Annotated in this window: 52 protein-coding genes and 1 riboswitch (2 of these 53 only partly in view); of the genes, 31 read left to right on the forward strand and 21 right to left on the reverse strand. The window is 73.8% G+C overall.

Translation table 11 applies throughout. The annotated features are described in order from the left end of the window. A protein-coding gene (gene pulA, locus AC1050_RS12805) for a pullulanase-type alpha-1,6-glucosidase (protein WP_482387768.1) crosses the window boundary here: on the forward strand, positions 1-1,143 show its final stretch. 2,655 nt of this gene lie to the left of the window's left edge; only the last 1,143 of its 3,798 coding nucleotides appear in the window; the start codon falls outside the window, past its left edge; it ends in the stop codon at positions 1,141-1,143. 60 nt (positions 1,144-1,203) lie between these two features. Then, a complete protein-coding gene (locus AC1050_RS12810) occupies positions 1,204-2,433 on the forward strand; it encodes an ROK family transcriptional regulator (protein ID WP_482387769.1) in 1,230 nt (409 codons plus the stop codon). On the opposite strand, the gene AC1050_RS12815 is transcribed toward AC1050_RS12810, so the two are convergent. The 3 genes from AC1050_RS12815 to AC1050_RS12825 are packed head-to-tail and all read right to left on the reverse strand — an operon-like array spanning position 2,426 to position 4,034. Further along, positions 2,426-3,391, reverse strand: a complete 966-nt coding sequence (locus tag AC1050_RS12815; RefSeq protein ID WP_482387770.1) for an NAD(P)-dependent alcohol dehydrogenase — start codon at positions 3,389-3,391, stop codon at positions 2,426-2,428. The two genes, AC1050_RS12810 and AC1050_RS12815, sit on opposite strands and share 8 nt — an antisense overlap. Then, positions 3,388-3,615 carry a helix-turn-helix transcriptional regulator gene (locus tag AC1050_RS12820; RefSeq protein WP_482387771.1) on the reverse strand — a complete coding sequence of 76 codons (228 nt, stop codon included), beginning with the start codon at positions 3,613-3,615 and terminating at the stop codon, positions 3,388-3,390. The genes AC1050_RS12815 and AC1050_RS12820 overlap by 4 nt, the downstream gene beginning before the upstream one ends. Then, the gene (locus AC1050_RS12825) at positions 3,609-4,034 is read right to left on the reverse strand and encodes a hypothetical protein (RefSeq protein ID WP_482387772.1); all 426 of its coding nucleotides are present in this window, start codon (positions 4,032-4,034) and stop codon (positions 3,609-3,611) included. The genes AC1050_RS12820 and AC1050_RS12825 overlap by 7 nt, the downstream gene beginning before the upstream one ends. 216 nt (positions 4,035-4,250) lie before the next feature. Here AC1050_RS12825 and AC1050_RS12830 point away from each other — a divergent pair, with 216 nt between their 5' ends. From AC1050_RS12830 to AC1050_RS12860, 7 genes are all read left to right on the forward strand, one after another. Further along, positions 4,251-5,609, forward strand: coding sequence for an extracellular solute-binding protein (locus AC1050_RS12830; RefSeq protein ID WP_482387773.1), 1,359 nt, complete (start codon positions 4,251-4,253; stop codon positions 5,607-5,609). After that, positions 5,609-6,538, forward strand: a complete 930-nt coding sequence (locus AC1050_RS12835; RefSeq protein WP_482387774.1) for a carbohydrate ABC transporter permease — start codon at positions 5,609-5,611, stop codon at positions 6,536-6,538. The genes AC1050_RS12830 and AC1050_RS12835 overlap by 1 nt, the downstream gene beginning before the upstream one ends. After that, a complete protein-coding gene (locus tag AC1050_RS12840) occupies positions 6,538-7,446 on the forward strand; it encodes a carbohydrate ABC transporter permease (protein WP_482387775.1) in 909 nt (302 codons plus the stop codon). The genes AC1050_RS12835 and AC1050_RS12840 overlap by 1 nt, the downstream gene beginning before the upstream one ends. A 60-nt stretch (positions 7,447-7,506) precedes the next feature. After that, positions 7,507-10,605, forward strand: a complete 3,099-nt coding sequence (locus tag AC1050_RS12845) for an alpha-mannosidase (RefSeq protein WP_482387776.1) — start codon at positions 7,507-7,509, stop codon at positions 10,603-10,605. Positions 10,606-10,768: 163 nt separating this feature from the next. Beyond that, positions 10,769-11,341 (forward strand): hypothetical protein, encoded by a 573-nt coding sequence (locus AC1050_RS12850; protein WP_482387777.1) that lies wholly within the window; start codon positions 10,769-10,771, stop codon positions 11,339-11,341. A 165-nt stretch (positions 11,342-11,506) separates the two neighbouring features. Beyond that, positions 11,507-11,722: a hypothetical protein gene (locus AC1050_RS12855; RefSeq protein ID WP_482387778.1), complete on the forward strand. Its 216-nt coding sequence runs from the start codon at positions 11,507-11,509 to the stop codon at positions 11,720-11,722. A gap of 56 nt (positions 11,723-11,778) precedes the next feature. Next, positions 11,779-12,183 (forward strand): DUF4259 domain-containing protein, encoded by a 405-nt coding sequence (locus AC1050_RS12860; protein WP_482387779.1) that lies wholly within the window; start codon positions 11,779-11,781, stop codon positions 12,181-12,183. A 55-nt stretch (positions 12,184-12,238) separates the two neighbouring features. Here AC1050_RS12860 and AC1050_RS12865 read toward each other — a convergent pair whose 3' ends face one another. Beyond that, positions 12,239-13,519: an FAD-dependent oxidoreductase gene (locus AC1050_RS12865; RefSeq protein ID WP_482387780.1), complete on the reverse strand. Its 1,281-nt coding sequence runs from the start codon at positions 13,517-13,519 to the stop codon at positions 12,239-12,241. Between the two features lie 191 nt (positions 13,520-13,710). On the opposite strand from AC1050_RS12865, the gene AC1050_RS12870 reads away from it, so the two are divergent. Further along, the gene (locus AC1050_RS12870) at positions 13,711-14,115 is read left to right on the forward strand and encodes a DUF3017 domain-containing protein (RefSeq protein ID WP_482387781.1); all 405 of its coding nucleotides are present in this window, start codon (positions 13,711-13,713) and stop codon (positions 14,113-14,115) included. A gap of 95 nt (positions 14,116-14,210) precedes the next feature. Here the strand turns inward: AC1050_RS12870 and AC1050_RS12875 are convergent, their stop codons facing one another. Further along, complete coding sequence (locus AC1050_RS12875) at positions 14,211-15,284, reverse strand: aquaporin (protein ID WP_482387782.1); 1,074 nt, start codon at positions 15,282-15,284, stop codon at positions 14,211-14,213. A 231-nt stretch (positions 15,285-15,515) separates the two neighbouring features. On the opposite strand from AC1050_RS12875, the gene AC1050_RS12880 reads away from it, so the two are divergent. Then, positions 15,516-16,733: an NADP-dependent isocitrate dehydrogenase gene (locus tag AC1050_RS12880; protein ID WP_482387783.1), complete on the forward strand. Its 1,218-nt coding sequence runs from the start codon at positions 15,516-15,518 to the stop codon at positions 16,731-16,733. A gap of 80 nt (positions 16,734-16,813) precedes the next feature. Here AC1050_RS12880 and AC1050_RS12885 read toward each other — a convergent pair whose 3' ends face one another. Continuing rightward, on the reverse strand, positions 16,814-17,200 hold the full coding sequence (locus tag AC1050_RS12885; protein ID WP_482387784.1) for a type II toxin-antitoxin system death-on-curing family toxin: 387 nt from the start codon (positions 17,198-17,200) through the stop codon (positions 16,814-16,816). A 7-nt stretch (positions 17,201-17,207) separates the two neighbouring features. Continuing rightward, the gene (locus tag AC1050_RS12890; protein ID WP_482387785.1) at positions 17,208-17,402 is read right to left on the reverse strand and encodes a hypothetical protein; all 195 of its coding nucleotides are present in this window, start codon (positions 17,400-17,402) and stop codon (positions 17,208-17,210) included. 212 nt (positions 17,403-17,614) lie between these two features. Here AC1050_RS12890 and AC1050_RS12895 point away from each other — a divergent pair, with 212 nt between their 5' ends. Together AC1050_RS12895 and AC1050_RS12900 are read left to right on the forward strand one after the other, a co-directional pair. Next, complete coding sequence (locus AC1050_RS12895) at positions 17,615-18,733, forward strand: ROK family transcriptional regulator (RefSeq protein ID WP_482387786.1); 1,119 nt, start codon at positions 17,615-17,617, stop codon at positions 18,731-18,733. Between the two features lie 46 nt (positions 18,734-18,779). Continuing rightward, a complete protein-coding gene (locus tag AC1050_RS12900) occupies positions 18,780-19,559 on the forward strand; it encodes an ATP-binding cassette domain-containing protein (protein WP_482387787.1) in 780 nt (259 codons plus the stop codon). A 30-nt stretch (positions 19,560-19,589) separates the two neighbouring features. Here the strand turns inward: AC1050_RS12900 and purU are convergent, their stop codons facing one another. Beyond that, positions 19,590-20,462: a formyltetrahydrofolate deformylase gene (purU, locus tag AC1050_RS12905; protein WP_482387788.1), complete on the reverse strand. Its 873-nt coding sequence runs from the start codon at positions 20,460-20,462 to the stop codon at positions 19,590-19,592. 157 nt (positions 20,463-20,619) lie between these two features. Here purU and AC1050_RS12910 point away from each other — a divergent pair, with 157 nt between their 5' ends. The 4 genes from AC1050_RS12910 (at position 20,620) to AC1050_RS12925 (ending at position 24,588) form a co-directional block, all read left to right on the forward strand. Then, positions 20,620-21,123 (forward strand): GNAT family N-acetyltransferase, encoded by a 504-nt coding sequence (locus AC1050_RS12910; protein ID WP_482387789.1) that lies wholly within the window; start codon positions 20,620-20,622, stop codon positions 21,121-21,123. A gap of 50 nt (positions 21,124-21,173) precedes the next feature. After that, positions 21,174-21,262: riboswitch (ZMP/ZTP riboswitch) on the forward strand. Between the two features lie 60 nt (positions 21,263-21,322). Continuing rightward, the gene (gene glyA / locus AC1050_RS12915; RefSeq protein WP_482387790.1) at positions 21,323-22,612 is read left to right on the forward strand and encodes a serine hydroxymethyltransferase; all 1,290 of its coding nucleotides are present in this window, start codon (positions 21,323-21,325) and stop codon (positions 22,610-22,612) included. Between the two features lie 11 nt (positions 22,613-22,623). Next, a complete protein-coding gene (locus AC1050_RS12920) occupies positions 22,624-23,502 on the forward strand; it encodes a bifunctional methylenetetrahydrofolate dehydrogenase/methenyltetrahydrofolate cyclohydrolase (protein WP_482387791.1) in 879 nt (292 codons plus the stop codon). Between the two features lie 768 nt (positions 23,503-24,270). Continuing rightward, a complete protein-coding gene (locus AC1050_RS12925; RefSeq protein ID WP_482387792.1) occupies positions 24,271-24,588 on the forward strand; it encodes a hypothetical protein in 318 nt (105 codons plus the stop codon). A gap of 107 nt (positions 24,589-24,695) precedes the next feature. On the opposite strand, the gene AC1050_RS12930 is transcribed toward AC1050_RS12925, so the two are convergent. The 4 genes from AC1050_RS12930 to sdhC are packed head-to-tail and all read right to left on the reverse strand — an operon-like array spanning position 24,696 to position 28,239. Next, positions 24,696-25,463 carry a succinate dehydrogenase iron-sulfur subunit gene (locus tag AC1050_RS12930; RefSeq protein ID WP_482387793.1) on the reverse strand — a complete coding sequence of 256 codons (768 nt, stop codon included), beginning with the start codon at positions 25,461-25,463 and terminating at the stop codon, positions 24,696-24,698. Next, positions 25,463-27,301: a succinate dehydrogenase flavoprotein subunit gene (sdhA, locus tag AC1050_RS12935; protein ID WP_482387794.1), complete on the reverse strand. Its 1,839-nt coding sequence runs from the start codon at positions 27,299-27,301 to the stop codon at positions 25,463-25,465. The genes AC1050_RS12930 and sdhA overlap by 1 nt, the downstream gene beginning before the upstream one ends. A gap of 54 nt (positions 27,302-27,355) precedes the next feature. Further along, the gene (locus AC1050_RS12940; RefSeq protein ID WP_482387795.1) at positions 27,356-27,814 is read right to left on the reverse strand and encodes a succinate dehydrogenase hydrophobic membrane anchor subunit; all 459 of its coding nucleotides are present in this window, start codon (positions 27,812-27,814) and stop codon (positions 27,356-27,358) included. Further along, entirely contained in the window at positions 27,814-28,239 is a 426-nt protein-coding gene (gene sdhC, locus AC1050_RS12945; RefSeq protein ID WP_482387796.1) for a succinate dehydrogenase, cytochrome b556 subunit, read from the reverse strand. The genes AC1050_RS12940 and sdhC overlap by 1 nt, the downstream gene beginning before the upstream one ends. A gap of 228 nt (positions 28,240-28,467) precedes the next feature. Between sdhC and AC1050_RS12950 the strand changes: the two genes are divergently transcribed. From AC1050_RS12950 to deoC, 12 genes are all read left to right on the forward strand, one after another. Beyond that, a complete protein-coding gene (locus AC1050_RS12950; RefSeq protein WP_482387797.1) occupies positions 28,468-29,589 on the forward strand; it encodes a mannose-1-phosphate guanylyltransferase in 1,122 nt (373 codons plus the stop codon). 27 nt (positions 29,590-29,616) lie between these two features. Then, positions 29,617-30,819, forward strand: a complete 1,203-nt coding sequence (locus AC1050_RS12955) for an amidohydrolase (RefSeq protein ID WP_482387798.1) — start codon at positions 29,617-29,619, stop codon at positions 30,817-30,819. 250 nt (positions 30,820-31,069) lie between these two features. Next, a complete protein-coding gene (locus AC1050_RS12960; RefSeq protein ID WP_482387799.1) occupies positions 31,070-32,143 on the forward strand; it encodes a BMP family lipoprotein in 1,074 nt (357 codons plus the stop codon). A gap of 145 nt (positions 32,144-32,288) precedes the next feature. Next, complete coding sequence (locus AC1050_RS12965) at positions 32,289-33,869, forward strand: ABC transporter ATP-binding protein (RefSeq protein WP_482387800.1); 1,581 nt, start codon at positions 32,289-32,291, stop codon at positions 33,867-33,869. Further along, positions 33,866-35,149, forward strand: coding sequence for an ABC transporter permease (locus AC1050_RS12970; protein ID WP_482387801.1), 1,284 nt, complete (start codon positions 33,866-33,868; stop codon positions 35,147-35,149). Before AC1050_RS12965 ends, AC1050_RS12970 begins: the two co-directional genes overlap by 4 nt. Beyond that, positions 35,146-36,426, forward strand: a complete 1,281-nt coding sequence (locus AC1050_RS12975) for an ABC transporter permease (protein ID WP_482387802.1) — start codon at positions 35,146-35,148, stop codon at positions 36,424-36,426. Before AC1050_RS12970 ends, AC1050_RS12975 begins: the two co-directional genes overlap by 4 nt. A 91-nt stretch (positions 36,427-36,517) precedes the next feature. Then, entirely contained in the window at positions 36,518-36,925 is a 408-nt protein-coding gene (locus tag AC1050_RS12980; RefSeq protein ID WP_482387803.1) for a cytidine deaminase, read from the forward strand. 52 nt (positions 36,926-36,977) lie between these two features. Continuing rightward, a complete protein-coding gene (locus AC1050_RS12985) occupies positions 36,978-38,270 on the forward strand; it encodes a thymidine phosphorylase (protein ID WP_482387804.1) in 1,293 nt (430 codons plus the stop codon). Between the two features lie 195 nt (positions 38,271-38,465). Beyond that, complete coding sequence (locus tag AC1050_RS12990) at positions 38,466-39,413, forward strand: hypothetical protein (protein WP_482387805.1); 948 nt, start codon at positions 38,466-38,468, stop codon at positions 39,411-39,413. A gap of 88 nt (positions 39,414-39,501) precedes the next feature. Continuing rightward, positions 39,502-39,723, forward strand: a complete 222-nt coding sequence (locus AC1050_RS12995) for a hypothetical protein (protein ID WP_482387806.1) — start codon at positions 39,502-39,504, stop codon at positions 39,721-39,723. Between the two features lie 73 nt (positions 39,724-39,796). Further along, positions 39,797-40,900 (forward strand): adenosine deaminase, encoded by a 1,104-nt coding sequence (locus AC1050_RS13000; RefSeq protein WP_482387807.1) that lies wholly within the window; start codon positions 39,797-39,799, stop codon positions 40,898-40,900. Beyond that, entirely contained in the window at positions 40,897-41,571 is a 675-nt protein-coding gene (gene deoC, locus AC1050_RS13005; protein ID WP_482387808.1) for a deoxyribose-phosphate aldolase, read from the forward strand. Before AC1050_RS13000 ends, deoC begins: the two co-directional genes overlap by 4 nt. Before the next feature lie 63 nt (positions 41,572-41,634). Here the strand turns inward: deoC and AC1050_RS13010 are convergent, their stop codons facing one another. The 4 genes from AC1050_RS13010 to AC1050_RS13025 form a co-directional block, all read right to left on the reverse strand. Next, the gene (locus tag AC1050_RS13010) at positions 41,635-42,651 is read right to left on the reverse strand and encodes a GTP pyrophosphokinase (RefSeq protein ID WP_482387809.1); all 1,017 of its coding nucleotides are present in this window, start codon (positions 42,649-42,651) and stop codon (positions 41,635-41,637) included. A 195-nt stretch (positions 42,652-42,846) separates the two neighbouring features. Continuing rightward, positions 42,847-44,280: a P-loop ATPase, Sll1717 family gene (locus AC1050_RS13015; RefSeq protein ID WP_482387810.1), complete on the reverse strand. Its 1,434-nt coding sequence runs from the start codon at positions 44,278-44,280 to the stop codon at positions 42,847-42,849. A 152-nt stretch (positions 44,281-44,432) separates the two neighbouring features. After that, complete coding sequence (locus AC1050_RS13020) at positions 44,433-46,328, reverse strand: phospho-sugar mutase (protein ID WP_482387811.1); 1,896 nt, start codon at positions 46,326-46,328, stop codon at positions 44,433-44,435. An 86-nt stretch (positions 46,329-46,414) separates the two neighbouring features. Next, positions 46,415-47,245: a purine-nucleoside phosphorylase gene (locus tag AC1050_RS13025; protein ID WP_482387812.1), complete on the reverse strand. Its 831-nt coding sequence runs from the start codon at positions 47,243-47,245 to the stop codon at positions 46,415-46,417. Between the two features lie 679 nt (positions 47,246-47,924). Here AC1050_RS13025 and AC1050_RS13030 point away from each other — a divergent pair. Next, positions 47,925-49,340 carry an NAD(P)H-quinone dehydrogenase gene (locus AC1050_RS13030; RefSeq protein WP_482387939.1) on the forward strand — a complete coding sequence of 472 codons (1,416 nt, stop codon included), beginning with the start codon at positions 47,925-47,927 and terminating at the stop codon, positions 49,338-49,340. 7 nt (positions 49,341-49,347) lie between these two features. Here the strand turns inward: AC1050_RS13030 and AC1050_RS13035 are convergent, their stop codons facing one another. The 4 genes from AC1050_RS13035 to AC1050_RS13050 form a co-directional block, all read right to left on the reverse strand. Next, on the reverse strand, positions 49,348-51,363 hold the full coding sequence (locus AC1050_RS13035; protein ID WP_482387813.1) for an endonuclease/exonuclease/phosphatase family protein: 2,016 nt from the start codon (positions 51,361-51,363) through the stop codon (positions 49,348-49,350). A 59-nt stretch (positions 51,364-51,422) separates the two neighbouring features. Next, complete coding sequence (locus AC1050_RS13040) at positions 51,423-51,935, reverse strand: NUDIX hydrolase (protein WP_482387940.1); 513 nt, start codon at positions 51,933-51,935, stop codon at positions 51,423-51,425. Continuing rightward, positions 51,932-53,734: an acetyl/propionyl/methylcrotonyl-CoA carboxylase subunit alpha gene (locus AC1050_RS13045; protein ID WP_482387814.1), complete on the reverse strand. Its 1,803-nt coding sequence runs from the start codon at positions 53,732-53,734 to the stop codon at positions 51,932-51,934. The genes AC1050_RS13040 and AC1050_RS13045 overlap by 4 nt, the downstream gene beginning before the upstream one ends. A 180-nt stretch (positions 53,735-53,914) precedes the next feature. Beyond that, positions 53,915-54,538 carry a Maf family protein gene (locus AC1050_RS13050; RefSeq protein ID WP_482387815.1) on the reverse strand — a complete coding sequence of 208 codons (624 nt, stop codon included), beginning with the start codon at positions 54,536-54,538 and terminating at the stop codon, positions 53,915-53,917. A 100-nt stretch (positions 54,539-54,638) separates the two neighbouring features. On the opposite strand from AC1050_RS13050, the gene AC1050_RS13055 reads away from it, so the two are divergent. Then, positions 54,639-55,355 carry a vitamin K epoxide reductase family protein gene (locus AC1050_RS13055; protein ID WP_482387816.1) on the forward strand — a complete coding sequence of 239 codons (717 nt, stop codon included), beginning with the start codon at positions 54,639-54,641 and terminating at the stop codon, positions 55,353-55,355. 84 nt (positions 55,356-55,439) lie between these two features. On the opposite strand, the gene AC1050_RS13060 is transcribed toward AC1050_RS13055, so the two are convergent. Continuing rightward, positions 55,440-56,731 carry the 3' portion of a DUF885 domain-containing protein gene (locus tag AC1050_RS13060; protein ID WP_482387817.1) on the reverse strand. Its footprint extends 433 nt past the window's final position, so 1,292 of the gene's 1,725 nt are visible here — the last part of the coding sequence; its start codon lies beyond the right edge, outside the window — the gene reads right to left on this strand; the stop codon is at positions 55,440-55,442.

Raw genomic sequence — 56,731 nt, forward strand, 5'->3', positions numbered from 1 at the left:
CTGGGGCTGACCGGGAACCTGCGCGACTACGTGCTGCCGACGTCCACGGGCGAGCGGCTGCGCGGCGACCAGATCGACTACCGCGGGGCGCCCGCCGGGTACGCCGACTCCCCGGAGGAGGTGGTCAGCTACGTCGACGCCCACGACAACGAGACCCTGTTCGACCTGCTGACCCTCAAGCTGCCGCAGGCCACGAGCATGGACGACCGGATCCGGATGAACACGCTGTCGCTGGCCACGGCGGCGCTGGCGCAGACGCCGGTGCTCTGGCACGCCGGCACCGACCAGCTGCGGTCCAAGTCGCTGGACCGGAACAGCTACGACTCGGGCGACTGGTTCAACGTGCTCGACTGGTCCGGCCAGGACAACGGCTTCGGCCGCGGCCTGCCCGGTGCCTGGGACAACGCCGACACGTGGGACCTGATGCGCCCGCTGCTGGCGGACGCCGCCCTCAAGCCGACGGCCGCCGACATCGCGACGGCCCGCACGGCGTCGGAGGAGCTGCTGCGGCTGCGGTTCTCCACCCCGCTGTTCCGGCTGGGCGACGCCGAGCAGATCCGGCAGAAGGTGACCTTCCCCGACGCGGGCGCGGACGCGACGCCGGGGGTGATCGTCATGCAGGTCGACGACACCGTCGGCCCGGACGCCGACCCGGCCCTGGACGGCCTGCTGACGGTGTTCAACGCCTCGCCCGAGGCCGTCACGCAGCAGCTGCCCGCGCTCGCGGGCCGCGGGTACGCGCTGTCGTCCGTGCAGGCGGACGGCGCGGACGACGTGGTGCGCGGGACGACCTGGGACGCCGCGTCCGGCACGCTGACGGTGCCGGCGCGGACCGTGGCCGTGCTGGTCGAGCCGCAGGCCACCGCCCCGACGGAGCCCGTGGACCCGGTGGACCCCGTGCTGCCCGCGCCGGTCGACCCGGGCGCGCCGGGCGATCCGGGTGCACCCGGGTCGCCGGCGGGCCCCGACGCTGGCGCGCAGGCCGCCGCCGACGGCACCGGGACGCGCGGCGGCGTGCTGGCGACGACCGGCGCCCACCTGCTGCTCGGCCTGCTCGCGGCGCTCGCCGCGGTCGCGGCCGGTGCCGCCCTGGTGCACGCGCGCCGGGGGTCCCGGGGGCGGGCCGTGCGCGGTCGGCCATAATGCACGCACCCGGCTGCGTCGCACCGCTGCGCCGCGGCGGCCGGCCGACGGGAGGGTGACATGCGTCGCGGGACCAACCTGCCGCGGATGGGCGACTTCAACCAGACAGTCGTCCTGGACGTGATCCGGCGTGCCGGCGGCGGCCTGGCCCGCGCCGAGGTCGCGCGCCGGACCGGGCTGTCCCCGCAGACCGTGACCAACGTGGCGCGCCGCCTGCTCGACCTCGGCCTGGTGGTCGAGGAGGGCGAGGCGGCGCGCCGCGGGCCCGGTCGCCCCGGCACGCTGCTGCGGCTGAGCGCCCCCAGCCGGTACGCCGTCGGGGTGCACCTGGACCCCGCGACGATGACCTTCGTGCTGCTGGACCTGTCCGGCGCGGTGGTCGCGCAGGCGCAGGTGCCGACCCCGCTCCCGGAGGACCCGGATGCCGTGGTCGACGGGCTGGTGGCCGAGATCGAGGGCCTGATCGCGGCCGCCGGGATCGAGCGGGAGCGGGTGCTCGGCGTCGGCATCGCCGCGCCCGGGCCGATCGACGTCGAGGGCGGCGTCGTGGTGGACCCGCCGCACCTGCCCGGCTGGCACCTGGTCTCGCTGCGGGACGCCGTCGCCGAGCGCACCGGCCTGCGCGCCGTGCTCGACAAGGACGTGATCGCCGCGGCGAGCGCCCACCTGTGGCACCCCGGTGAGCACGCGTCGGACTTCGTGTTCTTCTACCTCGGCACCGGGGTCGCGGTGGCCACCGTCCTGCGGGACGAGGTGGTGCGCGGCGTCTCCGGCAACGCGGGGGAGTCCGGCCACCTGGTCGCGGACCCGGAGGGTGCGCGCTGCTGGTGCGGGCGCCGCGGCTGCCTCGGCGCGGTGCTGCGGGCCGAGGCGCTCGCGGAGCAGGGCCGGGCCGCGGGCGTCGCGCTGCCGGACTGGGGCGACGGCTCCGACCCGCGCGCGGTGGACGAGGCGGTGACGGCGCTGTGCGCCGCGGCCGACGCCGGCGACGCGGGCGCCCGGGAGGTGCTGCAGCTCGCCGGGCGCCGCGTCGGGATGGCCGCGGGGGTGCTCACCGACCTGCTCGACGTGCCCGCCGTGCTGGTGGGCGGCCCGCTCTGGGACCGGGTGGCCCCGCACGCGGCCGACGCGCTCGCCGCGGAGGTCGCGGCGCACCCGGTGCCGGGCGGGCACGCGGTGACCGTGGCGTCGTCGGCGTTCGGGCCCCAGGTCGGTGCCGTCGGGGCCGGCTGCATCCTGCTGGGCCGGGCGTTCACCCCGCGGCCGACGGACCTGCTGCTGGTCAGCTGAGCGTCAGCACGACCTTGCCCCGCGCCGCGCCCGAGGCGACGTGGTCGATCGCGGCCGCGACCTCGTCGAGCGGGTAGCTGCGCTCGACCACGGGCGTCAGGGAGCCGTCGGCGAGGAGCTCCCGCAGCCGCTCCAGGTCCGCCGCGTTGTCCCGGGACACCACGCTGACCAGCCGCTGGCGGAGGAACGGGCTGAGCAGCACGGCACGGAGCTGCCGGACGACGCCGCCGCCCAGCACGTCGCCGCCGCCCTCGGCGCCGACCAGGGCCAGCGACCCCCGCGGTGCGAGCGGCCGGCGCAGCTCGCGCAGCGGGTACAGCCCCCCCGTCACCACGACGGCGTCGTACCCCGTGCCCCACGCCGCCCGGTCGGCGTAGTCGACCACGGCGTCGGCGCCGAGTCCGGCGACCACCTCCTGCTTGCCCGCCGACGTCGCCGCGGTCACCCGCGCCCCGGCCAGCACCGCGAGCCGCACCACCAGCGACCCCACCCCGCCGCCCGCGCCCAGCACCAGCACGCGCGACCCGGCGGCGACGCGCGCCGACCGCAGCGCGTGCAGCGCGGTCGTGCCGGCGGTCGGCACCGCGGCGGCCGAGGCCATCGGCACGCCGTCCGGGACCCGGGCGAGCGTCCGCTCCCGGGTGACGGCCCGCTGCGCGAACGCCGCCGGAGCGGTGCCGAACACCGCGTCGCCGACCCGCAGGCCGGTCACGTCCGGCCCGACCGCCGCCACCGTGCCGGCCAGGTCGCGCCCGATCCCCGGTTCGCGGGGACGGCGCGGCCCGAAGGCGAGGCGGGCGACCGACGGCAGCCCGGTCATCAGGTGCCAGTCCGCCATGTTCACCCCGCCGACCGCGCAGTCGACGAGCACCTGGTCGCCCGTCGGCACCGGGTCGTCCCGGTCGACCACCCGCAGCACCGACGTGTCGCCGTACCGCTCCCGCACCACTGCCCTCATCGCGCACCGCCGTCCGGCTCGTAGGTGAACACCTGGTCGATCGGGCGCCCGAGCGCGGCCGCGATCTGGAACGCCAGCTCGAGCGAGGGGGAGTACCGCCCCTGCTCGACGGCGATGACGGTCTGCCGGGTCACGCCCAGCTGCTCGGCGAGCTGGGCCTGGGTCAGCCCGCGCTCGGTGCGGAGCACCCGGATGCGGTTGGTGACCGCCGTCGGCCTCACCACGGGCCCACCCCGCGGCGGAACGCCACCAGGCGGGCGACCGACGACAGCACGGCCGACAGCACGAACCCGAGGTACAGCACGTTCGCGATCCAGAAGTGGTCCGCCTCCAGCAGTGCGAGCGCCAGCGCGCCGACGCCGCCCAGCACGAGGAACGACTGGCCCACGTGCTCGCCCATCCGCTCGATCGCCTGCTCGCGCTCGTCGCCGACCGCCCGGTCGCGGGAGGTCGCCCCGAGCACGATCCCCGCGAGGATCCCGGCCGCCACGGCAGCGCCGACCGTGGCCAGCAGCGGCCCCGCGTACGCGACGCCGGTGAGCGGGCCGCCGTCGGCGCGGGTCAGGACCACGGCGACGTAGACGGCGTACCCGAGCACGGCGATCACGCCGTACGCCCACGTGTTCTTCTCCCGGTAGGACATGCCACCCGCCTCCGATGTCAAAGATGTTTGACATCGACGCTAGGGCTCGCTACGGCGGATGTCAAACATCTTTGACATCTGCAGCGGCGCGGCGGCGGCGTCACGGTTGCGTCACGACCCGGGCGGGGCTCTTGACAGCAATTCATCCAGACGTTGTAGTTATCGAGTCCGGGCAGTGCCGCCCGTCGACCGTGCACGTGGAGCAAAGGAGCATCCATGCGTCTGCAGAAGTCCGCCATCGCGTCCGGGGCCGTCCTCGCACTCGGCCTCACGGCCGCCTGCGGCAGCGGCGGGGGAGACACCGCCGGCGACGACACGACGATCACCGTGGCCTACCAGAAGACCGCGCAGTTCGTGCAGCTCGACGACCTGCTGCAGAAGGCCAAGTCGGAGTACGAGGCCGCCAACGAGGGCATGACGGTCGACCTGGTCGCGATCGAGGCCGAGCAGGACCAGTACTTCACCAAGCTGGCGCTGATGAACGGGTCGCCGGACACGGCGCCGGACGTCATCTACGAGGACACCTTCCAGATCCGGTCCGACGCGGCCGCGGGGTACCTGCAGCCGATCGACGAGTACGTCGAGGCGTGGGAGGACTGGGAGCAGTTCCCGGAGACCGCGCGCGAGGCCGGCCTGGGCGACGACGGCCAGGTCTACGGCGTCTCGATGGGCACCGACACCCGCGGGATCTACTACAACAAGGAGCTGTTCGCGCAGGCCGGGCTGCCGGAGGACTGGCAGCCGGAGACCTGGGACGACATCCTCGAGGCCGCGCGCACGATCAAGGCCGAGCTGCCGGACGTCACCCCGATCAACGTCTACGCGGGCAAGGCGGCCGGCGAGGCGACCACGATGCAGGGCTTCGAGATGCTGCTGTACGGCACCGACGACGAGCTCTACGACGCGGACTCGCAGAAGTGGATCACCGGGTCGCAGGGCTTCACCGACTCGCTCGCGTTCCTCGAGACGATCTACGGCGAGGGGCTCGCGCCGTCGCTCGACGTCGCGCTGGACGCGTCGGTCGGCGCGCGGGTGGCCACCGAGCTGCTGCCGCAGGGCAAGCTCGCGATGGCCGTCGACGGCTCGTGGCTGCCCGGCGGCTGGATCACCGGCGACAACGCGTGGCCCGAGTGGGAGCAGACCCTGGGCATGGCCGCGATGCCGACGCAGGACGGGCAGGAGCCCGGCTTCACGTCGATGTCCGGCGGCTGGACGCTCGCGGTCGGTGCGCACGCCGGTGACCCGCAGGCCGCGTTCGACTTCATCGCCACGGCGCTGAATCGCGAGAACTCGCTGAAGTACGACACCGAGAACAGCCAGATCGCGGTGCGCACGGACGTGGCGGAGGACCCGGAGTACCTGGGCTACAACCCGTCGTTCGAGTTCTTCAGCTCGCTGGTCGAGTACACGCACTTCCGCCCGGCCACGCCGGACTACTCGCAGATCTCGTCCAACATCCAGGTCGCCGCCGAGGCGGTGGCCACGGGGCAGGCGACGGCGGAGGAGGCGGCCGCGGCGTACGACGAGGGCCTGCTGTCCATCGTCGGCGACGACGGCACGCAGGCCGCCGGCTGATGTCGTCGGCCACCCTCGACCGGCCGGTGGCGGGCGGCGGCCTCCGCCGTCCCCGCCGCCGGCCCGGCCGGACCGCGCTGCGGCTGCTGCCGCTGGCCCCCGCGGTCGTGCTCATGCTGGTGTTCCTGGCCGGGCCGGTGCTGTGGTCGTTCTACGGCTCCCTCACCAACCAGGCGCTGACCGGGTACCGGGCCGCCAACCCGGAGTTCATCGGGCTGGACAACTACGCCGCGCTGCTCACCGACGACGGGTTCTGGAAGGCCGTCGTGCTGACCGTCGTGTTCGTCGGCGCCTCCGCGGTGATCGGCCAGAACGTGCTCGGCATGGCGCTCGCGCTGCTGCTGCGCGCCACGTCGGCGGGCGTCCGGGGCGTGGTGTCGGCGATCGTCGTCGTCGCGTGGGTGCTGCCGGAGATCGTCGCGGCGTTCGCGCTCTACGCGTTCTTCTCCACCGACGGCACCCTGAACAACGTGCTCGGCTGGTTCGGGCTCACCGGTCCGACGTGGCTGATCTCGGCGCCGATGCTCGCCGTGGTCCTGGCGAACATCTGGCGCGGCACGGCGTTCTCGATGATGGTCTACGGGGCGGCGCTGTCCGAGGTGCCGCCCGAGATCTCCGAGGCCGCGGCGATCGACGGCGCGACCGGCCCGCAGCGGTTCTTCCGGATCACCGTGCCGATGATCCGCCGGTCGATCTCGACCAACCTCATGCTGACGACGCTGCAGACGCTGGCGGTGTTCACCCTGATCTGGGTGATGACCGGCGGCGGGCCCGGCACCGACTCGTCCACGCTGCCGGTCCTGGCCTACCAGGAGGCGTTCAAGTTCGCCCAGGTCGGCTACGGCACCGCCATCGCGACCGTCACCCTGCTGGTCGGCGCCGTGTTCTCCATCGTGTACATCCGCGTGCTCAAGCCGGAGGTCGACTGATGACCGCGCTCACCGCCCCGACGGCGCCCGTCGCGACGACGGCCCGCCGGGCCCGCAAGGACCGGCGCGTCCCGTCCGTCGCCGCACCCCGGCGCCGGACCGGCCGGGTGCTGGTCGCGGCCGCCCTGGTCGTGACCGGCATCGCGTTCCTGGTCCCGCTCGCGTGGATCGTGCTCGCGGCGCTCGACCCCGCCGCGACCGTGTCCGTGCGGCTGCCGGAGTCGGTCACCACCGACAACTTCACGCAGATCCTCACCTGGGAGGCGACGTTCCGGCCGCTGTGGAACTCCACGGTCATCTCGGCCGGCACGGCGGTGCTCACGGTGCTGGCCTCCGTGCTCGCGGCGTACCCGCTGTCCCGCTACCAGATGCGATTCCGCAAGCCGTTCCTCTACTCGATCCTGTTCGGCACCTGCCTGCCGATCACCGCGATGATGGTGCCGGTCTACGCGCTGTTCGTGTACCTGGGCCTGCTGGACTCCGTGCCCGGGACGATCTTCTTCCTGGCCGCGACGTCGCTGCCGATGGCCATCTGGATGACCAAGAACTTCATGGACTCCGTCCCGGTGTCCCTGGAGGAGGCCGCCTGGGTGGACGGCGCGGGGTCGATGACGGCGCTGCGCCGGATCGTGGTGCCGCTGATGCGCCAGGGGATCGCCGTGGTGTTCATCTTCGTGTTCACGCAGGCGTGGGGGAACTTCTTCGTCCCGTTCGTGCTGCTGTTCTCGCCCGACAACCAGCCCGCGGCCGTGGCCATCTACAGCTTCTTCGGCACCTACGGGACCGTCGCGTACGGCCGGCTGGCCGCGTTCTCGATCCTCTACTCCGTCCCCGTCCTGGTGCTCTACCTGCTCGTGCAGCGGTTCTCCGGGGGCTCGTTCGCCATGTCCGGAGCCGTCAAGGGCTGAGGCCCGGCGCACCCGTCCCCGCCCGACCCGACCCGCCCGCCACCCACCGGAGGTCCCTCCATGCCCGTCGACCCGTCCGCCCTCGTCCTCCAGCGCGTGCAGCGGTTCGTGCACGAGCGGCTCACCCCGGCCCTCGTCGCGGCCCGCGCCCCGCTGACCGTCACCGCCTGGACCGTGCCGGGCGCCGAGGGGATGCCGGGCGAGCCGGTCCCGTTCGCCGAGGCCGCCGGGCAGGAGTACGCCCCGGCACCGCTCGGCACGCCGTGGGGCGCGCCGTGGAGCACCACGTGGTTCCGGATGACCGGCGCCGTGCCCGACGGCTGGCTCGGGTCCGCGGAGGTCGCGGCGGGCCGGCACGCGGTGGAGCTGGCGATCGACCTCGGGTTCACCACGACCCAGCCGGGGTTCCAGGCGGAGGGCCTGGTGCTGCGGCCCGACGGCGTCGCGCTGAAGGGGCTGTCCCCGCGCAATCAGGCCGTGCCGTGGGGTGAGGCGACGGTCGACGTCTACGTCGAGGCCGCGGGCAACCCCGACGTCGGCAGCAGCACCTGGTACGGGCCGACGTCGCTCGGCGACCCGCGCACCGCGGGCGACGAGCCGCTGTACGCGCTGCGCTCCGCCGAGGTGGTGCTGCGCGACGTCGAGGTCTGGGAGCTCTGGCAGGACCTGCTGACCGTGCAGGGGCTGGTCGAGGTCGGCGACCCCGGCTCCACCCGGTACGCCCGGGCGCTGCGGGCGCTGGACCTGGTGGTGGACGCGATCGACCCGTTCGACGTGGCCGGGACCGCTGCCGCCGGCCGCGCCGTGCTGCGGCCCGTGCTCGATGTGCCCGCGACCGCGGGCGGCCACCGGGTGCTCGCCACGGGGCACGCGCACATCGACTCGGCGTGGCTGTGGCCGGCGCGCGAGACGGTGCGCAAGTGCTCCCGCACGTTCGCGAGCGTGGTCGCGCTGATGGACGAGCGCGAGGACTTCGTGTTCGCCTGCTCGTCCGCGCAGCAGTACGCGTGGGTGGCCGAGCGGCACCCGGAGCTGTTCGAGCGGATCCGCGCCAAGGTCGCGGGCGGCCAGTTCGTCCCGGTCGGCGGGATGTGGGTCGAGTCCGACACCAACATGCCGGGCGGCGAGGCGCTGGCGCGGCAGATGGTCGAGGGCAAGCGGTACTTCCTGGAGGAGTTCGGCCACGAGACGCAGGACGTGTGGCTGCCCGACTCGTTCGGGTACACCGGTGCGCTGCCGCAGATCGTCCGGGCCGCGGGCTCGCGGTGGTTCCTGTCCCAGAAGCTGTCCTGGAACGACACCAACCGGATGCCGCACCACACCTTCCACTGGGAGGGCATCGACGGGTCCCGGGTGCTCGCGCACTTCCCGCCGGTCGACACCTACAACTCCGACCTGTCGCCGCGCGAGCTCGCGCACGCCGAGCGCGAGTTCCGGGACAAGGACGTCGCCACCGAGTCGCTCGTGCCGTTCGGCTGGGGCGACGGCGGCGGCGGCCCGACCCGGGAGATGCTCGCGGCGGCCGACCGCGCCCGCTCGCTCGCGGGCCTGCCCGAGGTCGAGCTCGGCTCGCCGGACGACTTCTTCGCGCGCGCCGAGACCGAGCTCGCGGACAGCGCCGCGGCGGGGTCCGGGGAGCCGGCGGTCTGGTCGGGGGAGATGTACCTGGAGTACCACCGCGGCACCTACACCTCGCAGGCCCGGACCAAGCGTGGCAACCGGCGCAGCGAGCACCTGCTGCGGGAGGCGGAGCTGTGGGCGGCGACCGCCGCGGTCCGTGCGGGCTCCGCCTACCCGGCCGAGGAGATCCGCGCGCTCTGGCGGGTCGTGCTGCTGCACCAGTTCCACGACATCCTGCCCGGGTCGTCCATCGGCTGGGTCTACCGGCAGGCCGAGGAGGCGTACGCCGACGTCGAGCGGCGCGCGGAGGCCGTGATCGGCGCGGCGCTCGCGGCCCTGGCCGGCGAGGGCGACGGCACGGTCCGGCTGAACGCCGCGCCGCACGCCCGCGACGGCGTCCCCGCGCTGGGCGGTGCGCTCGCGACGGACTCCGCCGCGGCCGCCGGGACCGTCGAGGTGCTGCGCGCCGACGACGGCACGCTGCGGGTGCGCACGGACGCCCTCGACGTCCGGCTGACGGCCGGCGGTCAGCTCGCCTCCGTCCGCGACCTGGTGGCCGACCGCGAGGCCGTCGCGCCCGGGCACCTGGCCAACCTGCTGCAGGTGCACCGCGACGTGCCGCGGCAGTGGGACGCCTGGGACATCGACGCCGAGTACCGGCGCACCGTGCAGGACCTGCTCGACGCCGACGCGGTGGAGGTCGTCGCCGAGAAACCCGACCGGGCCGTCGTCCGCACCTCGCGGACCGTCGGCGACTCGACGATCGTGCAGGAGCTGACGTTCCGGCCCGGCACCCGCGTGGTCGAGATCGTCACCGAGGTCGACTGGCACGAGCGGCAGCGGCTGCTCAAGCTCGCGTTCGGGCTGGACGTGCACGCCGACCGGTCCGCCGCCGAGACGCAGTTCGGGCACGTGCTCCGGCCCACCCACACCAACACCTCCTGGGACGCCGCCCGGTACGAGATCTGCGCGCACCGCTGGCTGCACGTCGGCGAGCCGGGCTACGGCGTCGCGGTGGCCAACGACGCCACCTACGGGCACGACGTCACCCGGACCAGCACCGAGGGCGGCGGGACCGCGACCGTCGTGCGGCAGTCGCTGCTGCGTGCGCCGCTGTTCCCGGACCCCGAGGCCGACCAGGGCCGGCACCGGTTCGTCACCACCCTGCACGTCGGCGCGGGCATCCCCGAGGCCGTCGTGGACGGCTACCGGGCCAACCTGCCGGTGCGGGAGGTGCGCGGCGCCCGGGGTGTCGAGCCGCTGGTGGCCGTCGCCGGGGACGGCGTGGTGGTCGAGGCCGTGAAGCTGGCCGACGACGGGTCCGGCGACGTGGTGGTGCGGCTGTACGAGGCGCACGGGAGCCGGGCGCGCGCCACGGTCACGCCCGGGTTCGACGCCGCCGGGGTCACCGAGGTGGACCTGCTGGAGCGCGAGGTCCCGGCGCGCGCGGTGCGCGGCCGGGCCGACGGTGCGGACGGTGCCGTGACCCTCGAGGTCCGGCCGTTCCAGCTGGTGACGCTGCGGCTGCGGCGGGGGTGAGCGGGGGCAGGCGGGTCCCGGGCGATGCGGGACCTATGGCTCCGGCCCGGGGCCCGCGAGCACGGACAGCGTCCCGGGCATGGTGGTCCTCATGCTCTCCCCGCCCGTTGGCCTTCCACGTATCGAGGAAGTAGACACACGTTCTGTGAAACGCCCTGCGGCAGTGCTCTCGCCGTTCATCCGGTCGGACGCTCTCGGTGCGCTGCTCGCCGAGCTGTTCCTGCATCCCGACGCGGAGCTCTCGATCTCCGAGCTGGCCCGCCGTGCGGGTGTCGGGGTGTCGCTCGCGCACAAGGAGGTGGGCCGGCTCCTCCAGGACGACGTCGTCCGCGACCGCCGGGACGGGAACAACCGGCTGGTCCGCGTGAACCCGGAGCACCCGCTGTTCGAGCCGATGCGCGAGATCGTCGCGGCCGCCTACGGCCCGGTCCCGGTCCTGCGGGAGCTGCTCGACGGCGTCGACGGGGTGCAGGAGGCCCACCTCTACGGTTCCTGGGCGGCACGCCGCTCGGGGGAGCCCGGGCGCTTCCCCCGCGACGTCGACGTGCTCGTCGTCGGCACCACCGCGCGCTCGACGCTGGCGGAGCTCGGTGCAGCGGCGCGGGAGCGGCTCGGTGTCGAGGTCAACGTGCACCGCACCGACCCGGGCTCGTGGGCACGTCCTGACGGCAACCCGTTCCTCGAGACGGTGCTGGCCCGTCCGCGGGTGACGGTGGTCGAGTCCCGCGGTGGCTGAGCCGTGGTGGGACCCGAACGTCGCCGGGATCGCGTACCTGGTCGGCTCCGGTCGTGTCGAGCGCGTGACGCCGAGCGTGGAGCGCGCGCGGTTCCTGGTCGCCGAGGCACGACGGCACCTGGCCTCGCCCGGACCCTGGCGACCACGACCGACACGTCGCACGCGGTGCTGCTCGACGCCGTGCGTCCGCAGTTCCCCGGGCACAAGCCCGTCCTGCAGGCGTTCGACTGGATGCGGGCGACGAGGAACGCCACGGAGTACCCGGACGCCGACCGGCCGACGGCATCCGAGCAGGACGTCGCCGAGTCGATGCCGGAGGCCACCGCGATCGTCGACCTCGTCGAGGCGTTCCTCGCGGCGTTCGCCGAGCACCGGCCCTGACACCCGGATCCGCTGTGCCCGTGGACGCCGGCGTGCGCGCGGCTAGGGTCGGGGGCATGGGCACCTGGGGCGCGGGACCGTTCGACAACGACGGGGTGCGGGACCTCCTCGACACGATCCGGACGGGTGGGTTCACGTTCGCCGGCCTCGACCCGTCCGTCGAGGACGACGAGTACGTGGACGCCGACGGCGGCCAGGCCGTGCTCGCGCTGGTCGAGCTGGCGCTCGCGGTGCACGGCCGGCCGCACGCACCGGTGCCGGACGAGGGGGACGTGCTGGCCGCGTTCGCGCCGCACCTGACGCCGGACCGCACCCGCTGGCTGGTGGAGCAGTCGGAGCGGGTGCTCGCGGACCCCGACACCTCCGAGCTCTACGAGCTGTGGACCGAGCCCGGCGCCGACGCGTGGCGCGAGCAGGCGCTCGCCTCGGCGGCGCGGCTGCGGGCGGTCGTCGAGGCCTGACGCGCTCCTCCCGACCGGCCCGCTCGGCCCAGTCGGCCCCGCCGGTCCAGCCGGTTCAGCCGGCGACGGTGCGGGGCAGCGGGACCGCGGGGTCGACGGCGCGCTCGCGGTCCAGCTCCGGCAGCGCCGCACCGGCGAAGAGCCGCCGGGCGCCGCCGACGTCGCGCGGCCGGTCGACGGTGAAAGCCGCCGTCAGGGTGCCCGAGCCGGGCCGGAACCACAGCGCCGTCCAGCCGTCGTCGCCGGCGGGATCCCCGCGCAGCAGCACGTCGTCGCCGGCGCCCGGGACCCCGTACAGCGCGAGCTCGTGTCCGAGCTGCGTCGAGAACACGTACGGCGCGAGGTCCGGTTCCGCCGGCTCGCCGCCCAGCAGGCCGGCGACGGCCACCGCGGGTCCGCGCAGCGCCGCGTCCCAGTGCCCGCCGGACACCCACCCGTGCCGCGCGGACCGGCGCCGGGCGGTGTCGCCGACCACTCGGACCCGCCACGGGCCGTCGACGGGTGCGTGCCGCTCGTCCACCCGGACGGAGCCGTCGGGGTCGAGCGGCAGGGCACCGGCGAGCCACCCGGTGGCCGGCCGCGCGCCGACCGCCGCGAGCACGACGTCGGCCGGCAGCACGGTGCCGTCGGCGAGCGTCACCGCGTCGGATTCGACGGCCGCGACCGGGACGCCGGTGCTCAGGCGCACGCCGGCACGGGCGTACCAGGGTGCGGTGAGCGCGCCGACCCGCGAGCCGAGCGCGGTGCCGAGCGGCGCCTCGCGCGCCTCGACCACCACGACGTCCACCCCCGCGGCGGCGGCACCGGTGGCGACCTCGGCCCCGACCCAGCCCGCGCCGACCACGACGAGACGGCGCCCGGGTGCCAGCTCGGCGCGCAGCCGCGCCGCGTCGGCGGCGGTGTGCAGGGTGCGCGCAGCGGCCCACGCGGGCGGACGCACCGCGCCGGCCCCGGTGGCGACGACGACCGCGTCGGCCGCGACCACCCCCTGCGCGGTGCGGACCCGCACGCCGGCGTCGTCGACCTCGAGCCCGGTGGCCGGGTCGGCCAGCCGCACCTCGTCGGCGAGGGCGAGCGCGTCCGTCCCGAGCTCGTCGGCGAGCCAGGCGGGGGCCGGGCGGTCGAGCAGGTGCTTGGACAGCGGCGGCCGGTCGTACGGGGCGACGCCCTCGGCGCCGAGCACCGTGAGGTGCCCCGTGAAGCCCTGGGCGCGCAGCTCCAGCACGGTGCGCGCGCCGGCCAGCCCGGCACCCGCCACCACCACCGAGCGCACCGGCGGGACGGACGCGGTGGTCAGCGGGTCGGAGGACACGGGCGGACGACCAGGAGCAGGCACCCGGTCACCGTAGCCCGCGGTGGCCGGTACCCGCGGTGGCCGGTACCCGCGGTGACCGGGGCCCGCGGTGACCGGAGCCCGCGACCGCCGGCCGGTCCGGTGCCCGGGTGGCGGGCGGTAACCTCGGGGGAGCCGGCGACCGCCGCCGACGCGGGCCCGACCGGGCCGCGCACCTGCCGCCGAGGAGCCGCGTGAGCCAGGACGAGCCGACCGCGGGGCCGCCGTCCGCCGCGCCGACCCAGCCGGTCCCGGCGGCGCCGATCCCCCTGACGGACGAGCGGTTCGACGCCGACGGGCGACCCCTGGACCCCCGCGCGATCGCCCGGGCGTCGCTCGCCGCCGACCGCAACTGGTCCCTCTGGGTCGTCGCGGGCGCGACGCTGTTCTGCGTCGCCCTCGCGCTCGCCGCGGGCACGCCGGTCGGCGCGCTCGCCCTCGCGGGCTTCCTCGCGTGCTGCGCGGTCGTGCGCGCGGTCGTCCGGCGGGCGCCGAGCGCCCTGGTGGTGCGCAGCCGGCCGGTCGACGTGCTGGCCCTGGCCGGCCTGGCGCTGACCATCGGGGTGCTGTCCCAGGTCGTGCCGACGCCGCTGCCCTGACCGGGCGGCGCCCCCGGCCCGGGGACGACGCAGGGGCGGTGACCCGGTCGGGTCACCGCCCCTGCGAGGGTGCGTGGCGCGGGGCGCCGGCGGCGTCAGCGCGCCGGGTGCACCTCGACCTCGACCTCGTCGATCTCGAGGTCCTCGTCCAGGACGTCGTCCTCGGACGGGTTCGTGGCGAACGCGCGGTAGAGCAGGCCGGCCAGGGCGGCGCCGACCAGCGGTGCGACCCAGAACACCCAGAGCTGGCTCCAGGCCCAGGACTCGGAGAAGATCGCCGCGGCCGTGGCACGCGCCGGGTTCAGCGCACCGCCGGTGACCGGGTACGCCAGCAGCGCACCGAAGGCGATGGTCAGGCCGATGGCGAACGCCGCCTGCTTGCGCGGTCCGCGGCGGTCGGTCGCACCCAGGTAGACGCCGACGAGGATCGCCGCGAGGACGCCCTCGATCAGCAGCGCCGCGACGAGCTCGAAGCCGCCGCCGCCCGTGGACTGGGCGATCGGGGAGTGCGCCTCGTAGCCGTTGGCCGTGCCGCTGAAGAACGTGCGCTCGTTGTCGGCCAGCGCCTCCAGCGACGTCGTGGTGACGAACAGGATCGCCGACGCGATCGCACCGCCGACCAGCTGGGCGATCCAGTACAGCGGGACGTGCAGCCACGGGGTGCGGCCGGCCACCGCGGCGCCGAGCGTGATCGCCGGGTTGAAGTGCCCGCCGGACACGTGGGACACGGCGAGGAACGCGGCGACCGCACCGAAGCCGAAGCCGAGCGCGATGCCGATGACGCCCGCGCCGGTGATCGACGCGAAGAGCGCGGAGCCGAGCGCGGCGAACAGCACGACGAAGGTGCCGAACAGCTCGGCGCCGAGGCGCGCACCGACGGACGGGCCGGTGAGCCGCGCGCGCACGGCCTCGATCTCGACGTCCTCACCGATGTCGGTTCCGGTGCCGGTGCCGTAGCCGTCGGCGGCGCCGTAGCCGACCGGCACGGCGGCCGGGGCCGGGGCCGCGGCGGGAGCCGGCGCGGCGGTGGGGGCCGGCGCGCTCGCCGGGGCGGGCGCGGGCGCGGCGGAGCCGGCGGGCGGCGCGGACGGCGTCGGCGTCACGGGGGTGCCGGGCGTCGAGGGGGCGCCCTGCTGCGGCTCGGTGGGCTCGGGCTTGTCCTGGGACATGTTCATCCGTTCGTCCGGGTGCGGTGGTGGGCGCGGGGTCCGCGGTGAGGCGGCGGCGTCCGCGCCGGTGCGGCCCCGGTGGCGACGCGGTCACCGCCCGGGGTCGGGCACAACTGACCAGCATGCCAGTGATGGCTGTGCGGCGCCTGGACCGGGCGCGACGGCCTGCGACGTCCTGCGACAGCACCGCGCGGCCCGCGAAGTCTCTCGACGTCAAGTAATCTGGCGCCCATGGCGAAGATCAAGGTGGTTGGACCGGTCGTCGAGCTCGACGGTGACGAGATGACACGGATCATCTGGCAGTTCATCAAGGACCGCCTGATCCATCCGTACCTGGACGTGGACCTGCGCTACTACGACCTGTCGATCGAGAACCGCGACGCGACGGACGACCAGGTCACGGTCGACGCGGCGCACGCGATCCTCGAGCACGGCGTCGGCGTGAAGTGCGCGACGATCACGCCCGACGAGGCCCGGGTGGAGGAGTTCGGCCTCAAGAAGATGTGGCGTTCCCCGAACGGGACGATCCGCAACATCCTCGGCGGCGTGGTGTTCCGCGAGCCGATCATCATCAGCAACATCCCGCGGTTGGTCCCGGGCTGGAACAAGCCGATCATCATCGGCCGCCACGCCCACGGCGACCAGTACAAGGCGACCGACTTCGTGGTCCAGGGCGCGGGCACGCTGACCCTGACCTTCACCCCGGAGGACGGCTCCGAGCCGATCCGCCAGGAGGTCGTGACCTACCCCGACCGCGGCGGCGTGGCCATGGCGATGTACAACTTCGACGAGTCGATCCGCGACTTCGCGCGGGCCTCGTTCGCGTACGGCCTGCAGCGCAAGTACCCGGTGTACCTGTCCACCAAGAACACGATCCTCAAGGCCTACGACGGCCGGTTCAAGGACCTGTTCCAGGAGGTCTTCGACGCCGAGTACGCCGCGGCGTTCGCCGAGGCCGGCCTGACCTACGAGCACCGCCTCATCGACGACATGGTCGCCTCGGCCATGAAGTGGGAGGGCGGCTACGTCTGGGCCTGCAAGAACTACGACGGCGACGTGCAGTCCGACACCGTCGCGCAGGGCTTCGGCTCGCTCGGCCTGATGACCTCCGTCCTCATGACCCCCGACGGCCAGACCGTCGAGGCCGAGGCCGCGCACGGCACGGTGACCCGGCACTACCGCCAGCACCAGGCCGGCAAGCCGACGTCGACCAACCCGATCGCGTCGATCTTCGCGTGGACGGGCGGGCTCAAGCACCGCGGCAAGCTGGACCAGACCCCCGAGGTCACCCAGTTCGCCGAGACGCTCGAGGACGTCGTCATCAAGACGGTCGAGAGCGGCAAGATGACCAAGGACCTCGCGCTGCTGGTCGGCCCGGAGCAGGAGTGGCTGACGACCGAGGACTTCCTCGCGGCGCTCGACGAGAACCTGGCCGCGCGCCTGGGCTGACCCGGACCCGCACGCCTGGCGAGGGCCGCCACCCGCACCGCGGGTGGCGGCCCTCGGTCGTGCGTGGGACGGGTCAGGGGTCAGGCGAGCGCGCGGCGGTACCGGCTCAGGGCGCCGGCGACCAGGGGCACGTCGCGCACGCTCCCGTCGGCGACGGCGAGCACGAGGGCCACGGCCGCGTCCTCGGGCACGCGGAGCTCGTGACCGTTGAGCGCGTAGAAGAGGCGCGCGCCGACCCAGCCCACGCGCGTGTTCCCGTCGACAAACGGGCGGTTGCTGACGACGGAGACGAGCAGCGCGGCCGCCTGGTCGTCGACCGTCGGGTACAGCGCGACGCCGTCCCACGTCGCAGCGGGCTGACCGGCCGCGGCCACGAGCGCGCCCGCGTCGCGGAGCAGCGGAGGCTGCCCGCGGAGCACGGCGCGTGCCGCCGCGACGAGGTCCTCGGGACCCAGGAACGTCGGCACGCAGGGCTCAGGCGAGGCGGTCGAGGATGGCGGCGTCCTCGGCGACGATCGACGCGATCAGCGCGTCACGGACCTCGGTCCGCTTGCGGGCGTAGTCGAGCAGGGCGCGGTTGATCGCCTCGTTCTGCGAGATGTGCTCCGCCTCGGCGATCGCGGCGACCGCCTGCTCGGCCTCGGCGGACAGACGCAGCGTCCTGGTCATGGGTCTCCTCCTCGAGCGTGGTACCACCACGGTACCAGTTCGGGTGCCCGGTCTCCACGGCCCGGTTGCCGTCATCCCGTGAACGCATCGGCCCGAGGCTCCGGGTGCGTCCCGGCCGAGGTGCGCACGCCTGTATCCTCGGCTACGTGGGCACTGAGAGAGTGACCCCGGGCTCGCAATCTTCACTCCGTGAAGCCAACCGCGCCCGGATCGTGAGTGCCGTCCAGCAGCGTGGCTCGCTCACGCAGGTCGAGCTGGCCGGCGTCACGGGGCTGTCACCGGCCACGGTGTCGAACATCGTCAAGGAGCTCACCGGCGCCGGCGTCCTGCACACCGCGCCCACCTCCCGCAGCGGCCGCCGCGCCCAGCAGGTCACCCTCGCCCGCAACCTGGGGCTGGTTGGCGGCATCCACTTCGGCTCCCGCTCGCTGCGCGTGTCGATCGCGGACGTGGCGCAGCGGATCGTCGCGGACCAGCGGATGCCGCTGCCCCCGGACCACCGCGCGGACGCGGGCCTGGAGCGTGCGGCGCTGCTGCTCACCGAGCTGGTGGACTCCGTCGGCGCGACGCTGTCCGAGGTGCTGGCGGTCGGGGTCGGCGTGCCCGCGCCCGTGGACCCCCGGTCCGGCCAGATCGTGTCGGTCGGCGTGCTGCGCGGCTGGGACGGCGTCTCGGTCCCGGAGGTGCTGGAGCGCCGGCTCGGGGTGCCGGTGCGGGTGGACAACGACTCGAACCTGGGGGCGCTCGCCGAGCTGCGGCACGGCGCCGCCCGCGGCAAGCAGCACGTGGCCTACCTCAAGGTGTCGCACGGCGTCGGCAGCGGGCTCGTGGTCGACGGCCGCGTGTTCCACGGCCGAACCGGGGCGGCGGGGGAGTTCGGGCACATCACGATCGACGACAACGGCCCGATCTGCCGGTGCGGCAACCGCGGCTGCCTGGACGCGCTGATCGGTGCGCCGGCCCTGCTGCGGATGCTGGAGTCGAGCCACGGGCACCTGACCCTGGCCGACGTGATCGCGCGGGCGCAGGACGGCGACCCCGGCTGCCGGCGGGTGATCTCGGACGCGGGCCGCCTGCTGGCGGTGGCCGCGGCCAACACCTGCAACCTGTTCGACCCCGAGCTGGTCGTGGTCGGCGGGCGGCTGGCCGAGGCCGGGCCGATCCTGCTGGACACGTTCCGGACGGTGCTCGCGCAGCGGACGCTGCCCAGCACCGCGGGCCCGGTCGAGGTGGTCGCGTCCGAGCTCGGCACGGCGGCGGAGGTGCGCGGCGCGCTGGCGCTGGCGCTGGACCACGCCGGTATTGCGCAGTCGATGGCGGTGGCAGGATGAGCCGGTGCAGCACGGCACGCGGCAGGGACGCAGCGGAGGAGGCCCGGTGAGCTCGACGACCACGCCCGTCCTGTCCGTGCGGGGGGTGTCCCGCAACTACGGCGCCGTCCGCGCGCTCGTCGACGTGGACCTCGACATCCACGCGCACGAGGTCGTGGCGATCGTCGGCGACATCGGCGCCGGCAAGTCCACCCTGGCCCGGGTGATGTCCGGGGCGCTCGCGCCCGACAGCGGGCACATCGAGGTCGACGGCGCGCCCGTGACCATGCCGTCCACGCGCGCCGCCCGCGAGCTCGGCATCGCAGCCGTGTTCCAGGACCTCGCGCTGTGCGAGAACCTCGACGTGGTGCAGAACCTGTTCCTCGGGCAGGAGATCCGGCGCGCCGGGATGCTCGACGAGCGGCAGATGGAGCGCCGTGCCTGGGAGACCCTGAGCCAGCTCGCGGCCCGGGTGCCGTCCGTGCGGGCCCCGGTGCGGGCGCTGTCGGGCGGTCAGCGCCAGGCCGTCGCCGTCGCGCGCACGCTGGTCGGCAACCCGCGGGTGGTCGTCCTGGACGAGCCGCTGGCCTCGCTCGGCATCTCGCAGACCGCCGAGGTGCTCAACATGGTGGAGCGCCTGCGGGAGAGCGGCCTCGGCGTCGTGATGATCAGCCACTCGATGGTCGACGTGCAGGCCGTCGCGGACCGGATCGTCGTGCTGCGTCTCGGGCGGATCAACGGCGACTTCGACGCGCAGCACGCGTCCTACGAGGACCTGATCGCCGCCATCACGGGCATCACGCCCACGGGGCGGCTGCCGCGGCCGACGAGGCCCGCGGCGCTCTGAGCGGGCCGGCGGGGCCCTGAGCCGGTCGGCTCAGCGGAAGACGATCGTCCGGTGCCCGTCCAGCAGGACGCGGTGCTCGGCGTGCCAGCGCACGGCCCGTGCCAGCGCCCGGCGCTCGACGTCCTGGCCCAGCGCGACCAGGTCGGCCACGCCGCGGCTGTGGTCGACCCGCTCGACGTCCTGCTCGATGATCGGGCCCTCGTCCAGGTCGCCGGTGACGTAGTGCGCGGTGGCGCCGATCAGCTTCACGCCGCGGTCGTGCGCCTGGGCGTAGGGGCGCGCGCCCTTGAACGACGGCAGGAACGAGTGGTGGATGTTGATGACGCGGCCGGCCAGCGCACGGCACAGGTCGTCCGACAGGATCTGCATGTACCGCGCGAGCACGACCAGCTCGACGTCCAGCTCCTCGACCAGCTCCAGCAGCCGGGCCTCGGCCGCGGCCTTCGTGTCCCGGGTGACCGGCACGTGGTGGAACCCGATGTCGTAGAACGCGGCGAGGTCGGCCAGCGCGGTGTGGTTGGACACGAGCCCGACGATGTCGATCGGCAGCCCCTCCGAGCGCTGCCGGAACGCCAGGTCGTTCACGCAGTGCGCGGCCGTGGAGCCGAGCAGCAGCGTGCGCATCCTGCGGCCCGCGACGTCGAGCGACCAGTCCATCCGGAACCGGGGTGCGAGCGCGCCGAGCGCGGCCTCGAGCTCGTCGCGGGTGCTGCGCGCGGTGACCTCGACGCGCATGAAGAACAGCCCCGACAGCGCGTCGCCGAACTGCTGGGACTCCGTGATGTTCCCGCCGTGCTCCGCGAGCAGCCCCGCGACGGCGGCCACGATGCCCGGCTGGTCGGGGCAGGACAGGGACAGCACCCAGGAGGTGCCCGCGTCGGCGGTGGGGGTCGAGGTCGTCACGGGACGGGAGGCTACCCGCGTGCGGTCGACGGCGGCGCGCCCGTCCGTCTCGCGGTGCGGGACAGATCGCCGGCGGCCGGTGCCGAGCGGGTGGATTCGGCGTGAACTCGGGACCTCTGGGTGGTCGGTCCGGCGTCCCGGCTGAGACGATGGACCCATGAGCGAGACCGAGGTGACCATCCGGCCCGTCGTCGACGAGGACGCCGGGGAGCTGCTGACGCTGCGCCGCGCCGCGTTCGTCACCGAGGCGCAGCAGTACGACGACCCGCACATCCCGCCGCTGACGCAGACCCTGTCCGAGCTGCGCGCCGACATCGTCGCCGACGGCGTCGTCACGCTCGGCGCCTGGGCCGGCCACCGGCTGGTCGGCTCCATCCGCGTGCTGCTCGAGGGCAGGAAGGCCACGCTGGGCCGGTTCGCCGTCGCGCCCGACCAGCAGGGGCACGGCGTCGGGACGCAGCTGCTGCTCGCGATCCTGCCGCACCTGCCGGAGGACGTGGAGGAGATCTGGGTGTTCACCGGCCGCGACTCCGTGCACAACCTCGCGCTGTACGAGAAGCACGGCTACACGCACGAGCACGACCAGACGGTCGGCGACCTGACCTACGCGTACCTGCGCCGGATCCTGGGCGACGCCGACGCGGCGCCCGCCTCCGCCTGACGTCCGGGTCCCGGACGCCGGGCCCGGCCGGACGCCGGTCGTTGCTAGGCTGACCGGGTCGCGACTGGCGCACAGGTGGGTCACCACCGGGGAGCGACGCAGCACGAGCGACGTCGGGTCGGACGCCTGGGCCCCGCGGTCACCCCACACCATCGGTGTGCGGTCGACAGACCGCGCCCGCCGACTGCCGAGGAGACGCATGAGCGCCGAGAACACGCCGCTGCTCGACCAGAACCTGTCGCAGGTCGACCCCGAGATCGCCGCCGTCCTGGACGGGGAGCTGGCCCGCCAGCAGGGCACGCTCGAGATGATCGCGAGCGAGAACTTCGTCCCGCGGGCCGTCCTGCAGGCGCAGGGCTCCGTGCTGACCAACAAGTACGCCGAGGGCTACCCGGGCCGTCGCTACTACGGCGGCTGCGAGCAGGTCGACATCGCCGAGACCCTGGCGATCACCCGCGCCAAGGAGCTGTTCGGCTCCGAGCACGCCAACGTCCAGCCGCACTCCGGCGCCACGGCGAACGCCGCCGTCCTGCACGCGCTCGCCAACGCCGGCGACCGCATCCTGGGCCTCGAGCTCGCGCACGGCGGGCACCTGACGCACGGCATGAAGATCAACTTCTCGGGCAAGCTCTACGACGTCGGCGCGTACGGCGTGAACCCGGACACCTTCCTCATCGAGCCGGAGGCGATCCGCGAGGCCGCGCTGAAGCACCGCCCGCAGGTCATCATCGGCGGCTGGTCCGCCTACCCGCGGCACCTCGACTTCGCCGCGATGCGCGAGATCGCCGACGAGGTCGGCGCGAAGCTCTGGGTCGACATGGCGCACTTCGCCGGCCTGGTGGCCGCGGGCCTGCACCCGTCGCCCGTGCCGTACGCGGACGTCGTGTCCTCCACGGTGCACAAGACCATCGGCGGCCCCCGCTCCGGCTTCATCCTGAGCAAGGAGGAGTACGCCAAGAAGATCGACTCCGCCGTGTTCCCGGGCCAGCAGGGCGGTCCGCTGATGCACGTCATCGCCGCCAAGGCCGTGTCGTTCAAGATCGCGGCCGGCGAGGAGTTCAAGGCCCGTCAGCAGCGCACGATCGACGGCGCCCGGATCATCGCCGAGCGCCTCGTGGCCCCCGAGGTCGCCGCCGCGGGCGTGTCCGTGCTGACCGGTGGCACCGACGTGCACCTGGTGCTGGTCGACCTGCGGAACTCCTCGCTCGACGGCCAGCAGGCGGAGGACCTCCTGCACGACGTCGGCATCACCGTGAACCGCAACGCGGTCCCGTTCGACCCGCGGCCGCCGCGCGTCACCTCGGGCCTGCGGATCGGCACGCCGGCGCTCGCGACCCGCGGCTTCGGCGACGCCGAGTTCACCGAGGTCGCCGACATCATCGCCACGGCGCTGGTGGCCGGTGCGTCGGCCGACGTCGAGGCGCTGCGGGCGCGCGTGGCCAAGCTGGCCGACGCGTTCCCGCTGTACCCCGGCCTGCAGCAGTACTGAGAGGCGGGTCCATGACGGCACGCACGCTCGACGGCAAGGCCACGGCCGCCGCGATCAAGGCCGAGCTCAAGGCGCGGGTCGAGGCGCTCGCCGCGCGCGGGATCACCCCGGGCCTCGGCACGCTGCTGGTGGGGGAGGACCCGGGCTCCGTGTCCTACGTCGCCGGCAAGCACCGGGACTGCGCGGAGGTCGGCATCGCCTCCATCCGCGAGGACCTGCCCGCCGACGCCACGCAGGAGCAGATCGAGGCCGCCGTGCAGCGGCTGAACGAGGACCCGGCCTGCACCGGGTTCATCGTCCAGCTGCCGCTGCCCCGCGGCATCGACACCAACCGGGTGCTCGAGCTGGTCGACCCCGACAAGGACGCCGACGGCCTGCACCCCACCAACCTCGGACGCCTGGTGCTCCGGGTCAACGAGGACGTCGACTCCCCGCTGCCCTGCACGCCGCGCGGCATCATCGAGCTGCTCACCCGGCACGGCGTCGACCTGGCCGGCACGGACGTCACGGTGATCGGCCGCGGCACCACGGTCGGCCGGTCCATCGGCCTGCTGCTGACCCGCCGCGCGGTCAACGCCACGGTGACGCTCACGCACACCGGCACCACCGACCTCGCCGAGCACACCCGCAACGCCGACGTGATCGTCGCCGCGGCCGGGGTGCCGGGGATCCTCACGGCCGACCTGGTGAAGCCGGGCGCGGTCGTCGTGGACGTCGGTGTCTCGCGCGTGCAGGACGCGGAGACCGGGAAGTACCGCATCGCCGGCGACGTGGACGCGGGGGTGGCGGAGGTGGCCGCCTGGGTGTCCCCGAACCCCGGCGGCGTGGGCCCGATGACCCGCGCGATGCTGCTGGCCAACGTCGTGGAGTCCGCCGAGCGCCAGGCCTGACCGCACGCCGACGCCCGGCCCGCCGCGCCCACCCGGTGCGGCGCGCCGGGCGTCGTCGCGTCCGGCCGGCGCGGCGTCGAGGTCGCCACCGTGCTCGGGAACCGCAGCGCTGCGGCGACCCCGCCGGCGCCTGCGACCTCCGGGCGGGCGACTGCGACCTCCGGGCGGGTGACTGCGACCGCCGGGCGGGCGACTGCGGCGCGGGGGTGACCGCACCAGGGGGGCGACCGCCGCGTGGGCGACTGGCGCGCCGGGGTGACCCGCCGCCCCCGAACGACCTCAGAGCTCGGAGACCCCGGCACCGGGCGATCGTCGCCGCCGCGCGGGGCGGCAGCGCGTTCGGGTCCAGCCTGCTCACGGCCGGCGACCGGGTACACGGTGTCGCTGCGGGGAACTGGTTGGTCCCGCGAGACGACGTGTACACGGCGACCGCGGTGTACACGGTGGACACGTCGTGCGCGGAGATGTGTGCCTGGCCGCGTGGGTCACGGTGTACTCGGTGGACACGTCGTGCGCGGAGATGTGTGCCTGGCCGCGTGGGTCACGGTGTACTCGGTGGACACGTCGTACGCGGAGATGTGTGCCTGGCCGCGCGAGTCACGGTGTACCGGGTGGACACGTCGTCGGCGCGCGGGTGGTCGTCCGGCCGGGGTCACGGGGCATGCGTGCGCGCACGTCGTCCTACCAGGTCCCGGACCCGGGGAGTCCGCGTACGGGGCTCCGAGCGCCGCTACGGGCTGCCGGTGGCCCTGCGCTACCGTCGGGCGGATGACGCAGGGGACGCCGGAGACGCGCAACGTGACCGGCGGGCCGCCGCCGCGCGACGGGGTGGCACGCGTCGTCGCGCGCGGGCTCGTGGACGGGCTGCTCGAGATCGCCCTGGTCGGCGGCGTCGTCGCGGTCGTGCTGGGCGCGGCCGGCGGGATCGGCTACGCGGCGGGCGGTGGCACCGGGCTCCTGGTGGGCCTCGGCGCGGGCGTGCTGGTCCTCGGGGTGAGCTGGGTGGTGCTCGTGGTGAGCGGCCTGGTGGTGAGCGGCCTGGCGACGACGGCCCGTGCCCTCGCGGCCCGCCGCCCACGCCCCTGACGTCCGCCCCCCGCGCCCCGGGGAACCACCAGGTCGTCAGACGCGATCGAGGTCGTCACTCAGGAGTGACGACCTCGATCGCGTCTGACGACCTCGACGGCGGGTGGTCAGAACGCGCGGGTGATCATCGCGCGCTTGACCTCCTGGATCGCCTTGGTGACCTCGATGCCGCGGGGGCACGCCTCGGTGCAGTTGAAGGTGGTCCGGCAGCGCCAGACGCCCTCCTTGTCGTTGAGGATCTCGAGGCGCTGGGCCCCGCCCTCGTCGCGGCTGTCGAAGATGAACCGGTGCGCGTTGACGATCGCCGCGGGGCCGAAGTACTGGCCGTCGGTCCAGAACACCGGGCAGGACGACGTGCACGCGGCGCACAGGATGCACTTGGTGGTGTCGTCGAACCGGGCGCGCTGCTCGGCGGACTGCAGCCGCTCGCGGGACGGCTCGGTGCCCGTGGTGATGAGGAACGGCATGATTTCGCGGTAGGAGGCGAAGAACGGCTCCATGTCGACCACGAGGTCCTTGATCACCGGCAGGCCCTTGATGGGCTCGACGGTGATCGGCTTGTCCGGGTTGAGGTCCTTGAGCAGGGCCTTGCACGCGAGCCGGTTGCGGCCGTTGATCCGCATGGCGTCCGAGCCGCAGACGCCGTGCGCGCAGGAGCGGCGGAACGTCAGCGAGCCGTCCATCTCCCACTTGATCTTGTGCAGGGCGTCGAGCAGGCGGTCGGTGCCGTGGGCGGTGACCGTGTGCTCCTCCCAGTACGCCTCGTCGCCGTGCGTCTCGGGGGTGTAGCGGCGGATCTTCAGGGTGACCTCGAACGAGGGGATCTCCCCGGCCTTCGGCTCGGCGGCGGCCGAGCGCTCTGCGACAGCAGTCATCAGTACTTCCGCTCCATCGGCTGGTACACGGTGGTCACGACGGGCTTGGTGCCCAGGAGCACGACCGGGCGGCCGGGCCCGGGGGGCGGCACCTCCTCGCCCTTCGGGGCGGAGCCGGCGGGGGAGTCGACCGGCACGCCGGGGACCCGGCGGTAGGCCATGGTGTGCTCCATGAAGTTCTCGTCGTCCCGCTTCGGGTAGTCCTCGCGGAAGTGCCCGCCGCGGGACTCGCGCCGGTTGAGCGCGCCGACCACGACCGTCTCGGCGATGTCGAGCAGGAAGCCCAGCTCGAGCGCCTCGATCAGGTCGGTGTTGAACGCGCGGCCCTTGTCCTGGACCGACACGCGGGAGTAGCGCTCCTGCAGGACCTGGATGTCCTGGAACGCTTCACGCAGGGACTCGGCGGTGCGGAACACCTGCGCGTTGGTGTCCATCGTCTGCTGCAGCTCGCGGCGGACGTCGGACACCCGCTCGCCCTGGGGCCGGTTGCGCATGCTCTCCAGCTGCTCCACGACGGCGGCCTCGGGCGCCTCGGGCAGGTCGACCCACGGCGCGGTCTGCGCGTACTCGGCGGCCGAGATGCCGGCTCGCTTGCCGAACACGTTGATGTCGAGCAGCGAGTTGGTGCCGAGCCGGTTGGAGCCGTGCACGGAGACGCAGGCGACCTCGCCGGCGGCGTACAGGCCCTTGACGACGTGCGTCGTGTCGCGGAGCACCTCGCCCTCGACGTTGGTCGGCACGCCGCCCATGGCGTAGTGCGCCGTGGGGTAGACGGGCACCGGCTCGGTGTACGGCTCGATGCCGAGGTAGGTCCGGGCGAACTCGGTGATGTCCGGGAGCTTGGCGTCGATGTGCGCGGGGTCCAGGTGCGTCAGGTCGAGCAGGACGTAGTCCTTGTTGGGGCCGGCGCCGCGGCCCTCGCGCACCTCGTTGGCCATCGACCGGGCGACGATGTCGCGCGGCGCCAGGTCCTTGATGGTGGGCGCGTACCGCTCCATGAACCGCTCGCCGTCGGCGTTGCGCAGGATGCCGCCCTCGCCGCGCGCGGCCTCGGACAGCAGGATCCCGAGGCCCGCGAGGCCGGTCGGGTGGAACTGGAAGAACTCCATGTCCTCCAGCGGCAGGCCGCGGCGGTAGGCCAGCGCCATGCCGTCACCCGTCAGGGTGTGCGCGTTCGACGTGGTCTTGTAGATCTTGCCGGCGCCGCCGGTCGCCAGGACGACGGACTTGGCGCGGAAGATGTGGATCTCGCCGGTCGCGAGCTCGTACGCCACGACGCCCGAGACGGCGACGTCCTCGCCCTCCGGCACCTCGCGGCCGGTCAGGTCGTGCGTCATCAGCAGGTCCAGCACGTAGAACTCGTTGAAGAACGCGACCTCGTTCTTCACGCACTGCTGGTAGAGCGTCTGCAGGATCATGTGGCCGGTGCGGTCCGCGGCGTAGCAGGCGCGGCGCACGGCGGCCTCGCCGTGGTTGCGGGTGTGCCCGCCGAACCGGCGCTGGTCGATGCGGCCCTCGGGGGTGCGGTTGAACGGCAGGCCCATCCGCTCCAGGTCGAGCACCGCGTCGATGGCCTCGTTGGCCATGATCGTGGCGGCGTCCTGGTCGACCAGGTAGTCGCCGCCCTTGACGGTGTCGAACGTGTGCCACTCGGGGTTGTCGTCCTCGACGTTGCCGAGCGCGGCGCACATGCCGCCCTGCGCCGCGCCGGTGTGGGACCGCGTCGGGTACAGCTTCGAGATGACCGCCGTGCGGGTGCGGGCGGACGACTCGAGGGCGGCGCGCATCCCGGCGCCGCCGGCGCCGACGATCACGACGTCGAACTGGTGGGTCTGCATCGGGGTCGATGCCTCCAAAGACTTCTGGGGGGTGTGGCGAGCGGGGGGGAGGGCTCAGGCGGTGCAGAACGACGGCAGCAGGTCCGCCGGGCTGTTCGGGGGGCACGGGTCGAACGTGAAGATCACCAGCGTGCCGAGCACGACGACGACCACGAACGACACGTACAGCGCCATCTTCAGGACCATGCGGGTGCCGTCGCGCTCGGCGTAGTCGTTGATGATCGTCCGCACGCCGTTGGTGCCGTGGATCATCGCCAGCCAGAGCATCAGCAGGTCCCAGATCTGCCAGAACGGGGACGCCCACTTGCCGGCGACGAAGCCGAAGTCGATGGCGGAGATGCCGTCGCCGGCGACCAGGTTGACGAACAGGTGCCCGAAGATCAGCACCAGCAGCACGACGCCGGACGCGCGCATGAACACCCAGCCGTACAGCTCCCAGTTGCCGCGGGAGGTGCGACGGCCCGGGCCCGAGGACCGGCCGGCGGCGGTGCGGGGGGCGGGAAGGGTCGTCATCACTCGCCTCCGAAGACGTGCATGAGGTGCCGCGGCAGGAAGCCGGCCATCGTCACGACGAACAGGCCGAGCACGACCCAGAGCATCACGCGCTGGTACTTCGCGCCCTTGGACCAGAAGTCGACCAGCATGATCCGGATGCCGTTGAAGGCGTGGAACACGATGGCGGCGACCAGACCGGCCTCGCCGAGCCCCATGATCGGGTTCTTGTACGTGCCGATCACGGCGTTGTAAGCCTCGGGGGACACCCGCACGAGCGACGTGTCGAGCACGTGCACGAGCAGGAAGAAGAAGATGAGGAATCCGGTGATGCGGTGAGCGACCCAGGACCACATGCCTTCACGGCCGCGGTAGAGGGTGCCGCCGGGGATCCGCTTGGCCGTGGGGGCGGCGTCGTTGCGCGGTTCGGTCGGCGCAGTGGGCACGGAAGGCCTCCTGGCGAGTTTCGGGCGGGACTGCTGTGTCCGGTCAGACAACTGTAGTGATGGTGCGCTGCGTCACTCGCCGGGAGCGACCGGATCGGGCCTGATGTGACCAAGCGCACAGGCCGACCGGGACCCTCGTCCTGGGTCGGGTCCCGACTCGGGCGGAACCACCCGATCGGGTCGGCGGCGGCGGGTGGCGGCGGGCCGGTCCTCGGTACGCTGCGGCGCATGTCCCTCCCGCTGACCGACTTCCACGCCGTCGTCCCCGCCGGCGGCGCCGGCACCCGGCTGTGGCCGCTGTCCCGTCAGGGCGCGCCCAAGTTCCTGCACGACCTGACCGGCACCGGCCGCACCCTGCTGCAGGCCACGGTCGACCGGCTGGTGCCGCTGACCGGGCCCGGCGGCGTGCTGGTGGTCACCGGCGTGCGGCACGCGGAGGCGGTCGCCGCCCAGCTGCCCGAGCTCGGCGCCGGCCAGGTCGTGGCCGAGCCGTCCCCGCGCGACAGCATGGCCGCGATCGGGCTCGCCGCGGCGGTGCTGGCGGAGCGGCACGGGCCGGACGTCGTCCTGGGGTCGTTCGCGGCCGACCACGTCATCGACGACCTGCCGCAGTTCCACGCCGCGGTGACCGAGGGCGTCGCCGCGGCCCGCGCGGGCTACGTGGTGACGATCGGCATCGCCGCCACCGAGCCGTCGACCGCCTTCGGCTACGTCCGAGCCGCCGACGGGCTCGGCGTCGACGGCGCCCCGAGCGCGCGGCACGTCTCCGGTTTCACCGAGAAGCCGGACGCCGAGACCGCCGCCGCCTACCTGGCCACGGGGGACTACCGGTGGAACGCCGGCATGTTCATCGTCCGGGCCGGGGTGCTGCTGGACCACCTCGCGGCGCAGCTGCCGGCGCTCGCCGCCGGCCTGCGGACCATCGCGGCCGTCTGGGACGACCCGGAGCGGCGCGATGCCGTGCTGGCCGAGGTGTGGCCCGGGCTGACCAAGATCGCGATCGACCACGCCATCGCCGAGCCGGTCGCGGCCGCGGGCGGCGTCGCGGTGGTGCCCGGCGACTTCACCTGGGACGACATCGGCGACTTCGCCTCGCTGGGCACGCTGCTGCCGGCGGTGGACGTCGACGGCGCCCGCACGCTCGGCGACGAGGCGCTGGTGCAGCGGATCGACGCGCCGCGCGCGCTGGTGCTGCCGGGCGACGGGCGCACGGTCACGGTGCTCGGGGTGCCGGACGCCGTGGTCGTCGACACGCCCGACGCGCTGCTGGTGACGACCCGGGCGCACGCCCAGGCCGTGAAGCAGGCGGTGGACGGCTGGCGCGGGCGGGGACGCGACGACCTGCTGTGACGCGGTCGGGCGACTAGGGTCGTCCGGGTGATCGTCGAGGCATCCCGCGTGACCGAGCTCGTCGCGACCCTGCAGCCCGAGCTGGTGGAGATCCGACGCGACATCCACGCGCACCCGGAGCTGGGTCGCACCGAGCAGCGGACCACCCGGCTCGTGGCGGAGCGGCTGCGCCTGGCCGGCCTGACGCCCAAGCTGCTGCCCGGGACCGGCCTGGTCTGCGACATCGGACCGAGCACCGTGGAGACCGGCCGGCGCCGGATCGCGCTGCGCGCCGACATCGACGCGCTGCCGGTGCAGGAGACGACCGGGCTGCCGTACGCGTCCACCGTGCACGGCGTCGCGCACGCCTGCGGCCACGACGTGCACACGACCGCGCTGCTCGGCGCCGGGCTCGTCCTGGCCGAGCTGCACGCCGCGGGCGAGGTGCCCACCGGCGTGCGCCTGGTCTTCCAGCCGGCGGAGGAGGTGCAGCCGGGCGGCGCGCTCGACGTGATCGCCGAGGGCGCGCTCGACGGCGTCGGCCGGATCTTCGCGCTGCACTGCGACCCGAAGGTCGACGTCGGCCGCATCGGCTCGCGGATCGGCCCCATCACGTCGGCCTCCGACGAGATCACCGTCGTGCTGACGGGGCCCGGTGGCCACACCTCCCGCCCGCACCTGACCGCCGACCTCGTGTACGCGCTGGGCCAGGTCATCACGCAGGTGCCCGCCGTGCTGGGTCGCCGCCTGGACCCGCGGTCCGGCGTGAACCTGACCTGGGGCGCGGTGCAGGCGGGCTCCGCGCACAACGCGATCCCGGCGTCCGGGTCGGTGCGGGGCACGCTGCGGTGCCTCGACGTGCGCGCGTGGGAGGGCGCGTCCCAGGTGCTGCACGCCGCCGTCGACGAGGTGACCGCCCCCTACGGGGTCGAGGTCGAGGTGCGGCACCAGCGCGGCGTCCCGCCGGTCGAGAACGACGAGCGGGCGGTGGCGGTGCTCGAGGCCGCGGCGCACGACGTGCTGGGGGAGGAGTCGGTGCAGCTCACGGAGCAGTCGCTCGGCGGCGAGGACTTCGCCTGGTACCTGACCAAGGTGCCCGGCGCGATGGCCCGGCTCGGCACGCGGCGGCCCGGCGGCCGGACCTACGACATCCACCAGGGCGACCTGGTGGTGGACGAGCGCGCCATCGGCGCCGGGGCGGCGCTGCTCGCCCGCGCCGCGCTCCGGGCCGGCGCCGCGTCCGCAGGCTGACGCCGGCCCCGGACGGGTGACGGCGGCGGGTGGACCGCACGCTGCGCCGGTCGGGTGAGTCCGTGCGCGGACCAATGTTCCAAGTGAGTAACGAAGGGCCCGGCGAGGGCATCCGTAACACTGCCGACACCTGCGCCTGGCTAGTGTGCGACGCGAACACCGGACGGACCCGACCGAGCGGCGCGCGACGGAGCGCGACGGCAGGGGCGGGGCACCCGGACCGGTCGACGACGAGAAGCAGGAGTGTCGCGTGAAGAAGATCATCCGTGTGGCCGCCCTCTCCGGGGCTGTCGCGCTCGCCCTCGCCGCCTGCGGCAGCGCGCCGGAGGAGACGGACGACACCGCCGGGTCCGGCGGGTCCTCCGACTTCAAGGCCTGCATGGTCTCCGACTCGGGCGGTTTCGAGGACAAGTCCTTCAACCAGTCCGGTGGCGAGGGCCTCGACCGCGCCGAGTCCGAGCTGGGCATCACGGCCGTCAAGGTCGAGTCGACCGCCGAGACCGACTTCACGCCGAACGTCGACTCGCTCGTCTCGCAGGACTGCAACCTGATCATCGGCGTCGGCTTCCTGCTCGCCGACGCGCTGACCACCGCGGCCGAGGCGAACCCGGACATCGAGTTCGCGCTGATCGACTCCGGCTTCAACGCCGAGGGCCTCGAGAACGCCAAGCCGCTGCTGTTCAACACGCAGGAGGCCGCGTACCTGGCCGGCTACGTCGCCGCGGGCACCTCGACCACGGGCACCGTCGCCACCTTCGGCGGCATCCAGCTCCCGTCGGTGTCGATCTTCATGGACGGCTTCGTCGACGGCGTCGCGAAGTACAACGAGGACAACGGCGCGGACGTCAAGGTCCTCGGCTGGGACAAGGAGGCCCAGACGGGCTCCTTCACCGGTGACTTCGAGAACCAGACCAACGGCCAGAACATCGCCAAGGGCTTCATCGACCAGGGCGCGGACGTCATCATGCCGGTCGCCGGCCCGGTCGGCCTGGGTGCCGCCGCCGCCGCGCAGGAGGCGGGCGACGTCTCCATCGTCGGCGTCGACGCCGACTGGTTCGAGACCTCCCCGGACTACTCCTCGATCGTCCTGACCTCGGTCATGAAGCAGATCGGCCAGGCCGTGTACGACACGGTGCAGGAGGCCTCCGAGGGCAACTTCAGCTCCGACCCGTACGTCGGCACGCTGGAGAACGAGGGCATCGGTATCGCGCCGTTCCACGACTTCGACTCGGTCGTGACCGACGACGTCAAGACGGCCGTCGAGGACCTCAAGGCCCAGATCATCTCCGGTGACCTGGTCGTGGAGTCCCCCAGCCAGAACTGACGCACCCCACCTCGGTGGCCCGGGCAGCACGCCTGCCCGGGCCACCGGTGCGTTTCCACCCGCGCACCGCGCCCCGGCGGCTTCGACCGGCCGACCGGATTGCCCTAGTGTGCGCAGCGACGACCGATCGAAGGAGCACGCCCACGTGAAGCTGGAGCTGCGGGGGATCACCAAGCGTTTCGGCGCCCTGGTGGCGAACGACCACATCGACCTCGTGGTCGAGCCCGGCGAGATCCACGCCCTGCTGGGCGAGAACGGCGCGGGCAAGAGCACGCTCATGAACGTGCTCTACGGGTTCTACGACCCGGACGACGGCGAGATCCTCGTCGACGACCGCCCCGTGACCTTCGCGGGCCCGGGCGACGCCATGGCGGCGGGCATCGGCATGGTGCACCAGCACTTCATGCTGGTGCCGGTGTTCACGGTGGCCGAGAACGTCGTGCTCGGCTACGAGCCGGTCAAGGGCGGCGGCATGATCGACCTCGCGGCCGCCCGGCGCCGGGTCAAGGAGATCTCGGACCGGTTCGGGTTCGACGTCGACCCCGACGCCCTGGTCGAGGACCTGCCGGTCGGCGCCCAGCAGCGCGTCGAGATCATCAAGGCGCTGTCCCGCGACGCCAAGGTGCTCATCCTCGACGAGCCGACCGCGGTGCTGACCCCGCAGGAGACCGACGAGCTGATCGCGATCATGCGGCAGCTCCGGGCGGCGGGCACCTCGATCGTGTTCATCACCCACAAGCTCCGTGAGGTCCGTGCCGTCGCGGACCGGATCACGGTCATCCGCCGCGGCAAGGTGGTCGGCAGCGCGTGGCCCGACGCCGCCGAGACGGAGCTCGCCTCGCTCATGGTCGGCCGCTCCGTGTCCCTCGGCGTGGACCGCGCGCCCGCGCAGCCCGGCGACGTCGCCCTGCAGGTGCGCAACCTGTCGGTGCTGGACGACGCGGGCGTGCGCCAGGTCGACGACGTGTCGTTCGACGTCGCGCGCGGCGAGATCGTCGCGGTCGCCGGTGTGCAGGGCAACGGCCAGACGGAGCTGACGGAGGTCATCCTCGGCCTGCAGCAGCCGGTGGCCGGGTCGGTGGTGCTCGACGGCACCGAGCTGGTCGGGCGCACGGTCAAGCAGGTGCTCGACGCGGGCGTCGGGTTCGTGCCGGAGGACCGCACCGAGGACGGCGTCGTCGCCGACTTCTCGGTCGCGGAGAACCTCATCCTCGACCTGTTCGACCGCGAGCCGTTCTCCCGCGGCATCTCGCTGGACCCGAAGAAGGTCCAGGAGAACGCCGAGCGCCGCACGGTCGAGTTCGACGTCCGCACGCCGTCCGTCGACGCGCACGCGGGCACGCTGTCCGGCGGCAACCAGCAGAAGGTCGTGCTCGCGCGCGAGATGTCCCGCCCGCTGCGGCTGTTCATCGCCTCGCAGCCGACCCGCGGCCTGGACGTCGGCTCCATCGAGTTCGTGCACCAGCGGGTCGTGCAGGAGCGCGACTCCGGCACCCCGGTGATCATCGTGTCGACCGAGCTGGACGAGGTCCTCGCCCTGGCCGACCGCATCGTCGTCATGTACCGCGGCCGCATCGTCGGCATCGTCCCCGGCGGCACCGACCGCGACGTCCTCGGCCTGATGATGGCCGGCGTCCCGCAGGCGGAGGCCGTCCAGCAGGCCGCGACCCACCACACCGTGCTCGGCGAGGCCGACATCGAGGCCTCCGAGGAGGAGAGCAAGTGAGCCAGGCGACCCCCGCCCCCGAGCAGCCGCCGGCCGGGTCCACCGCGCCGGCGCGCCGCGACGACGGCATCGAGTCCCGCACGCAGGGAGCCCTGCGCGAGATGCTGGAGAGCAGCTGGCTGGTGACCCTCGCGGCCCTGGTGCTGGCGCTGGTCATCTCGGGCGTGCTGATCGCCGCGGCCGACGCCGCGGTGCAGGACGCCGCCGGGTACCTCTTCGCGCGGCCGGCCGACTTCTTCTCCGCCGCGTGGGACGCCGTCTGGGGCGCGTACGTCGCGCTGTTCCAGGGCGCCGTGTTCGACCCGGGCGCCTCGACCTTCGCCCGCGGGATCCGTCCCATCACCGAGACCATGACCTGGGCGGTGCCGCTGATCCTGGCCGGTCTCGGCCTGGGCGTCGGCTTCCGCGCCGGCATGTTCAACATCGGTGCGCAGGGCCAGATCATCCTCGGCGCGATCTTCGCCGGCTACATCGGCTTCGCGTGGAACCTGCCCCCGGTGCTGCACCTGCTGCTCGCCGTCATCGGCGGCATCATCGGCGGCGGCCTCTGGGCCGGCATCGCCGGCTACCTCAAGGCCCGGACCGGGGCCAACGAGGTCATCGTCACGATCATGCTGAACAACATCGCGATCTACCTGGTCGGCTACCTGCTGACCACGTCGGCGTTCAAGCGCGAGGGCAGCAACAACCCGGTGTCCCCGCCGGTGGCCGACAACGCGCTGTACCCGCTGCTGATCGGCTCGCAGTTCCGGCTGCACCTCGGCTTCGTCGTGGCGATCCTCGCCGCGGTGTTCGTCTGGTGGCTGATGAACCGGTCGACCATCGGCTTCGCGTTCCGCGCCGTCGGGTCCAACCCGAGCGCCGCGCGCACCGCGGGCATCAACGTCAACCGGATGTACCTCTGGGTGATGATCGTCGCCGGCGGGCTGGCCGGCATGGCCGGCACGGCGCAGGTGCTCGGCACCGAGAAGGTGCTCACCGCCGGCATCGCGGCCAGCTTCGGGTTCGACGCGATCACCGTCGCCCTGCTGGGCCGGTCCAAGCCGCTCGGCACGTTCTTCGCCGGCCTGCTGTTCGGCGCGCTGCGCGCGGGCGGCTTCGCCATGCAGGCCCGCACCGGCACCCCGATCGACATCGTGCTGGTCGTGCAGTCCCTCGTCGTGCTGTTCATCGCGGCGCCCCCGCTGGTGCGCGCGGTGTTCCGCCTCCCGTCCCCACGCGGCGCCGGCGGCCAGCCGGCCGAGCTCGCCGCGCCCGTCGTCAAGGAGGCCGCCGCGTGAGCGCCGTCGCCGCCCCCGCCCCCGCGCGTCCCGCGGCGGGCAAGCCGCTGCCGCCGATCTCGTACAAGGCGCCGATCGCGTACGGCGTGGTCGCGTTCGTGGCGCTGCTGCTGTTCGGCATCCTGCCCGCGTCGGGCCGCCGGACCTCGTTCACCATGTTTTGGCCGGGGGAGAACATCGCGTTCTCCGTGCCGTCCAAGCTCACCGCGATCGTGCTCTGCCTGATCGCGCTCGGGCTCGCCGCCTGGTCGTTCCAGGCCGCCCGCACCCGCCGGAAGGTCGGCGTCTGGCTGCCCGCGGTCTACGGCGTGGCGCTGGTGTTCGCGCTGCTCACGTGGGCCGTCGCCGGCAAGGACCAGCCGCTGCCCCTGACCAGCCTGCTGCAGGGCTCGCTGTTCCTCGCGGTGCCGCTGGTGTTCGGCGCCCTCGCCGGCCTGGTCAGCGAGCGGTCCGGCATCATCAACATCGCGATCGAGGGCCAGCTGCTCGCCGGCGCCTTCCTCGCCGCGGTGGTCGCCACCATCACGTCGAGCGCGTACGTCGGCCTGATCGCCGCGCCGATCGCCGGGGCGCTGGTCTCGGTCCTGCTGGTGCTGTTCGCCATCAAGTACGTGGTCGACCAGATCATCGTCGGCGTCGTGCTGAACGTGCTGGTCGTCGGCATCACCTCGTACCTGTTCTCCACCGTGCTGCGCGAGAACGGCGACACGCTCAACGCCCCGGAGCGGCTGCCCACGCTGCCGATCCCGGTGCTCTCCGAGATCCCGATCATCGGCCCGGTGCTGTTCCGGCAGACGATCCTCGTGTACCTGATGTACGTCGTCGTGGTCGTGCTGCAGGTGCTGGTGTTCAAGAGCCGCTGGGGCCTGCGCCTGCGGGCGGTCGGCGAGCACCCCAAGGCCGCCGACACCGTCGGCATCAAGGTCAACCGGACCCGGGTGTGGAACACGATCCTCGGCGGTGCCATCGCCGGGCTGGGCGGCGCGTTCTTCACGGTCGCCAACGGCCTGGCCTTCGGCAAGGAGATGACCGGTGGCAAGGGCTTCATCGCGCTGGCTGCGATGATCCTCGGCCGGTGGAGCCCGAAGGGCGCGCTCGCCGCGGCCCTGCTGTTCGGGTTCGCCGACAACCTGCAGGTGGTGCTCGGCATCATCGGCACGCCGATCCCGAGCCAGATCATGCTGATGACCCCGTACATCGTGACGATCTTCGCGGTGGCCGGCCTCGTCGGGCGCGTGCGCGCGCCCGCCGCGGAGGGCATCGCGTACGTGAAGTGACCTGCGACCGGCCGCCGACCCGCTCCCCGCGGTCGGCGGCCGTCGCCGTTGTCGTGGGGCGGCCGGTCCGCCCCGGGAGGAGCTGGACCTGATGACCGACCTGACCATCGACTGGGACGCGCTGAGGGCTGCCGCCACCGAGGTGATGCGCCGCGCGTACGTCCCGTACTCGAACTTCCCGGTCGGCGTGGCCGCCCTGGTGGACGACGGCCGCGTCGTCACCGGCTGCAACGTCGAGAACGCGTCCTACGGCCTGGGCCTGTGCGCCGAGTGCGCCCTGGTGTCCGGGCTGCACGTGTCCGGCGGCGGGCGCCTCGTGGCGTTCGCCTGCGTGGACGCGCACGGGAACGCGCTGATGCCGTGCGGCCGCTGCCGCCAGCTCCTGTGGGAGCACGGGGGCCCCGACCTGCTCGTCGACACGGTGAGCGGGATCAAGCCGATGACCGAGGTGCTGCCCGACGCGTTCGGGCCGGACGACCTGGTCGAGAGGAAGTCATGAACTCACCCCACGAGAACGTTCGCTTCGCTCACGTCCCCGCGGGGGCCCCGAGATGAGCACCGAGCAGTTCGACGCCGTCGACGTCATCGTCGCCAAGCGCGACAAGCAGCGTCTGAGCGACGCCCAGATCGACTGGGTCATCGACGCCTACACCCGCGGCGTCGTCGCCGAGGAGCAGATGAGCGCCCTCAACATGGCGATCCTGCTCAACGGGATGGACCGGGCGGAGATCTCCCGCTGGACGAACGCGATGATCGCGTCCGGCGAGCGGATGGACTTCTCCGGCCTGCGCCGCCCGACCGCGGACAAGCACTCCACCGGCGGCGTCGGCGACAAGATCACGCTGCCGCTCGCGCCCCTGGTCGCCGTGTTCGACGTGGCCGTCCCGCAGCTGTCCGGCCGCGGCCTGGGCCACACCGGCGGCACGCTCGACAAGCTCGAGTCGATCCCCGGCTGGCGCGCCGCGCTCAGCAACGACGAGATGATGGCGCAGCTGGACGGCGTCGGCGCCGTGATCTGCCAGGCCGGCTCGGGCCTCGCGCCCGCCGACCGCAAGCTCTACGCGCTGCGCGACGTCACCGGCACCGTGGAGGCGATCCCGCTGATCGCCTCGTCGATCATGAGCAAGAAGATCGCCGAGGGCACAGGCGCGCTGGTGCTCGACGTCAAGGTCGGGTCCGGCGCCTTCATGAAGGACCTCGACCGCGCCCGCGAGCTCGCGCGCACCATGGTCGACCTCGGCACCGACGCGGGCGTGAACACCGTCGCGCTGCTGACCGACATGTCCACGCCGCTCGGCCTGACCGCGGGCAACGCGCTCGAGGTCCGGGAGTCCGTCGAGGTGCTCGCCGGCGGCGGCCCGTCCGACGTCGTCGAGCTCACGGTCGCCCTGGCGGAGGAGATGCTCGCCGCCGCGGGGAAGCCGGGCGTCGACGTGCGCGCGGCCCTGGCCGACGGCCGGGCGATGGACGCCTGGCGCCGGATGATCCAGGCGCAGGGCGGCGACCCCGACGCCGCGCTGCCGGTGGCCCGGCACACCGAGCAGGTGCTCGCGCCGGCCGACGGCGTGCTGACCCGGCTCGACGCGTACGCCGTGGGCATCGCCGCGTGGCGGCTCGGTGCGGGCCGCGCCCGCAAGGAGGACCCGGTGCAGGCCGGCGCCGGCGTCGAGCTGCACGCCAAGCCGGGCCAGCCGGTCCGCAAGGGCGAGCCGCTGCTGACCCTGCACACGGACACCCCGGAGAAGTTCGCCCGCGCGCTGGAGGCGCTCGACGGCGGCTTCGACGTCGCGGCGGACGCGCCCGCCCCGACCCCGCTGGTCCTGGACCGCATCGCCGCGCGCTGACCGGCGCGCTGCTCCGCGAGCCCGCCCGCGCACCCGCGCGAGCGGGCTCGCGCGCGTCCGGTCCTCGCGTGGCGACGCCGAGCGGGCAGCAGATGTCCCTTCGCTCGCACGTGAGGGGACGTCGAGTGCCCGCTCGGCGAGGACGGCAGGGATCATGTGGGGTTCGGGACGAGAGCGGGGCGTGCGGTGAGCGGTGTGACGGGATGGCGGCGCGGGCAGCTGACGACGGTGCTGCGGGCGGTGCTGGGGCGGCAGGTGCCACCTGCGCCCGCACCCGTGGCGCCCGCACCCGTGGCGCCCGCGCGCGGCGGGCTCGCGCCCGGGCGGGCCGTGCTCGACCCGGGGCTGCTCGCCGGGCTCGACGACCGGCGTCGTCGCCAGGTGCTCGACCCGCTCGCCGTCGGGGTCGGCCGGACCCTGCGCTGGGGGTCCGCCGCGGCGCGGCAGGTGGACGGCACGACGTGCGGTGCGGCCGTGCTCGCGCTGCTCGCCGCCGCGGGCGACCCCCGGCTGGCGCTGTGGCTGGTCACCGGCCGGCTGCCCGACGGCCCCGTGCCACCCGAGCTCGACGGGCTGGAGCTGCCCGACCCGCCCGCGCCCGAGCACCCGGACGCGCCGACCTGGTTCCGCACCCCGGACGGCCGCGTCGTGCACGCGTCCGCCACGGGCGAGGAGGCCGCGGCCGCCCGCTGGGGGCTGCTGCAGGCCGCGCTGCACCGCGGCAGCACCGCGCGGGCGCTCGGCGGGCTGCTGCCCTGGCCGCGCTCGCTCGGGACGCCGCCCTGGGGCGCGGCCCGGCTGGCCCGGTTCCCGGGGGTGGCGTACCGCGCGGTGCTGGTCGACGACACCCGGACCGACGAGGTCGATGACCTGCTCGCCCGGGTGGACGCGGCGCTCGACCGGGGCGTCCCCGTGCCGCTGTACTCGGGCGGCGACCTGGGTGGCGGCGTCGGCGCGGCGGTGCCCCGGCACGTCGTGCTGGCGGTCGGGCAGACGGGGGACGGCTACCGGGTCTACGAGCCGGGCGCGGGCCGGGTGCTGCCCGTGCCGCGGTCGGTGCTGCGGTCGCCGGACGGCCCGGTGCCCGGGCTCGGGCACTGGACGCACCTCGCGTGGGCGCTGCTGCCGGTCCCACGGCGCTGACGTGTCGCTGACCTGACGCCGACCTGGCGGGCCAGCCGGGTCCGCGGGACGATGGAGGTGCACCGCCGCCGAGCCGCGAGGAGGGGTCATGAGCACCGTGCCCGGAGACCGGACCTGGCGTGACGCCGGGCTCGTGGAGCCCGCGCTGACCGACCTGCCGGAGGTCCCGCCCGCCGAGGAGCCGGACCCCGTCGACGACGTCTACCGTCCCGACGAGCCGCGCCCGGACCTGTCCGGCGAGGCCGACCCGTTCGACGTCGCGGAGCAGGCCGCCCCGGTGCCCGACGACGAGCGCGACGACTACCCCTGAGAGCCCTGCTGCGGGAGCCGGGGGACGACCGCGCGATGCGGGGATCGGGTCCTGCGGCCGTTACGGTGAGCCCATGACCGTGACCTTCGAGCAGATCGTCGCGCTGCCCAAGGTCCTGCTGCACGACCACCTCGACGGGGGCGTCCGCGCCGCCACGGTGGTCGACCTCGCCGCCCAGACCGGCCACGCGCTGCCCACCACCGACCCCGGGGCGCTGGCCGCCTGGTTCCGCGACCGCGCGGCCAGCGGCAGCCTCGAGGCCTACATCGACACCTTCGTGCACACCGTCGGCGTCATGCAGTCGGCCGACGCCCTGCGCCGCGTGGCCCGCGAGGCCGTCGAGGACCTCGCCGCCGACGGCGTCGTGTACGCCGAGGAGCGGTTCGCGCCCGAGCTGCACCAGGCCGGCGGCCTGTCCCTGCAGCACGCCGTCGACGCCGTCCGCGAGGGCCTGGCCGAGGGCGAGGCGGCCGCTGCCGCGCAGGGCCGCACCATCCGCACCGGCCTGCTGCTGTGCGCGATGCGCCAGTCGGAGCGCGCCGACGAGGTCGCCGCGCTGGCCCTGGCGAACCGCGACCGCGGCGTCGTCGGCTTCGACATCGCCGGCCCCGAGGCCGGCTTCCCGGCCAGCGGCATGAGCGCCGCGTTCGCGCAGCTGCGCGCCGCGCGGTTCCCCGTCACCGTGCACGCCGGCGAGGCCGCGGGCACCGAGTCGCTGGACCAGGCCGTGGACGTCGGCGCGCTGCGGCTGGGGCACGGCATCCGGCTGGTGGACGACCTCACCGAGGTCGCCGACCCCGCCGAGGGCACCACCTACCGGCTGGGCCGGCTCGCGCACTGGGTGCGCGACCGCCGCATCGCGCTGGAGGTGTGCCCGACGTCCAACGTGCAGACCGGCGGCGCGGTCTCCGTCGCCAAGCACCCCGTGACCACGCTGCTGCGCCTCGGCTTCGCCGTCACGGTCAACACCGACAACCGCCTGCAGTCCCGCACCAGCCTGAGCCGCGAGCTGCACCAGCTCGTCACCGAGGCCGGCTGGACGCTCGACGACGTGCGCACGGTCACCCTGACCGCCGCCCGCCACGCGTTCGTCCACGAGGACGAGCGCCAGGACCTGATCGACCGGGTCGTCCTGCCCGGCCACGCCCCGCACGGAACAGGAAGGCACCGCGCATGACCTCGTCTCTCGACGCCGCCGGACTCGCGAAGTTCGTCGACCACACGCTGCTCAAGCCGGAGGCGACCGTCGCCGACGTCGAGGCCCTGATCGCGGAGGGCGTCGAGCTCGGCGTCTACTCCGTGTGCGTGTCCCCGTCGTTCCTGCCGCTGGACGCGAAGGGCCTCAAGGTCGCCACCGTGTGCGGCTTCCCCTCCGGCAAGCACCACAGCGACGTCAAGGCCGCCGAGGCCGCGCGCTCCGTCGCGGACGGCGCGGACGAGGTCGACATGGTCATCGACGTCGGTGCCGCCAAGGCCGGCCGGTTCGAGGCCGTGCAGGCCGACATCGCCGCCGTGCGCGCCGCCGCCCCGGCGCCGACCGTGCTCAAGGTGATCATCGAGTCGGCCGCGCTGACCGACCACGAGATCGTCGAGGTCTGCCGCGCCGCCGAGGCCGCGGGCGCGGACTTCGTGAAGACCTCGACGGGCTTCCACCCGGCCGGCGGCGCCTCCGTGCACGCGGTCGAGATCATGGCCGCGACCGTCGGCGGCCGCCTGGGCGTCAAGGCGTCCGGCGGCGTGCGCTCGACGGCCGACGCGCTGGCGATGATCGAGGCCGGGGCGACCCGCCTGGGGCTGTCCGGCACCGCCGCGGTGCTCGGCGGCTTCGAGGCGGACGGCGGGTACTGAGCCCTCAGGGTCGTGCGCGAGAACCGAAGTAGCGGCTCTAGCGAGTGCTACCCGCGCGAATCGCTACTGCCGGGCAGTGTCAGGATCACCTGATCTGGCGGCGGCGAGCAGCGGTACGGCAACGGCAAGCCAGTCGCCAAAACTAGTCCAAATGTCCTCGACTTTCGCATGGAGTTCGGCCATGTTTAGGACCGTTGCCTGGCTGATGAAGTTGTCCAGGGTGATGATCGGTGCCTCGTCGCCGTCCTCCACCGCCGCGTAGGTTGCCTTCAGGAGTGCCGTATCACGAGCGAGAGCGTCAATCATCTGATCCACCTCGTTGATTGTCGTGAGGCCCGCCCGGGTCAAGATCGTGAGGAAGTCTCGGCGATCAAGAGCTTCCTGCTCTTTGTCTGGGTCGAACTTCTGACCGGTTGCCAGAACTGCATCGCGCAGACGGTAATATGGCAGACTTTCAGCGAGGTAGCGATCCAGCGAAGTCCGGTTCAGCTCGATCTCCAAGTCGCCGGCCGCAACGCTCATGGTATATGACGCCTGAATGAGCTCAAGCGATCGGCGGAAGGTAGAGAACTGCTCATCCGCAATCTCGAAGAGAGCACTGAGTCGGTACAGGCCCCGCTTCAGTTCGCCAGGAACCTCGTTGTCGTTCTTATACTCGAGCTTGTGGTTTACCGCAGCCCATGCATGTTGCAAGGCCGTGCGGACCTGGATTTCCGCCTTCAGTCCTTTGAAGGCGGCCCACTCGTTTAGGTCCGAACGCGGCGACTTGAGGCTGACAACGAAATGCCGAGAAAGATATCCGAATCGGTCTGGGTCGAGTTCGGATGATTTATCGACCGAGTTGGTGCGGTCTATCTCAAACTCACGCTCGAGCATCGCTTCGACGGTGGCCAGATCTTCAATGTAGTAGGTGATGATGCGCAAGCCAGCTAGATCTGTGACGTCGGTAAGCGGATCCCGGTACTGACCCAACTTTCGGCGCAGTTTCCTGCCGAATTCCTCGACTGTCTTTGCCCTGCTCTCCACCTGAATATAGTCTTGATTGTGTTCGGCGAGCAGATGTGACATGAGCACGTCCATGCGAGCGGTGAAGGCGTCGTACGTCGGTTTTAGGTGCTCGTAGCGCCGGATCCATTCGTTGAGCGTCGGTTCTGGTGTGTCGTTCTCGAGTGCGTCTTTCGCATGTCCGTCGGCTTGTCCTGCTGGAAGTTGGGGCACTCGGCTACCTCTATCGCTGGGCTCGGGTCTGGATGCGCGTTGAGTGACGCCGCGGTGCTAACTCCACGGGCGATTCCAAGCGCGTGTCAACGCGTCGTGCAGCACGAACTGGTAACGAGTTGTGAAACCCGCACCCGAGACCTTTCGGTAGACAAAGTCTGTGTACGCACCGTTCTTGATGCCGATCCCGCCCGTCTCAAACATTTGGCGGAGGAGCAGCTTGATTTCAGGTGCTTCAAGTTCGCCGGACAGTTCGTCCCGGAGGTACTTAAAGTCAAAGAATCTGGAGGGTGCTGTACGAAGCGCATCCCGGAAGCTCCCGACATGCCGCGCATGACCGGCAGGTAGGACGCCGGCGATATTGTCGAAGATTTCGCTAACGAAGTACTGCTCCGCGTACAACTGCACCGCGCGTTTGGCCGCCGCTTCTGAAACATGGTTGCTGCCGAGATAGCATCTCTGCAAATATCCCATCAGCGCCACAACGTCCCTGGGCAGGAGGCGTGTGTTATCCAGCAGAAATTCCGGAAGCTGAGAATGTGGGCCGATTGCAACGCTGGTCTGGAAGTACTGCGCGACGATATCTCGAACCTCTGGGTGTTTGACAGAGGCCTTCTTCGAAAGGAGCGTCCAAAGGTGATTCTTGGCTCCGATTCCATTCGCGTGCCAGTCCAGATGAACCGAGTGAGGCTTCAGTTTGGTGACCTCGGGTCCTGGAAGCACGTCGAGGATGTCCGACCGTATTGCAGCCACGACGACCACCGGAACCCTCAGGGCAAGCAACTCACGATTGAGTGCATACAGCGCCGACGTGAGAGCAGCTAATGAAGTCCACTCGTCGTCGGCTTCGAAGAAGAACGAGTCGAGTCCATCAATCGCGATTATGTGCTTGCTGTCGGTGCTGACGGTCGACAACTGCTCACGAATGTACGCGCTCACATCGAGGGGTGTTATGGAGTCAGCGGCCCATTCGCTCTCGACGCCGAGCACTTTCGCATCGAAGCGCACCTTCGTGCTGGCCCATCGCGCTACTCGCGACACCCAGTCGCCGGAGATGAGGCCGTTGGCCTTGAGTCCTTTCGCCATCTTCGTGAAGGACCCCGGGCAAGTTAGCCCTTGGTCTTTGGTCAGGGACTCCACTACGCGGAGTAATAGTAAGAACTCCCAGGAGGCCTGCGCCCGTGATGCGCCAATTGACTGGCCCGTAGAAATTTGCGTAACGTCGTTGACTGGGAAGCCGCCCAGGCTCCAGTAGGTGAAGAATCGCTGCGGGTCAGAGTCCCAATTGAGCTGTATCGATTCCAGGACGGCCGACTTGCCGGACCCCTTTGGTCCAAGGAGTAGCCATGTGTGGCGAACGGAGATGCCATAGACAGCTTGGCGATAGTCGTAATACCCATCCTTTAGGAGGTACGGTTCCTCCACCGCCTCCTGGCTCGCGTCTAGGTGCCCGAAGTGGAGCTCTTTGAACGCGGGCAGCTTGTTCGCCATGGAGAGATGCTAGAGGGCGAAGAAGAGCGACCTCCGGCGTCGAGCCCTCGGTTCACTCGAATGCCCCACACTGGTGCGCCCCACAGCTCGGTTCATGCCGACCTTGTCCCGGTGATGAAGCGAACCGTTCACACGAGGGTCTGTGGCTCGCCTCAGAGCCCGAGCGCCGCCGCCACGTCCGCGCGGACCTGGTCCAGCCGCTGCCGCGCCGCGGTCCGCGCCGCGCCGACGGTCTCCGCCGACGCGTGCTCCTCGACCGGCACGACGACCTCGAGGTAGCACTTCACCTTCGGCTCGGTGCCGGACGGCCGCACGATGACCCGGGTGTCGTCCTGGGTGAGCAGCCGGATGCCGTCGGTCGGCGGCAGGCCGTCGCGGTCGGCGTCGGTGCCGGCAGCCAGGTCGACGACCTGGACGACGGGGGAGCCGGCGAGCACGACGGGCGCGTGCTCCCGCAGGCGCTGCATCGTCCCCGGGATCTGCGACAGGTCGGTGAACCGGGCCGACAGCTGGTCGGTCAGGTGCAGGCCGTGCTGCCGCGCCAGGTCGTCGAGCACGTCGACCGGGTTCCGGGCCGCGGCCTTGAGCCGCGCGGCGAGGCCGGCGAGCGTCAGGGCGGCGGAGATGCCGTCCTTGTCGCGCACGAAGCCGGGGTCGACGCAGTAGCCGAGCGCCTCCTCGTAGCCGAACACGAGGCCGTCGACCCGGGAGATCCACTTGAACCCGGTGAGGGTCTGCGCGTGCCGCAGCCCGGCGGCGGCGGCGATCCGGGACAGCAGGCGCGAGGACACGATCGAGTTGGCGAGCACCGGGGCGTCGTCGGCCACGGCGGCACCGGCGGTGCCGAACCGCTCCGCGACGACGCTGCCGAGCAGCGCGCCGGTCTCGTCGCCGTGCAGCATCCGCCAGCCCTCGGCCGCGGCCGACTCGGTGCCGCGGTAGGACCGGGCGCGGGCGTCGACGACGGCCGCGCCGCACCGGTCGGCGTCGGGGTCGAGCGCGATGACCAGGTCGGCCTGGACCGAGCTCGCGAGCGCGACGGCCAGGTCGATCGCGCCGGGCTCCTCCGGGTTGGGGAACGCGACGGTCGGGAAGTCGGGGTCGGGCTCGGCCTGCTCCAGGACCAGGTGCACGTCGGTGAACCCGGCCTCGGCGAGCACGCGCTGCGCGGTCGCGCCGCCGACGCCGTGCATCGGGGTCAGCACGATGCGCAGGTCGGCGTGGGCGCGGCGGGTCTCCTCGTCCAGGACGGCGAGCTCACCGACCTGCGCGACGTAGGCGTCGGCGATCTCCGGGCCCGCGGTGGTCCAGCCGGACGCGGCGCGCGGCACGGCGGCCACGGAGGGCACGCGCGCGATCTCGGCGGCGATGGCGGCGTCCATCGGCGGCACGATCTGCGCGCCCTGGCCCGAGTCGGTGACGACGCGGCCGCCCAGGTAGACCTTGTAGCCGTTGTCCTGCGGCGGGTTGTGGCTGGCGGTGACCATGACGCCGGCGTCGGCGTCCAGGTGCCGCACCGCGAACGCCAGCACCGGCGTCGGCAGGTACGGCGGCAGCATGACCACGTCGATGCCCACGGCGGTCAGCACGGCGGCGGTGTCCCGCGCGAAGTCGAGCGAGCCGTGCCGGGCGTCGTGGCCGACGACGACGCGCGGCGCGGGGGAGACGCCCTCGAGCTCGCCCAGCAGGTACGCGCCGAGGCCGGAGGCGGCGCGGATGACCACCGCGCGGTTCATCCGGTGCGGGCCGCCGGCGACGGCGCCGCGCAGGCCGGCGGTGCCGAACTGCAGCAGGCCCTGGAACCGGTCGGCGAGGTCCTCGCGCGCCTCCCGCACCTGCGACGCGGCGTACTGCGTCTCCAGGTCCGTGGACTCCGGGTCGGCCGACGTGGGGCCCGACTCGGCGCGGTCCAGCAGCTCGGTGAGCTCCGCCGCGGTGCGGGGGTCGGGGTCGTCGGCGATCCAGGTGCGGACCCGCTCGGCCAGGGCCGGCCAGCCGTCCTCGACCGGGTCCTCGGTGCGCCCGGTCTGCGCGGTCTGCTCGCTCATCGGCTCGTCCTCTTCCTCCGGGGCACGTGACCCCGACCTCGCTGCGTGCTGCTGGTGCGGCCCCGGGGACCGCGGTGGTGCCTGGGTCAGATGCGGCCGACGATGTCGGCGAGCAGCCGGCTGATCCGGGGCCCGGCGGCGCGGCCGGCCTCGAGGACCTCCTCGTGCGACAGCGGCTCGTCGCCGACGCCCGCGGCGAGGTTGGTCACCAGGGAGATGCCGAGCACGTCCATGCCGACGTGCCGGGCCGCGATCGCCTCGATGGTCGTCGACATCCCGACCAGGTCGCCGCCGATGGTGCCGGCCATCCTGACCTCGGCCGGGGTCTCGTAGTGCGGGCCGCGGAACTGCACGTAGACGCCCTCGTCCAGGGTGCCGTCGACCTCGCGGGCGACGTCCCGCAGGCGCGAGGCGTACAGGTCGGTCAGGTCGACGAAGGTCGCGCCCTCCAGCGGGGAGACCGTCGTGAGGTTGATGTGGTCGCGGATCAGCACGGGGGTGCCGGGCGCCCAGGACGGGTTCAGGCCGCCGCAGCCGTTGGTGAGCACGACCGTCGAGCAGCCGGCGGCCGCGGCGGTGCGGACGCCGTGCACGACGCGGCGGACGCCCTTGCCCTCGTACAGGTGCGTGCGCGAGCCGAGCACGAGCGCGTGCTTGCCGGTCGCGGCGATCCGGATGGAGCGGATGGTGCCGACGTGGCCGACGACGGCGGGCGCGGCGAAGCCCGGGACGTCCGGGGCCTCGATCTCGGCGACGGTCTCGCCCAGCAGGTCGGCGGCACCGCCCCAGCCGGAGCCGAGCACGAGCGCGACGTCGTGCTGCTCGACCCCGGTCGCCTCCGCGAGGTAGGCGGCGGCGTCGGCGGCGACCGCCAGCGGGTCGGTGGTCGGGTCGTCGAGGCGGGCGTCGTCGGCCATGCGGGGTGCTCCTCGGTGGGGCTCGGCTGCTGCGGTGGTGGTGCTGGGGTGGTGCGGGGCGCTGCTCGTGGTGCTGTCGTGCGCGGTGGTGCTGGGTCGTGCTGGGTCGTGCTGGGTGGTGCTGGTCGTGCTCGGTGGTGCTCGGTGGTGCTGGGTCTTGCGGTGCTGCTCGTGGCGCGGGCGCACGTGGCACGCACAGGCGCGCAGCAGTCGAGCGTACCGGCCCACCCCGGCCCCCGGCGCCCCCGGAGGTCCTGGTCCGGCACCCCGTCCGGGTCCGGCGCCGAGATGGCAGGACGCGCCTGCGGCGGGGCCGGCGGGTACAGGCGGGAGCTGCCATCTCGGCGCCTGGAGCCGCGGGGCGTCGCAGCGCAGCGCGGGCGGCGAGCGGCGCGGGCGGCGTGGGGCGGGCGGGGACGGCGCGGGCGGCAGGTGCGCGGGCCGCGCCGGTGCGGGCGAAGTCGGACGCGCGGGCGCGGCGCGCGGTCGCGCGAGCCGCCGGAGACGGGAAGATGGTGCCGTGACGCAGCCGACCCCCACGCCCGCGCCCGCCGACCCCGCCGCGACCGACGCCTCGCCCGCGCCGGACGCCGGCCAGGCGGCGGCCCCCGCCCCCGTCGAGGCGCCCGCGGCGACCCCCGCGCCCGCCGGAGGCCTGCCCGACCGGCCGGCCCCGCACGTGGTCGTGGTCGGCGGCGGCCCCGGCGGCTACGAGGCCGCCCTGGTGGCCCGCCGGCTGGGCGCCGAGGTGACGATCGTCGAGCGCGCGGGCCTGGGCGGTTCCGCCGTGCTGACCGACGTCGTGCCGTCCAAGACGCTGATCGCGACCGCGGAGTGGATGACGATCGCCGAGCGCGCCCACGACCTCGGCATCCGGGTGGACGTGCCCGCGGGCCCGGCCGACACCGACGCCCCGGGGACCGACACCGGCCGCCGCCGCCGCCACAGCATCGACATGGCCGCGGTCAACGAGCGGGTGCGCGACCTCGCGCTCGCCCAGTCGCGCGACATCCGCACCCGCCTGGAGCGCGAGGGTGTGCGGGTCCTGCTCGGCCACGGGCGCCTCGACGGGCCGGAGCGGGTGGTCGTGACCGGCGAGGACGGCGAGCAGACGCTGGACGCCGACGTCGTGCTGCTCGCGACGGGTGCCACGCCGCGCACGCTGCCCGACGCGCAGCCCGACGGCGAGCGGATCCTCACCTGGACGCAGCTGTACCACCTGGACGAGCTGCCGGAGCGGCTGGTCGTGGTCGGCTCCGGCGTCACGGGTGCCGAGTTCGCCGGCGCCTACGTGTCGCTCGGCTCGCAGGTGGTGCTGGTCTCCAGCCGCGACCGCGTGCTGCCCGGCGAGGACGCCGACGCTGCCACGATGCTGGAGGAGGTGTTCCGCACCCGCGGCATGGAGGTCGTCGGACGCTCGCGCGCGCAGGCGGCCCGGCGCACCGCGGACGGCGTGGTCGTGACGCTGGCGGACGGCCGCGAGATCCACGGGTCGCACGTGCTGCTCGCGGTCGGCTCGATCCCGAGCACCGACGGCATGGGGCTGGCCGAGTCCGGCGTGCGCACGACGCCGTCCGGGCACATCGAGGTGGACCGGGTGTCCCGCACCTCCGCGCGCGGCGTCTACGCCGCGGGTGACGTCACGGGCGTGCTGCCGCTGGCGTCCGTCGCGGCGATGCAGGGCCGGATCGCGATGTCGCACGCGCTGGGCGACGCGGTCGCGCCGCTCAAGTTGCGCGGCGTCGCGGCGAACATCTTCACGGCGCCGGAGATCGCCACGGTGGGCCTGAGCGAGGAGGCGCTCGAGGAGCGCAACGCGCACTACGTGACGCACACCCTGCCGCTGGCGCGGAACCCGCGCGCCAAGATGCTCGGCGTGCGCGACGGGTTCGTCAAGCTGTTCGCGCACTCGACGGCGGGCACGGTGCTGGGCGGCGTGGTCGTCGCGCCTCGGGCGTCGGAGCTGATCTTCCCGATCACGCTGGCGGTGTCGCACAGCCTCACGGTGGACGACGTGGCCAGCGCCTTCACGGTGTACCCCTCGCTGTCGGGATCCATCGCCGAGGTCGCGCGGGTGCTGCACCACACCGAGTAGGCGGCCGTCAGCCGGCGACCCGCACCGTCGTCACCACCGCGAGGTGGTCGGAGGAGTCGTCGGCCAGCACGCGCGCGTCCTCGAACGCCACCTCGCGCCCGAGCACCCAGTCGATCCGCACGGCGGGGTCGTCGCTCGGGTGCGTGAGCGCGCCCTCCGCGCCGGCCGAGTCGAGCGCGCTGACCCAGCCCGCGTCCGTGAGCGCCGCGAGCTCGGGGGAGCCCGGGCCGGCGTTCAGGTCGCCGGCGAGCACGGACGGCCCGTCGGCGGGCAGGGCGGCGTCGAGCGCGGCGAGCTGGTCGAGCCGGGTCGGGGTGTTCGCGTCGCGGTGCTGCAGGTGCACCGAGGTCACCCGGACCGGTGTCCCCCCGGGGCCGGCTACGAGCGCGGTGAGCGCGGAGCGGGCCTGCGGGCCGGCGCCGTACGGCAGCGCGACCACCTCGACGTCGGTCAGCGGGGTGCGGGACAGCAGCGCGTTGCCGAACTGCCGGTCCGCGGCGGGTGCGAACTCCACGTGCATGCCGAGCCGGTGGCCGAGCCAGGTGGCCATGTCGGTGCCGCCGCCGAGCACCCAGCCGCGCGAGACCTCCTGCAGCGCGACGACGTCCGGGCCCTGCTCCTCGATGGTGCGGGCGATCTGCTCCAGGTCGACGGCGGTGTCGGCGGAGACGCCGTAGTGCAGGTTCCAGTCGAGCACCACGAACGCGTCCGGGTCCCGGTCGACGGCGACCGCGGCCGGCGCGAGCAGCGACCAGGCCCAGCCGGCCAGCAGCAGCACCACGGACGGGAGCACGAGGAACCGCAGGGCGTTCGCGCGCAGCGGCGGGGCCGGCACGCCGGGGACGCCCTCGTCCGCCGCGGGGTGCGCCGGGCTCCGGCGTCGCAGCCCCGCCGTCGCGACCAGCGTCGCGGCGAGCACGACCACCCAGGCGTTGTCGACGCCGAGCGGGACGTCGTAGTCCAGCAGGTAGACCAGCAGCACCACGACCAGCCCCAGGCCGGCGCCGCCGGTGGCGAGGGCGGTGCGCCGCACGCCGGGCGGGGCGGCCCGGCGGGTCTTCAGCGCGATGACCAGCACGACGCCCGCCGCGGCCTCGGCGAGCACGAGCGCGGCCAGGGCGCCGACGCCGGAAGTCAGGAAGGTCACCGCGACCGAGACGGGGAGCAGCACGACGGCGGCCGCGCGCACGGGGCGCGACATGAGCCGGGGCACGAGCAGCAGCCACGCGGTCAGCGCCGAGGCGAGCACGACGACCGTCCCCGCGATCAGCAGCGGCATCCCGGACTGGGACGCGGCGAAGGCGGGGTTCGCCAGGGCCATCACGGCCAGCGCCAGCGCGGGGCCGAGCACCCAGGTGCGCCGGGGGCGCCCGTCCGGGTCCTCGTGCCGGGCGACGACGGCGACGGCGACCGTCAGCAGCACCAGCGCGACGGCGACGGTGCTGCCGAGCACCCCGCCGCGCCACAGCGGGTCCCAGGTGCCGAGCCCGAGCTGCAGCGCGGAGGACAGGCCGATGCCGAGCGCGAGGCCCAGCGCGGCCTGCCGCCCGCCGCCCGCGCGCCCCGCCACGAGCGTCGCGGTGAGCACCAGCGCCGCGACGGCGAGCGAGGCGGTGACCAGACCGAGGACGAACCGGGCCTCGTCGTGCAGGACCTGCGTGGCGAGCCGGGCGGCGCCGAGGGCGACGACGGCGACGAGCACCGTGCGCCCCGAAGCGGTGCCGGCGGCCCGGCGGCCCGTGCCGACCAGCGCGAGCGCGGCCAGCAGGCCCGAGCCGACGAACGTGACCACCGCGGTCCCGGCGACCACGGCCGTGCTGACCGCGAACGCCCGGTCCAGCACGGGACCGGCGGCGCGCACGGCGTCGAGCGTGAGCACCATGACCAGCGCCAGCAGCGACACCCGGGTGGCGACGCCGGCGTCCGGGGGCAGCGGGCCGGACGAGCGCCGTGCCGACGATGCCGACGGTGCCGCCGGCTCCGGCGACGACGCTGCGGGGACCGCGGGCGGGGGGACGCTCATCCGGTCAACCTATTGCGGTGCTGCCCGCCGGGGCGAACCCGCGCGTGCGGCGAACCGGCTCAGCGGCTCCCGGCGCCGACCTCGGGCGGCAGCGCGGCGCGCAGCGTCGGCCAGGCGTCGGCGAACGCGGGCAGCAGCGGCAGCGCGGCGACGTCGTCGACCGGCACCCAGCGGATCGCGAGGCTCTCGTCGTCGGTCGGGCGCGGGTCCACCGTGCCGGCCACCACCCCGAGCACGGTCGTGTACGTCCAGTCCCCGTGGTCCAGGACGTGCTCGCCGACGACCCGCACGGACGCGGGGTCGATGCCCGCCTCCTCGGCCGACTCGCGCAGCGCCCCGTCGACCGCGGACTCGCCGGTGTGCCGGGCACCGCCGGGCAGGCCCCAGGTGCCGCCCTGGTCGCTCCAGAGCGCCCGGTGCTGCAGCACGAGCGCCGCGGGCTCCCCGTCTGCGGCCGGACGGGCGAGCAGCAGCCCGGCGGCGCCCGCCGTCCCCCAGTGGCGTCGGCCGCAGCGGCACTCCACCCAGCCGTCGCCGGGGTGGTGCGGCCGTCGGCCCGGCACGCCGGTCAGTCGACGATCTCGCAGATCGCGGAGCCTGCGGCGACCATGCCGCCGACGCCCGCCGCCAGCGAGGCGACGGTGCCGGCGCGGTGCGCGACCAGCGGCTGCTCCATCTTCATCGCCTCGAGCACGACGACCAGGTCGCCCTCGGCGACGACGTCACCCTCGCCCACGGCGACCTTGACGATCGTGCCCTGCATCGGGGACGTCAGCGTGTTCCCGGACGCGGCGACGGCACCGGGACGGCCGCCGGCGCGGCGCGGCGCCGCACGGCGCGGTCCGGCGGCGGCCCGGCCACGACCGGCACGCAGCGCGAGGGCCGCGGGCAGCACGACCTCCAGCCGCTTGCCGCCGACCTCGACCACGACCCGCTCCAGCTCCGTCGGCTCGGCGTCCTCGTCGGTGCCCGTCGCGGTGACGGCGGGGGCGCCGGTGAGCGTCGGCAGCACGTCGGCGAACTCGGTCTCGATCCAGCGGGTGTGGACCGAGAACGGCTGCTCCGGGTCCGCGGGGACGAACGCGGGTGCGTCCAGCACGGCGCGGTGGAACGGCACGACCGTGGGGATGCCGGCGATCTCGAGCTCCGCCAGCGCACGGCGGGCACGCTCGACGGCCTGCGTGCGGGTGGCGCCGGTGACGACCAGCTTCGCGATCATCGAGTCGAACGCGCCGGAGACGGTGTCGCCCTCGACGACGCCGGAGTCGACGCGCACGCCCGGGCCCGCCGGGAACCGCAGGGTCGAGATCCGGCCCGGCGCGGGCAGGAACCCGGCGGCCGGGTCCTCGCCGTTCAGCCGGAACTCGAGGGAGTGGCCGCGGGTCTCGACGTGGTCGTAGCCCAGGGGCTCGCCGTCGGCGATGCGCAGCTGCTCGCGGACCAGGTCGATGCCGCTGATCTCCTCGGAGACGGGGTGCTCGACCTGCAGCCGGGTGTTGACCTCGAGGAACGAGATGGTGCCGTCGACGGCGACGAGGAACTCGCAGGTCCCGGCGCCGACGTAGCCGGCCTCCTTGAGGATCGCGACGGAGGCGTCGACCAGCTGGGCGCGCTGGGCGTCGGACAGGAACGGCGCGGGCGCCTCCTCGACCAGCTTCTGGTGCCGGCGCTGCAGCGAGCAGTCGCGGGTGGACACCACGACGACGGTGCCGTGCTCGTCGGCCAGGCACTGGGTCTCGACGTGCCGGGGCCGGTCGAGGTAGCGCTCCACGAAGCACTCGCCGCGGCCGAACGCGGCCGTCGCCTCGCGGACCGCGGAGTCGTACAGCTCGTCGATCTCGTCCGAGGTGCGCGCGACCTTGAGGCCGCGGCCGCCGCCGCCGAAGGCCGCCTTGATCGCGACGGGCAGGCCGTGCTCCGCGACGAACGCGTGCACCTCCTCCGGGCCCGAGACCGGGTCCGGGGTGCCGGCGACCAGCGGGGCGCCGGCGCGCTGCGCGATGTGCCGGGCGCTGACCTTGTCGCCGAGCTCGCGGATCGCGGACGGCGGCGGGCCGACCCACGTCAGGCCCGCGTCCATGACGGCCTGCGCGAACTCGGCGTTCTCCGAGAGGAACCCGTAGCCGGGGTGCACGGCGTCGGCGCCGGACCGGCGGGCCACGTCGAGCAGCTTGGCGATGTCCAGGTACGTCTCGGCGGCGCGGGCGCCGTCCAGGGCGTACGCCTCGTCCGCGACGCGCACGTGCAGCGCCTCGCGGTCGGGGTCCGCGTAGACGGCGACGGAGGCGAGGCCGGCGTCGCGGCACGCACGGGCGATGCGGACGGCGATCTCGCCGCGGTTCGCGACGAGGACCTTCGAGATGCGGGGCACGGCTCACCGTAACGCGGGGGGGCCTCGGCGATCACGCTCGCGCGCGCCCGTGCCGCGAAGACTGCGGAACCGCCCACACCGGCCGACCCGGCTTTGGAGGGTTCCACCAGCACGTCCACGGGGACGCGTGGTCGCGGGGTGCCGGCTTGTCCGGAGCGGACAAACCGTGCGCGGCACCGGTCAGGCCGGCAGGCGGGTCCAGAGGTCGGTGACGGGCACGCCGCGGGCCGCGAGCAGGGTGCGCAGCAGGGGCAGGCTCAGGCCGACGACGCCGTGGTGGTCGCCCTCGACACCGGTGACGAACGGCCCGCCGAGCCCGTCGATCGTGAACGCCCCGGCGACCCACAGCGGCTCGCCGGTGGCCACGTAGGCGTCGATCTCGGCGTCGGACACGTCGGCGAAGTGCACGACCGTGGTCGACGTGGCGCCGTCCTCGGCCCCCGTGCCGGTGCCCGGCCGCCGGTCGACCAGCCAGTGCCCCGAGTGCAGCCGGCCGCTGCGCCCCCGCATCGCGCGCCACCGGTCGACCGCCTCGGCGGCGTCGGCCGGCTTGCCCAGCACCCGGCCGTCGAGCTCCAGCATCGAGTCGCAGCCCAGCACCAGCGCGCCGGGGTGCCCGGGCGCGACGTCCCGGGCCTTGGCGCGGGCCAGCACCAGCACCGCCTCGGCGGGCGGGACGTCGCCGGCGGCGGCGAGCACGGCCGGCTCGTCGACGGCGGACACCGCGACGGTCGGCTCGATGCCGGCGGACCGCAGGGTCGCCAGCCGGGCGGGGGAGGCCGAGGCCAGCACCAGGGTCGTCACGCCGCCGAGCCTACGCAGGCGGTCGCCGGACGTACGTCCCTGCCACCCGGCCCGGTCCGCGCCGATGATGTCCGGGGAACTTCCAGGAGGGGATGCGACGATGACCGGCGTGAGCCAGGACGACGCCCGGGCCGTGCGCCTGCACGACGACGCCGACGACGCCGACGACGTCGGCACCGACGTCCCGCACGACCCCGTCGACGACGACCCGGGCTCGCCCGCCCGCGTGGCGTGGCGCCGCCGGACGGCGATCGAGATGGTGGTCTCCGGCCTGATCGGGCTGTACACCTCGTTCGTGCTGTCGGTGGAGGCGTGGCTGCTGGCCGCGGACCCGGACGCGACGTTCCGGTGCGACATCAGCTCGGTGATCTCGTGCGGCACCGTCGCGCGGACCTGGCAGGCGCAGCTGCTCGGCTTCCCGAACGCGTTCCTCGGGATCGCGTTCGAGGTCGTCGTCATCACGATCTCGGTCGCGGCCATCGGCGGCGTGCGGTTCCCGCGCTGGTTCATGCTCGGGACGCAGGCGCTGTACACGGTGGCGCTGCTGTTCGCCTACTGGCTGTTCCTGCAGTCGTACGCGGTGATCGGCGCGCTGTGCCCCTGGTGCCTGCTCATCACGGTGACGACGACGCTGGTCTGGGCCGGGCTGACCCGGTGGAACGTGCGCGACGGGCACCTGCGGCTCCCGGGGCGCGCCGGGGACTGGGCGCGCGACTTCGTGGCGCGCGGGTACGACTGGTTCATCACGGTGGCGGTGCTGGTGCTGCTCGCCGCCATGATCCTGCTGAAGTACGGCCCGACGCTGCTGGCCGTCTGAGCGCGCCGCGCGGACGACGCACGGCAGGACGGCCGACGGCCCCGGACCACGCGGTCCGGGGCCGTCGGCCGTGGCGGGTGCGGCTCAGGCGAGCGCGCCGCGCAGCACGTCCAGCGGCAGCGCGCCCATGCCGAGCGCGCGCGCGTGGAACGCACGCAGGTCGAACGCCTCGCCCCGGCCCTGAGCGCCCGCGGCCGCGTCGTCGCGGATCTGCTCCCAGATGCGCTGGCCGATCTTGTAGGACGGCGCCTGGCCCGGCCAGCCGAGGTAGCGGTTCAGCTCGAACCGGATGAACTGCTCGGGCATGTTCACGTTGGCGCGCAGGAACTCCCACGCCTTGTCGGCGTCCCAGGTGCCGCCGCCCCAGCGCTCGGGAGCCGGCAGGCCCAGGTGCACGCCCAGGTCGAGCACGACGCGCGCCGCCCGCATCCGCTGGCCGTCCAGCATGCCGAGCCGGTCGCCCGGGTCGTCCAGGAACCCGAGGTCGGCCATCAGGCGCTCGGCGTACAGCGCCCAGCCCTCGCCGTGCCCGGAGACCCAGCAGGCCAGCCGGCGCCACGAGTTCAGCGTGGCCCGCTGGTACACGGCCTGGCCGACCTGCAGGTGGTGGCCCGGGACGCCCTCGTGGTAGACGGTCGTCTTCTCGCGCCAGGTGTTGAACGTGGTGACCTCCGGCGGCACGGACCACCACATGCGGCCCGGGCGGCTGAAGTCGTCCGAGGGGCCGGTGTAGTAGATGCCGCCGTTCTGGGTCGGCGCGATCCGGCACTCGAGGGTGCGGATGGCGTCCGGGATCGAGAAGTGCACGCCGTCGAGCGCGGCGACGGCGGCGTCCGAGGTGCTCTGCATCCACTCCTGGAGCGCCACGGTGCCCTCGAGCCGGCGGCCCGGGTCGGCGTCCAGCACAGCGACGGCCTGCTCCACGGTGGCACCCGGGCCGGCGATCTCCGCCGCGACCTGCTCCTGCTCGGCGACGACGCGCGCGAGCTCCTCGAGGCCCCACCGGTACGTCTCGTCCAGGTCGACGGTGGCGCCCAGGAAGTACCGCGACCACAGCGCGTAGCGCTCGCGGCCCGCGGCGTCGGCCTCGGGGGCCTGCGGGGCGAGCTCGTCGCGCAGGAACGTCGCGAGGTCGGCGTAGGTCTGCCGGGCCGCCGCGGCGCCGCGCTCGAGGTCGGCGCGCAGCGCGTCGCCGCCCCCGGCCGCGATCGCGGCGCGGGCCGCCGGGCCGTCCACGAACGAGGTGAAGAACGACGAGGACGGGTCGGCGAGCTCCTCGACCTGGGACAGCGCCTCGCGCACCTGCCGGATCGCGGGGACCCGGCCGCGGGAGGCCGCCAGCCGCAGCGACTCGGCGTAGCCGGCGCCGGCGGTCG

The sequence above is a fragment of the Cellulomonas sp. NEAU-ZC6 genome (assembly GCF_056844425.1).

Coding starts and splice junctions, on each gene's coding strand:
- AC1050_RS12980 (WP_482387803.1), top strand. CDS start 36,518: ATGACCGACCTGACCATCGACTGGGACGCGCTGAGGGCTGCCGCCACC.
- AC1050_RS12810 (WP_482387769.1), top strand. CDS start 1,204: ATGCGTCGCGGGACCAACCTGCCGCGGATGGGCGACTTCAACCAGACA.
- AC1050_RS12925 (WP_482387792.1), top strand. CDS start 24,271: ATGACGCAGGGGACGCCGGAGACGCGCAACGTGACCGGCGGGCCGCCG.
- AC1050_RS12985 (WP_482387804.1), top strand. CDS start 36,978: ATGAGCACCGAGCAGTTCGACGCCGTCGACGTCATCGTCGCCAAGCGC.
- AC1050_RS12815 (WP_482387770.1), bottom strand. CDS start 3,391: ATGAGGGCAGTGGTGCGGGAGCGGTACGGCGACACGTCGGTGCTGCGG.
- AC1050_RS12845 (WP_482387776.1), top strand. CDS start 7,507: ATGCCCGTCGACCCGTCCGCCCTCGTCCTCCAGCGCGTGCAGCGGTTC.
- AC1050_RS12835 (WP_482387774.1), top strand. CDS start 5,609: ATGTCGTCGGCCACCCTCGACCGGCCGGTGGCGGGCGGCGGCCTCCGC.
- AC1050_RS13000 (WP_482387807.1), top strand. CDS start 39,797: ATGACCGTGACCTTCGAGCAGATCGTCGCGCTGCCCAAGGTCCTGCTG.
- AC1050_RS13015 (WP_482387810.1), bottom strand. CDS start 44,280: ATGGCGAACAAGCTGCCCGCGTTCAAAGAGCTCCACTTCGGGCACCTA.
- AC1050_RS12875 (WP_482387782.1), bottom strand. CDS start 15,284: ATGTCCCAGGACAAGCCCGAGCCCACCGAGCCGCAGCAGGGCGCCCCC.
- deoC (WP_482387808.1), top strand. CDS start 40,897: ATGACCTCGTCTCTCGACGCCGCCGGACTCGCGAAGTTCGTCGACCAC.
- AC1050_RS13010 (WP_482387809.1), bottom strand. CDS start 42,651: ATGGACGTGCTCATGTCACATCTGCTCGCCGAACACAATCAAGACTAT.
- sdhA (WP_482387794.1), bottom strand. CDS start 27,301: ATGCAGACCCACCAGTTCGACGTCGTGATCGTCGGCGCCGGCGGCGCC.
- AC1050_RS12860 (WP_482387779.1), top strand. CDS start 11,779: ATGGGCACCTGGGGCGCGGGACCGTTCGACAACGACGGGGTGCGGGAC.
- glyA (WP_482387790.1), top strand. CDS start 21,323: ATGAGCGCCGAGAACACGCCGCTGCTCGACCAGAACCTGTCGCAGGTC.
- AC1050_RS12995 (WP_482387806.1), top strand. CDS start 39,502: ATGAGCACCGTGCCCGGAGACCGGACCTGGCGTGACGCCGGGCTCGTG.
- AC1050_RS13035 (WP_482387813.1), bottom strand. CDS start 51,363: ATGAGCGTCCCCCCGCCCGCGGTCCCCGCAGCGTCGTCGCCGGAGCCG.
- AC1050_RS12950 (WP_482387797.1), top strand. CDS start 28,468: ATGTCCCTCCCGCTGACCGACTTCCACGCCGTCGTCCCCGCCGGCGGC.
- AC1050_RS12880 (WP_482387783.1), top strand. CDS start 15,516: ATGGCGAAGATCAAGGTGGTTGGACCGGTCGTCGAGCTCGACGGTGAC.
- AC1050_RS12840 (WP_482387775.1), top strand. CDS start 6,538: ATGACCGCGCTCACCGCCCCGACGGCGCCCGTCGCGACGACGGCCCGC.
- AC1050_RS12920 (WP_482387791.1), top strand. CDS start 22,624: ATGACGGCACGCACGCTCGACGGCAAGGCCACGGCCGCCGCGATCAAG.
- AC1050_RS12890 (WP_482387785.1), bottom strand. CDS start 17,402: ATGACCAGGACGCTGCGTCTGTCCGCCGAGGCCGAGCAGGCGGTCGCC.
- AC1050_RS12940 (WP_482387795.1), bottom strand. CDS start 27,814: ATGACGACCCTTCCCGCCCCCCGCACCGCCGCCGGCCGGTCCTCGGGC.
- AC1050_RS13025 (WP_482387812.1), bottom strand. CDS start 47,245: ATGGCCGACGACGCCCGCCTCGACGACCCGACCACCGACCCGCTGGCG.
- AC1050_RS12830 (WP_482387773.1), top strand. CDS start 4,251: ATGCGTCTGCAGAAGTCCGCCATCGCGTCCGGGGCCGTCCTCGCACTC.
- AC1050_RS13020 (WP_482387811.1), bottom strand. CDS start 46,328: ATGAGCGAGCAGACCGCGCAGACCGGGCGCACCGAGGACCCGGTCGAG.
- AC1050_RS12825 (WP_482387772.1), bottom strand. CDS start 4,034: ATGTCCTACCGGGAGAAGAACACGTGGGCGTACGGCGTGATCGCCGTG.
- AC1050_RS12910 (WP_482387789.1), top strand. CDS start 20,620: ATGAGCGAGACCGAGGTGACCATCCGGCCCGTCGTCGACGAGGACGCC.
- AC1050_RS13055 (WP_482387816.1), top strand. CDS start 54,639: ATGACCGGCGTGAGCCAGGACGACGCCCGGGCCGTGCGCCTGCACGAC.
- AC1050_RS12930 (WP_482387793.1), bottom strand. CDS start 25,463: ATGACTGCTGTCGCAGAGCGCTCGGCCGCCGCCGAGCCGAAGGCCGGG.